This window comes from Lysobacter luteus (assembly GCF_907164845.1).
GTDB lineage: Bacteria > Pseudomonadota > Gammaproteobacteria > Xanthomonadales > Xanthomonadaceae > Novilysobacter > Novilysobacter luteus.
This window is the reverse complement of sequence record NZ_OU015430.1, coordinates 781882-838737: the sequence shown is the minus strand read 5'-3', so window position 1 is coordinate 838737 and position 56856 is coordinate 781882. Positions and strand designations below refer to the sequence as shown.

At 69.4% G+C, this 56856-nt stretch carries 53 protein-coding genes, 1 CRISPR repeat array and 1 riboswitch (2 of these 55 cut by a window edge); of the genes, 25 read left to right on the top strand and 28 right to left on the bottom strand.

Translation table 11 applies throughout. From position 1 onward, the window contains the following. On the top strand, nt 1-474 hold the 3' portion of the coding sequence (locus KOD61_RS03890; RefSeq protein WP_215219746.1) for a DUF72 domain-containing protein. It extends 465 nt beyond the left edge of the window; only the last 474 of its 939 coding nucleotides appear in the window; its start codon lies beyond the left edge, outside the window; it ends in the stop codon at nt 472-474. 7 nt (nt 475-481) lie between these two features. Here the strand turns inward: KOD61_RS03890 and KOD61_RS03885 are convergent, their stop codons facing one another. Both KOD61_RS03885 and KOD61_RS03880 read right to left on the bottom strand, forming a co-directional pair. Then, a complete protein-coding gene (locus KOD61_RS03885) occupies nt 482-1663 on the bottom strand; it encodes a PilT/PilU family type 4a pilus ATPase (protein ID WP_215219745.1) in 1182 nt (393 codons plus the stop codon). A gap of 57 nt (nt 1664-1720) precedes the next feature. Then, nucleotides 1721-2758, bottom strand: coding sequence for a type IV pilus twitching motility protein PilT (locus KOD61_RS03880; RefSeq protein WP_215219744.1), 1038 nt, complete (start codon nt 2756-2758; stop codon nt 1721-1723). 208 nt (nt 2759-2966) lie between these two features. On the opposite strand from KOD61_RS03880, the gene KOD61_RS03875 reads away from it, so the two are divergent. From KOD61_RS03875 to KOD61_RS03865, 3 genes are all read left to right on the top strand, one after another. Further along, on the top strand, nt 2967-3650 hold the full coding sequence (locus tag KOD61_RS03875; RefSeq protein ID WP_215219743.1) for a YggS family pyridoxal phosphate-dependent enzyme: 684 nt from the start codon (nt 2967-2969) through the stop codon (nt 3648-3650). A 63-nt stretch (nt 3651-3713) separates the two neighbouring features. Then, entirely contained in the window at nt 3714-4556 is an 843-nt protein-coding gene (gene proC, locus KOD61_RS03870; protein WP_215219742.1) for a pyrroline-5-carboxylate reductase, read from the top strand. Nucleotides 4557-4565: 9 nt separating this feature from the next. Continuing rightward, complete coding sequence (locus tag KOD61_RS03865) at nt 4566-5042, top strand: DUF4426 domain-containing protein (RefSeq protein WP_215219741.1); 477 nt, start codon at nt 4566-4568, stop codon at nt 5040-5042. A gap of 3 nt (nt 5043-5045) precedes the next feature. On the opposite strand, the gene KOD61_RS03860 is transcribed toward KOD61_RS03865, so the two are convergent. The 5 genes from KOD61_RS03860 to KOD61_RS03840 all read right to left on the bottom strand — a co-directional run bounded on the left by KOD61_RS03860 (nt 5046) and on the right by KOD61_RS03840 (nt 8174). Continuing rightward, nucleotides 5046-6008: a PA2778 family cysteine peptidase gene (locus KOD61_RS03860; protein ID WP_215219740.1), complete on the bottom strand. Its 963-nt coding sequence runs from the start codon at nt 6006-6008 to the stop codon at nt 5046-5048. A gap of 44 nt (nt 6009-6052) precedes the next feature. Then, complete coding sequence (locus tag KOD61_RS03855; protein WP_215219739.1) at nt 6053-6433, bottom strand: PA2779 family protein; 381 nt, start codon at nt 6431-6433, stop codon at nt 6053-6055. An 80-nt stretch (nt 6434-6513) separates the two neighbouring features. Further along, nucleotides 6514-7311 (bottom strand): cobalamin-binding protein, encoded by a 798-nt coding sequence (locus tag KOD61_RS03850; protein WP_215219738.1) that lies wholly within the window; start codon nt 7309-7311, stop codon nt 6514-6516. After that, complete coding sequence (gene pdxH / locus KOD61_RS03845; protein WP_215219737.1) at nt 7308-7910, bottom strand: pyridoxamine 5'-phosphate oxidase; 603 nt, start codon at nt 7908-7910, stop codon at nt 7308-7310. Before pdxH ends, KOD61_RS03850 begins: the two co-directional genes overlap by 4 nt. A gap of 60 nt (nt 7911-7970) precedes the next feature. Then, nucleotides 7971-8174, bottom strand: coding sequence for a dodecin family protein (locus tag KOD61_RS03840; protein WP_215219736.1), 204 nt, complete (start codon nt 8172-8174; stop codon nt 7971-7973). 111 nt (nt 8175-8285) lie between these two features. Between KOD61_RS03840 and KOD61_RS03835 the strand changes: the two genes are divergently transcribed. The 5 genes from KOD61_RS03835 to KOD61_RS03815 all read left to right on the top strand — a co-directional run bounded on the left by KOD61_RS03835 (nt 8286) and on the right by KOD61_RS03815 (nt 12112). After that, nucleotides 8286-8825 (top strand): shikimate kinase, encoded by a 540-nt coding sequence (locus KOD61_RS03835; RefSeq protein WP_215219735.1) that lies wholly within the window; start codon nt 8286-8288, stop codon nt 8823-8825. Then, nucleotides 8822-9922: a 3-dehydroquinate synthase gene (gene aroB, locus KOD61_RS03830; RefSeq protein ID WP_215219734.1), complete on the top strand. Its 1101-nt coding sequence runs from the start codon at nt 8822-8824 to the stop codon at nt 9920-9922. Before KOD61_RS03835 ends, aroB begins: the two co-directional genes overlap by 4 nt. Before the next feature lie 48 nt (nt 9923-9970). Continuing rightward, entirely contained in the window at nt 9971-10225 is a 255-nt protein-coding gene (locus KOD61_RS03825) for a WGR domain-containing protein (protein ID WP_215219733.1), read from the top strand. 116 nt (nt 10226-10341) lie between these two features. Next, complete coding sequence (gene hemE / locus KOD61_RS03820; RefSeq protein ID WP_251370650.1) at nt 10342-11415, top strand: uroporphyrinogen decarboxylase; 1074 nt, start codon at nt 10342-10344, stop codon at nt 11413-11415. 4 nt (nt 11416-11419) lie between these two features. Beyond that, complete coding sequence (locus KOD61_RS03815) at nt 11420-12112, top strand: glutathione S-transferase N-terminal domain-containing protein (RefSeq protein ID WP_215219731.1); 693 nt, start codon at nt 11420-11422, stop codon at nt 12110-12112. Between the two features lie 37 nt (nt 12113-12149). Here the strand turns inward: KOD61_RS03815 and KOD61_RS03810 are convergent, their stop codons facing one another. Continuing rightward, a complete protein-coding gene (locus tag KOD61_RS03810) occupies nt 12150-15746 on the bottom strand; it encodes a sensor histidine kinase (RefSeq protein ID WP_215219730.1) in 3597 nt (1198 codons plus the stop codon). A gap of 187 nt (nt 15747-15933) precedes the next feature. Here KOD61_RS03810 and KOD61_RS03805 point away from each other — a divergent pair, with 187 nt between their 5' ends. Genes KOD61_RS03805 through KOD61_RS03795 form a run of 3 tightly spaced genes read left to right on the top strand, consistent with a single transcriptional unit; the run spans nt 15934 to nt 17743 of the window. Continuing rightward, nucleotides 15934-16599, top strand: a complete 666-nt coding sequence (locus KOD61_RS03805; RefSeq protein WP_407074581.1) for a YceI family protein — start codon at nt 15934-15936, stop codon at nt 16597-16599. Beyond that, nucleotides 16596-17171 (top strand): cytochrome b, encoded by a 576-nt coding sequence (locus KOD61_RS03800; RefSeq protein ID WP_215219728.1) that lies wholly within the window; start codon nt 16596-16598, stop codon nt 17169-17171. Before KOD61_RS03805 ends, KOD61_RS03800 begins: the two co-directional genes overlap by 4 nt. Continuing rightward, the gene (locus KOD61_RS03795) at nt 17171-17743 is read left to right on the top strand and encodes a YceI family protein (protein ID WP_215219727.1); all 573 of its coding nucleotides are present in this window, start codon (nt 17171-17173) and stop codon (nt 17741-17743) included. Before KOD61_RS03800 ends, KOD61_RS03795 begins: the two co-directional genes overlap by 1 nt. A gap of 3 nt (nt 17744-17746) precedes the next feature. On the opposite strand, the gene KOD61_RS03790 is transcribed toward KOD61_RS03795, so the two are convergent. Beyond that, nucleotides 17747-18037, bottom strand: a complete 291-nt coding sequence (locus tag KOD61_RS03790; protein ID WP_215219726.1) for a glutaredoxin family protein — start codon at nt 18035-18037, stop codon at nt 17747-17749. Between the two features lie 115 nt (nt 18038-18152). Between KOD61_RS03790 and KOD61_RS03785 the strand changes: the two genes are divergently transcribed. Continuing rightward, a complete protein-coding gene (locus KOD61_RS03785) occupies nt 18153-19550 on the top strand; it encodes an L-serine ammonia-lyase (protein ID WP_215220275.1) in 1398 nt (465 codons plus the stop codon). Here KOD61_RS03785 and KOD61_RS03780 read toward each other — a convergent pair. The 3 genes from KOD61_RS03780 to metX are packed head-to-tail and all read right to left on the bottom strand — an operon-like array spanning nt 19537 to nt 22936. Beyond that, entirely contained in the window at nt 19537-20661 is a 1125-nt protein-coding gene (locus tag KOD61_RS03780) for a homoserine dehydrogenase family protein (protein WP_215219725.1), read from the bottom strand. The two genes, KOD61_RS03785 and KOD61_RS03780, sit on opposite strands and share 14 nt — an antisense overlap. Then, entirely contained in the window at nt 20658-21875 is a 1218-nt protein-coding gene (metB, locus tag KOD61_RS03775; RefSeq protein ID WP_215219724.1) for a cystathionine gamma-synthase, read from the bottom strand. The genes KOD61_RS03780 and metB overlap by 4 nt, the downstream gene beginning before the upstream one ends. Further along, entirely contained in the window at nt 21872-22936 is a 1065-nt protein-coding gene (gene metX, locus KOD61_RS03770) for a homoserine O-succinyltransferase MetX (protein ID WP_215219723.1), read from the bottom strand. Before metX ends, metB begins: the two co-directional genes overlap by 4 nt. Before the next feature lie 68 nt (nt 22937-23004). Beyond that, nucleotides 23005-23125, bottom strand: a riboswitch (SAM riboswitch). A 131-nt stretch (nt 23126-23256) separates the two neighbouring features. Between metX and KOD61_RS03765 the strand changes: the two genes are divergently transcribed. Together KOD61_RS03765 and KOD61_RS03760 are read left to right on the top strand one after the other, a co-directional pair. Then, a complete protein-coding gene (locus KOD61_RS03765) occupies nt 23257-24387 on the top strand; it encodes an NHL repeat-containing protein (protein ID WP_215219722.1) in 1131 nt (376 codons plus the stop codon). 1 nt (nt 24388) lies between these two features. Beyond that, nucleotides 24389-25369 (top strand): peptidoglycan DD-metalloendopeptidase family protein, encoded by a 981-nt coding sequence (locus KOD61_RS03760; protein ID WP_251370649.1) that lies wholly within the window; start codon nt 24389-24391, stop codon nt 25367-25369. Nucleotides 25370-25492: 123 nt separating this feature from the next. Here KOD61_RS03760 and KOD61_RS03755 read toward each other — a convergent pair whose 3' ends face one another. Then, complete coding sequence (locus tag KOD61_RS03755) at nt 25493-26602, bottom strand: HDOD domain-containing protein (RefSeq protein ID WP_215219721.1); 1110 nt, start codon at nt 26600-26602, stop codon at nt 25493-25495. 161 nt (nt 26603-26763) lie between these two features. Here KOD61_RS03755 and KOD61_RS03750 point away from each other — a divergent pair, with 161 nt between their 5' ends. The 4 genes from KOD61_RS03750 (at nt 26764) to KOD61_RS03735 (ending at nt 31333) form a co-directional block, all read left to right on the top strand. Continuing rightward, nucleotides 26764-28368 (top strand): peptide chain release factor 3, encoded by a 1605-nt coding sequence (locus tag KOD61_RS03750; protein WP_215219720.1) that lies wholly within the window; start codon nt 26764-26766, stop codon nt 28366-28368. An 80-nt stretch (nt 28369-28448) separates the two neighbouring features. Beyond that, nucleotides 28449-28865, top strand: a complete 417-nt coding sequence (locus KOD61_RS03745; RefSeq protein WP_215219719.1) for an MliC family protein — start codon at nt 28449-28451, stop codon at nt 28863-28865. 86 nt (nt 28866-28951) lie between these two features. Beyond that, nucleotides 28952-29326, top strand: a complete 375-nt coding sequence (locus tag KOD61_RS03740; RefSeq protein WP_215219718.1) for a hypothetical protein — start codon at nt 28952-28954, stop codon at nt 29324-29326. Between the two features lie 12 nt (nt 29327-29338). Then, entirely contained in the window at nt 29339-31333 is a 1995-nt protein-coding gene (locus tag KOD61_RS03735) for an AsmA family protein (RefSeq protein WP_215219717.1), read from the top strand. A 25-nt stretch (nt 31334-31358) separates the two neighbouring features. On the opposite strand, the gene KOD61_RS03730 is transcribed toward KOD61_RS03735, so the two are convergent. From KOD61_RS03730 to mtgA, 3 genes are all read right to left on the bottom strand, one after another. Continuing rightward, nucleotides 31359-31787 carry a CBS domain-containing protein gene (locus KOD61_RS03730; protein WP_215219716.1) on the bottom strand — a complete coding sequence of 143 codons (429 nt, stop codon included), beginning with the start codon at nt 31785-31787 and terminating at the stop codon, nt 31359-31361. Beyond that, nucleotides 31747-32793, bottom strand: a complete 1047-nt coding sequence (locus KOD61_RS03725; RefSeq protein ID WP_251370647.1) for a glycosyltransferase family 2 protein — start codon at nt 32791-32793, stop codon at nt 31747-31749. The genes KOD61_RS03730 and KOD61_RS03725 overlap by 41 nt, the downstream gene beginning before the upstream one ends. Nucleotides 32794-32854: 61 nt before the next feature. After that, a complete protein-coding gene (mtgA, locus tag KOD61_RS03720; RefSeq protein ID WP_215219714.1) occupies nt 32855-33577 on the bottom strand; it encodes a monofunctional biosynthetic peptidoglycan transglycosylase in 723 nt (240 codons plus the stop codon). Nucleotides 33578-33674: 97 nt separating this feature from the next. On the opposite strand from mtgA, the gene hslO reads away from it, so the two are divergent. From hslO to KOD61_RS03700, 4 genes are all read left to right on the top strand, one after another. Then, the gene (gene hslO, locus KOD61_RS03715; RefSeq protein ID WP_215219713.1) at nt 33675-34619 is read left to right on the top strand and encodes an Hsp33 family molecular chaperone HslO; all 945 of its coding nucleotides are present in this window, start codon (nt 33675-33677) and stop codon (nt 34617-34619) included. Between the two features lie 103 nt (nt 34620-34722). After that, nucleotides 34723-35592, top strand: a complete 870-nt coding sequence (locus KOD61_RS03710) for an XOO1806 family protein (protein WP_407074563.1) — start codon at nt 34723-34725, stop codon at nt 35590-35592. A gap of 383 nt (nt 35593-35975) precedes the next feature. Continuing rightward, on the top strand, nt 35976-38882 hold the full coding sequence (locus KOD61_RS03705; protein WP_215219712.1) for a TonB-dependent receptor plug domain-containing protein: 2907 nt from the start codon (nt 35976-35978) through the stop codon (nt 38880-38882). 104 nt (nt 38883-38986) lie between these two features. Then, nucleotides 38987-40282: an aspartyl/asparaginyl beta-hydroxylase domain-containing protein gene (locus tag KOD61_RS03700; RefSeq protein ID WP_215219711.1), complete on the top strand. Its 1296-nt coding sequence runs from the start codon at nt 38987-38989 to the stop codon at nt 40280-40282. A 67-nt stretch (nt 40283-40349) separates the two neighbouring features. Here KOD61_RS03700 and KOD61_RS03695 read toward each other — a convergent pair whose 3' ends face one another. Both KOD61_RS03695 and KOD61_RS03690 read right to left on the bottom strand, forming a co-directional pair. Next, nucleotides 40350-42137 carry a phosphoenolpyruvate carboxykinase (GTP) gene (locus tag KOD61_RS03695; RefSeq protein WP_251370646.1) on the bottom strand — a complete coding sequence of 596 codons (1788 nt, stop codon included), beginning with the start codon at nt 42135-42137 and terminating at the stop codon, nt 40350-40352. A gap of 59 nt (nt 42138-42196) precedes the next feature. Further along, complete coding sequence (locus tag KOD61_RS03690; RefSeq protein WP_407074562.1) at nt 42197-42787, bottom strand: TetR/AcrR family transcriptional regulator; 591 nt, start codon at nt 42785-42787, stop codon at nt 42197-42199. A 214-nt stretch (nt 42788-43001) separates the two neighbouring features. Here KOD61_RS03690 and KOD61_RS03685 point away from each other — a divergent pair, with 214 nt between their 5' ends. After that, nucleotides 43002-45470 carry an acyl-CoA dehydrogenase gene (locus tag KOD61_RS03685; RefSeq protein WP_215219709.1) on the top strand — a complete coding sequence of 823 codons (2469 nt, stop codon included), beginning with the start codon at nt 43002-43004 and terminating at the stop codon, nt 45468-45470. A gap of 75 nt (nt 45471-45545) precedes the next feature. On the opposite strand, the gene KOD61_RS03680 is transcribed toward KOD61_RS03685, so the two are convergent. Genes KOD61_RS03680 through KOD61_RS03670 form a run of 3 tightly spaced genes read right to left on the bottom strand, consistent with a single transcriptional unit; the run spans nt 45546 to nt 49518 of the window. Further along, nucleotides 45546-46886, bottom strand: a complete 1341-nt coding sequence (locus KOD61_RS03680; protein ID WP_251370645.1) for an NTP/NDP exchange transporter — start codon at nt 46884-46886, stop codon at nt 45546-45548. 52 nt (nt 46887-46938) lie between these two features. Further along, a complete protein-coding gene (locus KOD61_RS03675; protein ID WP_215219708.1) occupies nt 46939-48882 on the bottom strand; it encodes a M48 family metalloprotease in 1944 nt (647 codons plus the stop codon). Nucleotides 48883-48924: 42 nt separating this feature from the next. After that, nucleotides 48925-49518: a LemA family protein gene (locus tag KOD61_RS03670; protein ID WP_215219707.1), complete on the bottom strand. Its 594-nt coding sequence runs from the start codon at nt 49516-49518 to the stop codon at nt 48925-48927. A gap of 71 nt (nt 49519-49589) precedes the next feature. Here KOD61_RS03670 and KOD61_RS03665 point away from each other — a divergent pair, with 71 nt between their 5' ends. Further along, a complete protein-coding gene (locus KOD61_RS03665) occupies nt 49590-51011 on the top strand; it encodes a serine hydrolase domain-containing protein (protein ID WP_215219706.1) in 1422 nt (473 codons plus the stop codon). A 279-nt stretch (nt 51012-51290) separates the two neighbouring features. Further along, nucleotides 51291-51570: a CRISPR direct-repeat array (repeat unit 25 nt; unit sequence GCCTTCTTGGCGGTCTTCTTCGCGG). Nucleotides 51571-52095: 525 nt separating this feature from the next. Here the strand turns inward: KOD61_RS03665 and KOD61_RS03655 are convergent. From KOD61_RS03655 to KOD61_RS03625, 7 genes are all read right to left on the bottom strand, one after another. Next, nucleotides 52096-52266 carry a hypothetical protein gene (locus tag KOD61_RS03655; protein ID WP_215219704.1) on the bottom strand — a complete coding sequence of 57 codons (171 nt, stop codon included), beginning with the start codon at nt 52264-52266 and terminating at the stop codon, nt 52096-52098. Nucleotides 52267-52522: 256 nt separating this feature from the next. Next, a complete protein-coding gene (gcvH, locus tag KOD61_RS03650; protein ID WP_215219703.1) occupies nt 52523-52918 on the bottom strand; it encodes a glycine cleavage system protein GcvH in 396 nt (131 codons plus the stop codon). Nucleotides 52919-53011: 93 nt separating this feature from the next. After that, entirely contained in the window at nt 53012-54133 is a 1122-nt protein-coding gene (gene gcvT / locus KOD61_RS03645; RefSeq protein ID WP_215219702.1) for a glycine cleavage system aminomethyltransferase GcvT, read from the bottom strand. Between the two features lie 80 nt (nt 54134-54213). Next, complete coding sequence (locus tag KOD61_RS03640; RefSeq protein ID WP_215219701.1) at nt 54214-54651, bottom strand: NfeD family protein; 438 nt, start codon at nt 54649-54651, stop codon at nt 54214-54216. Between the two features lie 3 nt (nt 54652-54654). Next, entirely contained in the window at nt 54655-55611 is a 957-nt protein-coding gene (locus KOD61_RS03635) for an SPFH domain-containing protein (RefSeq protein WP_215219700.1), read from the bottom strand. Nucleotides 55612-55701: 90 nt separating this feature from the next. Then, nucleotides 55702-55935, bottom strand: a complete 234-nt coding sequence (gene hemP / locus KOD61_RS03630; RefSeq protein ID WP_215219699.1) for a hemin uptake protein HemP — start codon at nt 55933-55935, stop codon at nt 55702-55704. Nucleotides 55936-56006: 71 nt separating this feature from the next. Next, nucleotides 56007-56856: the 3' portion of an aldo/keto reductase gene (locus KOD61_RS03625; protein WP_215219698.1), read on the bottom strand. Its footprint extends 119 nt past the window's final position; 850 of the gene's 969 nt are visible here — the last part of the coding sequence; its start codon lies off the right edge, out of view; the stop codon is at nt 56007-56009.

Here is a 56856-nt window from a genome sequence, read left to right as displayed (position 1 = left end):
ATCGACCGCAACCGGCCGCTACGTCACGCGCTCGAGGTCCGCCACGACAGCTTCCTGGACCGGCGCTTCGTCCAGCTGCTACTGCGCCACCGCACGGCACTTGTGGTGGCCGACACGGCGGGCCGGTGGCCGTACCTGGAGGATGTCACCGCCGACTTCCTCTACCTGCGCCTGCATGGCGACGCCGAGCTCTACGTCAGCGGGTACTCCGACGACGCGCTGTCGCGATGGGCGGGGCGGATCCGGCACTGGTCGGGCGGCGGCGAAGCGCCTGACGCCGAGCGGGTCGGCGGCCCCGCGGCGAAGCGGGCACGGCGCGACGTCTTTTGCTACTTCGACAACGACGTGAAGGTCCACGCGCCGTTCGACGCGCAGACGCTCATGAGGATGCTCGGGCTGCCAGCCCCGTGCCCGCCACGCGGTCAATCCACCGGGGCGGGCGAAACCGCGCGGTCGTCGTGGCCGGCGGTGTAGCCGCGCCTCAGCGCAGCTCCGCCACTTCGACGCCGTCCAGTCCGGCAGACAGCGTCTTCGCGTCGCCGCCCTGGGCCAGCTTGATGCGCAGGCGCACCTCGTTCTGCGAGTCGGCGTAGCGCAGTGCATCCTCGTAGCTGATCTCGCCGGCCTGGTACAGCTCGAACAGGGCCTGGTCGAAGGTCTTCATGCCCAGCTGCACGGATTCCTTCATCACTTCCTTGAGCTTGTGGATCTCGCCGTCGCGGATGTAGTCCTGTACCAGCGGCGTGCCGAGCAGGATCTCCATCGCCACGCGGCGGCCCTTGCCGTCCGGGGTCGGGATCAGCTGCTGCGCGACCACGCCCTTGAGGTTGAGCGACAGATCCATCAGCAACTGGTTGCGCCGATCCTCGGGGAAGAAGTTGATGATGCGGTCCATCGCCTGGTTGGCGTTGTTGGCGTGCAGCGTGCACAGCACCAGGTGGCCGGTTTCAGCGAAGGCGATGGCATGGTCCATGCCCTCGCGCGTGCGCACCTCGCCGATCATGATCACGTCCGGCGCCTGGCGCAGGGTGTTCTTGAGCGCGTTGTCCCAGCTGTCGGTATCGATGCCGACCTCGCGCTGGGTGATGATGCAGCCCTCGTGCTTGTGCACGAACTCGATCGGGTCCTCGATCGTGATGATGTGGCCGGTCGAGTTCTGGTTGCGGTAGCCGATCATCGCCGCCAGCGAGGTCGACTTACCCGTGCCGGTTGCACCGACGAAGATGATGATGCCGCGCTTGGTCATCGCCAGCGTCTTGATCACCGCGGGCAGGTTGAGCTCCTCGATCGTCGGGATCCGCGTCTCGATGCGGCGCAGCACCATGCCGACCTGGTTGCGCTGGTAGAAGCACGACACGCGGAAGCGGCCGACGCCGGCCACGCCGATCGCGAAGTTGGCCTCGTGGGTCTTCTCGAACTCCTCGCGCTGCATCGGGTTCATCACGTTGAGCACGAGGTCGCGGCTCTGCTGCGGCGTCAGCGGGTTCTGCGTGATCGGCTGCAGCTTGCCGTTGACCTTCATCGACGGCGGCATGCCGGCGGTGATGAACAGGTCGGAGGCCTTCTGGTGCGCCATCAACTTCAGGAACGACGTGAAGTCGATGCTGCCGGAAGCGGGGCTGGCAGCGGTGCCTGCGGTCGGGGTATTCGGGGTCGTGCTCATCGCGGTAGTCCTCTTGCCGCCCCGGACAAACCGCAGGCGGCCTCAGTCTTGGGGCCGTCAGTCGAACAGGCGCTTGTCCTTGGCGTACTCACGGGCCTGCGGCTTGAGGATCAGGCCGCGCTTGACGAGGTCCTGCAAGTGCTGGTCCAGGGTCATCATTCCGGACTGCTGGCCGGTCTGGATCGCCGAATACATCTGCGCGACCTTGTCCTCGCGGATCAGGTTGCGGATGGCCGGGGTGCCGACCATGATTTCCCAGGCGGCGGTGCGGCCACCGCCGACCTTCTTCAGCAGCGCCTGCGAGATCACCGCGCGCAGCGACTCCGACAGCATCGAGCGCACCATCGGCTTCTCGCCGGCGGGGAACACGTCGATGATGCGGTCGACGGTCTTGGCCGCCGACGAGGTGTGCAGGGTGCCGAACACCAGGTGGCCGGTTTCCGCGGCGGTCAGCGCCAGGCGGATGGTCTCCAGGTCGCGCAACTCGCCGACCAGGATGTAGTCGGGGTCCTCGCGCAGCGCCGAACGCAGCGCCTCGTTGAAGCCGTGGGTGTCGCGGTGGACTTCGCGCTGGTTGATCAGGCACTTCTGCGAGGTGTGCACGAACTCGATCGGATCCTCGACCGAGAGGATGTGCGCGTACTCGTTCTTGTTGATGTGGTCGATCATCGCCGCCAGCGTGGTCGACTTGCCCGAGCCGGTCGGACCGGTCACCAGGATCAGGCCCTGCGGCTGGTCGATCAGTTCCTTGAAGATCCGCGGCGTGCCGAGGTCCTCCAGCGACAGGATGTCCGACGGAATCGTGCGGAACACCGCGCCGGCGCCGCGGTTCTGGTTGAACGCGTTGACGCGGAAGCGGGCCAGGCCCGGGATCTCGAAGGAGAAGTCGACCTCGAGGAACTCCTCGAAGTCGCGCCGCTGCTTGTCCGACATGATGTCGTAGACCAGCGCGTGCACCGCCTTGTGGTCCAGCGCCGGGATGTTGATGCGGCGGACGTCGCCGTCGACCCGGATCATCGGCGGCATGCCCGCCGACAGGTGCAGGTCGGATGCCTTGTTCTTGACCGAAAACGCCAACAGTTCGGCGATATCCATGCGTGCTCCCCCGCACTGCGATGATGGTGTCCACCGGCCAGCCCGCCCGGCGTCGCCGGTGGCGGTTGACTGATGCACGAAAAGCCCCTGCCCGGCAGTATAGCCCCCGAGTCGCGGCGCCAATCCAGCCTGATGTCACAGGTTTCCGGTCGCGGCGCGGTTTCCCGCCGCCACCCCCCATTCACCCCAGCACCAGAAAGGACGCCACGTGTCGACCCGATTGCTGAACGCGGTTTCCCTCCGGTTGCGGAACGCGGCCGAGGCGGCGGACCGGCCAGTGCCGCGGTTGCTGGCGGTCAGCAAGACCCAGCCGGCCGAGGCGGTCACCGCACTGGCCGCGGCCGGGCAGCGCGCGTTCGGCGAAAATTACGTGCAGGAGGCGGTGGCCAAGGCGGCGGCGCTGGGTGAAACGGCGGGAAAGCTGGAGTGGCACCTGATCGGCCACCTGCAGTCCAACAAGGCGCGGGAGGCGGCCGCGCTGTTCGACTGGGTGCAGACGGTAGACCGGCCGCGGCTGGTCGACGCCCTCGCCCGCCATCGGGACCGGGCACGCGGTCCGCTGGACGTGCTGGTGCAGGTAAACATCGACGACGAGGCCAGCAAGCATGGTTGCCGCCCCGACCAGATGGACGCGCTGGCACAGGCGATCGCGTCCCACCCCACCCTGCGCCTGCGCGGCCTGATGGTGATCCCGACCGCGCACGACGACCCCGAACTGGCCCGGCCGTCGTTCCGGCGTGCACGGGCGTTGTTCGAACGGTTGCGTGGCCAGTACCCGGCGGTCGACACCCTGTCGATGGGGATGAGCGGCGATGCCGAGGTGGCGGTGGCAGAGGGCGCAACCATGGTCCGCATCGGCACCGCCCTGTTCGGCGCGCGCCCGCCGAAGTGAGCGGGGAGGCAGCGGTCGGCACTCGCTCTTACACTGGGCGCTGATCCGTACCGAGGCGCCCCCATGGCCAACACCACCCCCGCGACCGACTTCCCCGTGGTCGCCTTCATCGGCGGCGGCAACATGGCGCGCAGCCTGATCGGCGGAATGATCGCGCGCGGCGCCGATCCCGCGCGGATCCGGGTTGCCGAGCCGGTTGACGCGTTGCGCGAGTCGCTGCAGGCCGATTTCGACGTGCACTGCTTCGCCACCGCGGCCGAGGCGGTCGAAGGCGCCGCCATCTGGTTGCTGGCGGTCAAGCCGCAGGTGATGCGTACGGTGTGCGACTCGTTGGCCCCGGTGGCGCAGTCCACGCGCCCGGTGGCGATCTCGGTCGCTGCCGGCATCACCTCCCGGCAGCTTTCGGACTGGCTCGGCGGCGATGTCGCGGTGGTTCGGGCGATGCCGAACACGCCCGCCCTGCTCGGGGTCGGCATCACCGGCCTGTTCGCCAATGCGCAGGTCGACGCCGGGCAGCGTGAGCAGTCCGGCCACCTGATCGAGGCAGTCGGCCCGGTCGTGTGGATCGACGACGAGGTGCAGATGGACGCGGTCACCGCGGTGTCGGGCAGCGGCCCGGCCTACGTGTTCCTGCTGGCCGAGGCGATGCAGGCGGCCGGCGTGCGGCAGGGGCTGCCCGAAGCGACCGCGCGCCAGCTGGCCAGCCACACGCTGCTGGGCGCTGCACGGATGCTCACCGAACTGGACGAGCCGGCCGATGCGTTGCGCCGCAAGGTCACCTCACCAGGCGGCACCACCCAGGCGGCGATCGAAACCTTTGAAGCCGGCGGCCTGCGCGAGCTGGTCGACCGGGCAGTGGCTGCCGCGGCCGAGCGTGGCCGCGAACTGTCAGCCGCCAACGACTGAGGCCATCGCATGCGCATCGCTTTGCCGTCCCCCTGCCGACTCGCACTGCCGCTCCTGCTGTTGGCCGCGTGCGATGCCGCCCCTCCGCCGTCGGCCAACCCCGCGGCCGCCCCCCAGGAAGCGATCCTGCAGTCCGGGGACACCACCGTCCGGGCGACGGTGATGCAGACCTCCGCCCTGGGCAACGCGGTCGCCGCCCAGTACGGCATCGAGCGCGGCGACGAGATCGTGATGCTGCTGGTCGGCGTGCGCCAGGGACCGCCGATGCAGGAGGTATCGGTCCCGGTGACCGTCACCGCAACGGCGACCGACCTGCGCGGCAACCGCCACTCCATACCGATGCGCGAGCTGCAGGCCGGCGACCTGGTCGACCACGTCGGGACGCTGCGGGTTGACCCGCCCGAGACGCTGTCGTTCGAGCTGGACATCCGGCGCGACGGCGCCGCGCCGATGCGGATGCAGTTCAACCGCGATATCGGCCGCTGAGCGCTACGGCGGATCCGCGAAGCGCCGGCACGCGTCGCTGCGCGGAACGTCGCCGGACGCCAGCTCGGCACGGGTTTCTTCCAGCTGCGCGCGCCATCGGCTGTCTTGCCCGCCCGTGGCCAGCGCGCGTTCCAGTGCCGCATGCGCTTCCTTGCGGCACCCCAGCTCGCCCAGCACGCTGGCGTAGTTGTTGCCCAGCACGGCGTCGTCCGCCGCGTGGTGCAGGCCCGTGCGGTAGTGCCCGGCCGCCTGGTGCAGTTTGCCGGCGGCATAGGCCTGGTTGCCCAGCGCGAGGTGCGTGCGCGGGTCATCAGGCCAGCGCTCCAGCGCCGCGCGGTATGCCGGTGCCGCATCCCCGGCGCCCGCAACCGCTTCGAAATCGGCGACGGCGGCCAGGTAGCGGGCCGGGTCGGCCTGCGCCGGCAGCTCGCCCGGCTTCAGCGCGACCAGGCCCCATCGGCCGGCCCAGTCCCACGTGCGCAGGAACTTCGACGCCGGCATCGACAATCCGCGTTCGGTACCGCTGTTGAGCAGGACCTCGTTGCGCGCCGGCGCCGCGCCGACAAGCACCGCGTAATGCCACTTGGGCACGCTGCGCACCAGCAGGTTCTGTAGCACGAGCACCGGGCGTCCGGCGTGGACCTCGGCCAGCAACCCCTCGGGGTCGCGCTCGACCTCATACGGAATCCGGCCCGCGCGGCGGGTCGCGGCCACCAGCTCCATTTGCAGGCTGCCCTCGCGCCCCGGCAGGTAGACCTGCGGCACCAGCGCCTCCGGGCTGGTCGCCACGCCGCTCGCGCCCAGCACCGTCGCCAACGCGGCCGGGCCGCACTGGTACTCGGTCTGCGGATGGAACGGCACGTCCAGCAGCACGGCCGTTGCGGGCGCATCGCCGCGCGCGAGCTGCCAGTCGGGGTTGATCGAGCACGCCGGCAACAGCAAGGCGGCGGTGAGCGCGAGGCCCACCGCCGCCCATCGCCCGGCCCGGACGTGCGTCCGAACCGCCGGCATCAGACCCGGTTGAAGATGTTGGTGACGCCGACCAGTTCCAGGATCAGCAGCACCAGGAACACCACGCCGATCACCGCAAGCGCGTCGCCGCCGGCCGGCAGGCTGTCGAGCTCACCCTGCATGCGCACCAGTTCGGCGTCGCTGAGCGATGCGATGCGCGCATCGGCATCGGCGGGGTCGACGCCCAGGCGCTGCATGGCCTGGCGCACGTCGTCACGCGCAAGTGAGCTGCGGACCTGGGTTTCCTTGGCTGCGCGCATCTCGGCCGACAGCGCCTGCTGGGTGCTGATGACCCCGGCGGTCGCGGTGGCGGGAGCAACCACCATCGACAACGTCAGCGAACCGATCAGCAGCGGGGTGACTACGAACTTGCGGAACATGGCGGGACTCCCTCGTCGTGGAATGGCGGAGGTATGCCACAGGCGGCGTGAAGGCGGCCTTGCGGGGCCTGCGCGTCGGCTCAGCCGTGCCGGATCGCCCAGTCGCGGATGATCGCGGCGATCGCACCGACGCCATCGGTGAGCGCCGCCGGGCCGGGCTGCAGGATCATCGGCGACTTGATCTCGTGGAGCTCGCCGTCGCGCACCGCGGGGATGGTGTCCCAGCCCGGACGCGCGGCGACCTTGGCCGGCTGGAACTTCTTCCCGCACCACGACCCCAGGATGATGTCCGGCGCGCGGCGCACGACCTCGCTGGCGTCCTCGAGGATGCGCTGCCGGGCAAGCGATTCGGCCGCGCGCTCGGGGAAGATGTCTTCGCCCCCGGCGATGCGCACCAGCTCGGCGACCCAGCGGATGCCGGTGATCGGCGGGTCGTCCCACTCCTCGAAATAGACTTTCGGTCGGTGCGGCAGCCGTGCGGCGGCGTCGGCAATGCCATCCAGGCCGCGCTGCAGGTGGTCGGCGTAGGCGGTGGCGCGTTCGTATGCGCCCACCAGTGCACCGAGCCGGCGGATGTAGTCGAGGATGCCGTCGACGCTGCGGTGGTTGCTGATCCACACCTCGACACCGTGGCGGATCAGCTCGGCGGCGATGTCGGCCTGGATGTCGGAAAAGCCGACCACGAAGTCCGGCTCGAGCTTGAGGATCTCGCCGATCTTCGCGCTGGTGAAGGCGCTCACCTTCGGCTTCTGCTTGCGGGCGATCGCCGGCCGTACGGTAAAGCCGCTGATGCCGACGATGCGGTCCTGCTCGCCGAGGGCGTACAGGGTTTCGGTCGGCTCCTCGGTCAGGCAGACGATGCGCCGCGGTCCGGTCACGGATACAGCATCCGCTTGGACCAGACGCCGGCCACGTCGCTTTCGTAAACCGTGCGCTCATGCAGGCGATGGCCGCGGGCGTACCAGAACTCGATCACCATCGGCCGCACCCTCAAACCCGACCACCGCGGCGGACGCGCGATGTCGCGTCCCTGGAACTCGGCCTCTACCTCGGCGATGCGCTCTTCGAAGCGCTGCCGGGTCTCCATCGTCTCGGACTGCTTGGACGCCCATGCGCCGACCTGGCTGCCGCGCGGGCGGCTGGCGAAGTAGGCGTCGGCCTCGTCGTCGGACACCAGTTCCACGGGCCCCTCGATGCGCACCTGCACCCCCTCCTGCACGCGCGGCCAGTGGAACAGCAGCGCCGCCTGGGGATTGGCCTGCAGCTCGCGCCCCTTTCGACCGTCAAGGTGGGTGTAGAAGACGAACCCGCGTGCGTCGTGCGCCTTCATCAGCACCGTGCGCGCCGACGGCCGCGCATCGAGGCCGGCGGTGGCGACCACCATGGCGGTCGGGTCGGGTTCGCCGGCGGTCCGTGCCTGGGCGAACAGTTCGTCGAAGGTCGCGAGCGCGTCGCGCAGCAGGTCGGGAGTTTCCATGCCGGCATTGTCACCGGACGGCGGCGCGGGTGCACGCCGCGCACCCGGCCTTCCGCCCGGTTACTGGACGACGAAGGTCACCTTCATGTCGACCCGCCATTCGGTGATCGTGCCGTCGTCGGAGGTCACCACCTTGACCTCCTTGACCCACGCGCCCTTGATGCCCTTGACCGACTCGGCGGCCTTGCGCAGGCCCACCTGCACGGCATCCTCCATGCTCTTGGACGACGATGCGTTGAGTTCGATCACCTTCGCGACTGCCATGGCACTCTCCTTCCATCGGTCCGGGCGCGGCTGCGACCGGTAGGGCCACGCTAGGGCGGCCGGTGTTAAGAAGTCGCTACGGGGCGGTACCGTCGCCCTACAATCGGCCGCATGAACCCCGCCGCCAACCTCATCCTGGTCGGGCCGACCGGCGCCGGCAAAAGCTGCATCGGCCGCCGCCTGGCCGAACACTTCGACCTGCGGCTGGCCGATTGCGACCGGGCGATCGAGCAGCAGACCGGCGCCAGCGTGGCGACCATCTTCGAGTGCGAGGGCGAGGCCGGGTTCCGCGAGCGGGAGTCGGCGATGCTCGCGGAGCTGCTGGCGGACGACGGCGTGCTGGTGGCGACCGGCGCCGGCGCGGTGCTCGATGTCGCGAACCGTGCATTGCTGCGACGCCGCGGCTACGTGGTGCACCTGCAGGTCACACCGGCCCGGCAACTGGAGCGCCTCGCCCGCGATCGCACCCGCCCACTGCTGCAGCGCCCTGACCGCGACGAAGTGCTGCGGTCGATGGCCGTCGTCCGCACGCCGCTGTATCGCGAGGTGGCCGACCTGGAGTTCGATACCGAAGCCCTCGAAGCGGCCGAAGCCGCCGCCCGCCTGGCGCTCGAGCTGGGCCGTCGCTGGCAGCGTGGGGCCGCCGCATGAGCGCGACACGCGTGGTCGACGTCGGTGGTGCACCGCCCTACCGGATCACGATCGGCGAAGGCCTGCTTGGCGATGGCCGGCAGTTGCTCACGCACGTGCGCGGGCGCCACGTGCTGCTGGTCACCGACACCCATGTCGCGCCGCTGCATGCGGGGTCGGTCGAGCGAGCGCTGCGCGATGCGCGCCCCGATCTCTCGGTCGCACGCCATGTCATGCCGGCCGGCGAGCACGAGAAGACCCTCGCGCGGTTCGGGGAGGTGCTCGACGCGCTGGCCGCGCTGGGCGCGACCCGCGATGCCACGGTGCTGGCGCTCGGCGGTGGGGTGGTTGGCGACCTCGCCGGGTTCGCCGCCGCGTGCTGGATGCGCGGGGTGGACGTCGTGCAGTTGCCGACCACGCTGCTGGCGATGGTCGACTCGTCGGTAGGCGGCAAGACCGCGGTCGACCTGCCGGCCGGCAAGAACCTGGCGGGCGCGTTCCATCCCCCGCGCGCGGTGCTTGCCGACACCGCCACCCTGCACACCCTGCCCGACCGCGAGCTGCGCGCGGGCCTGGCCGAAGTGGTCAAGTACGGGGCGATCTTCGATGCCGGGTTCCTCGACTGGCTCGAGGACCATGCCGCGGCGCTGCTCGCACGCGACAGCGATGCGTTGGCCCGGGCGATCGCCGAGTCCTGCCAGTACAAGGCCGAAGTTGTCGCGCGTGACCCGTACGAACGCGGCGACCGTGCCCTGCTGAACTTCGGCCACACCTTCGGCCACGCGATCGAATCCGCGCAGGGTTACGCCGGCGCGGGCGACGGGCTGAACCATGGCGAGGCCGTCGCCATCGGAATGGTGCTGGCCGCACGGCTGTCAGCCAGGCTGGGCCTTGCGCCGGCGGCCGATGCCGAGCGCCTGGCCGCCCTGCTGGAGCGACTGGGCCTTCCGACCCGGCTCCCGACCGGCCTGGCGCCGGCGGCGCTGCTGGCACGCATGCGGCTGGACAAGAAGGCCGATGCCGGCGGCATCCGGTTCGTGCTGTGGGACCGGGCCGGTGCGGCGCGCGTCGTCGCCGGGGTGCAGGACGACGCAGTGCTCGCGGTGCTTTCGGAATAGCGCCGGTGTCGACACCGCCGGGCGGGCGGGCCCGTACAATCCCGGCCCATGCGCCTGCTCCTGCAACAACGCCCCGATGGCCCCGAAGCCCCGCGCTTCGTGCAGCTGATGCTGCAGCCCGACCTGCTTGGCGGCTGGACCCTGGTGCGAGAGACCGGCCAGATCGGCGGCCGCAGCCAGGTGCGTCGTGAGCAGTTCCTCGACCACGACAGCGCGTTGCAGGCGCTGGAGCAGGCGCGCGACCAGCAACTCAAGCGCGGATTCCAGTTGATGTTCAGCCAGGGCACCGACGGTCGCCGCTGAGGCGGAACGCTGCATCCCGTCCATCGGGCCCCGGGCGCAGGCCGCTCCACGCCGCCACGGCTTACCATGCAGGCCCCATGCGCCGCGGCGGGCGCACGCAGACCGAGGACCCGTCATTGACCACCCAGCCCCGTAACGATCGATTCCTGCGCGCCCTGCGCCGCGAGCCCGTGGACTGCACGCCCGTGTGGCTGATGCGCCAGGCGGGACGCTACCTGCCGGAGTACCGCGCGACGCGCAAGGCCGCCGGCAGCTTCCTGGCGATGGCCAAGAACCCGGAACTGGCCTGCGAGGTCACCCTGCAGCCGCTGCGCCGGTTCCCGCTGGACGCGGCGATCCTGTTCTCCGACATCCTCACGGTCCCCGACGCGATGGGGCTTGGGCTGTACTTCGTCGAGGGCGAGGGCCCGAAGTTCGAGCGGCCGGTCCGCACCGCCGCCGACATCGCGCGGCTGGGCGTGCCCGACATGGGGAGCGACCTGCGCTACGTGACCGACGCGGTCTCGACCATCCGCCGCGAGCTGGACAACAGCGTGCCGCTGATCGGTTTCTCCGGCAGCCCGTGGACGCTGGCCTGCTACATGGTCGAGGGCGGCGGCAGCAAGGACTTCGCCCGGGTGAAGTCGCTCGCGCTCAACGACCCGGCGGCGATGCACCGCCTGCTGGAGGTCACCACCGATGCGGTGATCGCCTACCTCTCGGCGCAGCGCGCGGCGGGCGCGCAGGCGCTGCAGGTGTTCGATACCTGGGGCGGCGTGCTGTCGCCGGCGATGTACCGCGAGTTCTCGCTGCGCTACCTCAAGCGCATCGCGGCCGAACTCGAACGCGGCGAAGGTACCGACCGCACGCCGCTGATCCTGTTCGGCAAGGGCAACGGCCCGCACGTGGCCGACCTGGCTGCCAGCGGGACCGATGCGGTCGGCGTGGACTGGACCATCGAACTGGGCGAGGCCGCGCGCCGGGCCGGCGGCAAGGTCGCCCTGCAGGGCAACCTCGATCCGGTCACCCTGTACGCCAGCCCGGAGGCGATCCGCACCGAGGTCGGCCGCGCACTCGACAGCTACCGCGACGGCAACGGCGGGTCGCGCGAGGGCCACGTGTTCAACCTCGGCCACGGCATGTCGCCGGACATGGACCCCGCGCACGTAGCGGTGCTGGTCGAGGCCGTGCACGAACTGAGCGCGAGGTGATCCGATGATCGACCTGCACTACTGGCCGACGCCGAACGGGCACAAGGTCAAGCTGATGCTCGAGGAGACCGGCCTGGCCTACCGGGAGTTGCCGGTCGACATCGGCCGCGGCGACCAGTTCGAGCCCGCCTTCCTGGCCATCGCGCCCAACAATCGCATCCCGGCAATCGTCGACCATGCCCCCGCCGGCGGCGGCGACCCGCTGTCGATGTTCGAATCCGGCGCGATCCTGCTGTACCTGGCCGAAAAGACCGGTCGGTATCTCCCGGCCGACCTGCGCGGTCGCGCGGAGGTGCTGCAATGGCTGTTCTGGCAGATGGGCGGGCTGGGCCCGATGGCCGGGCAGAACGGCCACTTCAACATCTACGCGCCGGAAAAAGTGCCCTACGCGATCGACCGCTACGTCCGCGAAACCGCGCGGCTGTACGGCGTGCTGGACCGGCGCCTCGCCGACCGCGAATACATCGCCGGTGACTATTCCATCGCCGACATGGCCTGCCACCCGTGGATCCGGCCGTACGAATCGCATGGGCAGGACCTGGCCGCGTTCCCGAACCTGCACCGCTGGTTCGATGCCATCAACGAGCGTCCGGCAGCGCAACGCTCCTACGTCGAAGGCGACGCGTACAAGCGCGACAGGCCGATGTCGGACGAAGAGCGCCGGGTGCTGTTCGGCAGCGGGCCGACGTCGCGCTGACACCCACGGCCCCGGCGCGTAGCCGGCTCGTGCCGGCCTACGCGTAATCGAGTGCTCCGCGGGCGAGATCCGCGTCGCCGGCCTCGAGCGCGGCGCGCAGCATCGCGCCGGTGACCGGCTTGCGCAGGAAGCTGTCGAAACCGGCCGCCTGCGCCAGCAGCTCCACCTCCGCCTCCGCGCGGGCGGTGACGGCCACCAGTCGCGCGTCGAACCGCTGCCCGCGCAGTTGCCGCGCCAGCGCGAGACCGTCCATGCCGGGCAGGTCCAGGTCCAGCAGCGCGACGTCGAAACCACCCGACGCCACCTCGGCCAGTGCCGCCAGTCCGTGCCCCGCATGCACGACGGTGTGGCCCTGCGCGCGCAACAGGCCGGTGATCACCTCGGCCACCATCGCGTCATCCTCCACCAGCAGCACCTTGTGCGGCGCTACCGGGACCGGCCCGTCCGACACGGGGCGGGCGGGCGGTTCCACACGGGGCAGTGGCAGGCGCACCTCGAACCGCGTGCCATTGCCCGGGCTGCTGTCGACCGTGATCGCGCCGTCCATTGCCGCGGCCAGCTCCTGGCATATCGCCAGGCCCAGCCCACTGCCGCCATAACGCGCGGCCGTTCGCGCGCCGTCGGCCTGTTCGAAACGGCGGAACAGCCGCGCCTGCTGCTCGGTGTTGAGTCCGGGGCCGCTGTCGGCGACGCACAGGACCACGTCCGTGTCGCCAGCGCTGCCCACTTCCAGTGCCACCCAGCCCTCGCCGGTGAACTTGATCGCGTTGCCCAGCAGATTGAGCAGGATCTGCCGCACCCTGACCGGGTCGCCCAGGAGATTGCGCGGCGCGTCGTTGGCGATCTCGAGCCGGAACGCGAGGCCCCGCGCCCGCGCCAACGGTTCGATCATGGCCACGACCTCGTCGACCAGCGCGCGCAGGTCGAAGGGTTGCTCCGCCAGGGCGAGCTTGCCCGACTCGATACGGGCGAGGTCCAGTGCATCGTTGACCAGTCGCAGCAGGTGCTGCCCGGCGTCGCGGATGGACTGGGCGTAGTTGCGTTGCACCGGCGCCAGGGAGGTGTCCAGCAGCAGCTCGGTCATGCCCAGCACGCCGGTCATCGGGGTACGGACCTCGTGGCCGAGCGTGGCGAGGAAGCGGGTCTTGGCCAGCGACGCCTGGCGGGCGACCTCGTGCTCGTGCTCGGCGCGCTGCCACGCGTGGCGTTGGCGCAGGCGTGCGCGGTATCGGTCGGCGGCGGCCCACAACAGCAACAGCAGCAGCCCGAGGGCGCCGGCCGCAGCCCAGCCGGTGCGCCACCACGGCGGTTGCACGGTGAAGGCCAGCACTTGCTCGTCGGCCGCATTGCCGGCCGCATCGATCGCCCGCGCGCGGAGCACGTGCGCACCGGGTGGCAGCCCCGCAAGCACGCGTTCGCCGCTTGCACCGTGCGACACCCAGTCGTCGTCGTAACCATCGAGCCGCGTGTAGTAGCGGTTGGCCTGCGGGTCGTCGAACGAGAGCAGGCGCAGCTGTACGCGCAGCTCCCGGTCGGAGGGGCCGACCTGCAGGGAAGCGCGCGGGTCGAGCGCGACCCAGTCGCCCTGTCGCCGCACCTCCACCCGGTCGACGTGCAGGGGTGATTGCCGCGGCGGCGGATCCGGCACGCGCGTGTCGACCATCACCACGCCGCCGTCGGCCAGCGCCGCGGTCAGCACGCCGTCTTCCGACAGCACCAGGCTGCGGTCGACGAACTCCTGGCTCGACAGGCCATCGGGCAACCCGAACCGCCGCGCATGGTCGCTGCCCGGGTCCCAGCGGAATAGCCCGCGGCGGGTCGCCAGCCACACGCGCCCGTCGCGGTCGACCTGCAAGCCGGCGGCTTCGGCAGCGGGAATGCCCTGCGCGGTGCCGGCATGGGCGACGCGGTGCCAGGTGTCACCCGTCGCGCGGTACTGCTCCAGTCCGGACAGCCGCTGCAGCCACAGGCTTCCGTCAGGCGCGAAACCGAGCGCGAACACGCGGTCATCGACGGCGATGCCCGCGGGCGCCTCGAACCGGCCGCTGTCGCCATCCCACCGCCGCACGCCCTGCGCCGTGGCGATCCAGGCCCGGCCGCCGGGATCAAACACCAGCGCTTCCGTATCTCCCATGCCCAGCCCCTGCTCCGGACCCGGCACCACCGTCGCCAGCAGCGCGCCGGTGGCCGGGTTGCGCTGCTGCAGGCCGGCACCGGCGAACGACACCCAGACCGTGCCGTCGGGCGCCTGCGCGATCAGGTCGACCGGGCCGGCGAGGGCGTCATCGGGGCCGTCGCCGGCGGACCAGCTCGCCACGCGGCCACGATGGAGGTCGAGCCGGAAGAGGGTCCGGCGCTGGCCGAGCCACAATGCGCCATCCGCGGCTTCCAGCAGCGACATCGCCTGGGCGCCCCCCAGGCGCTCCAGCAATGCGTTGCCCGCCGGCGTCGCCGCGCCGTCGCGCCCGAGCCGCTCCAGCTCACCGCGCTCGCCGCCCAGCCACACACCGCCGTCGCGCGCCACCGCGACCGCGGGATAGAGCCCCGCCGCGAGTCCGTCGCCGGCCCCGCGGAACTGTGCGATCCGCCGCCAGTCCGGCTGCAGGTAACCGAGCCCGACACCGGGCACCGGGAACCACATCGCGCCGTCGGGCTGTCCGAGCATCTGGTACATCGGCAGCACCGGGCCCTTGGCGCCGACCGGCACCGGCACCGGCACTTCGCCACCGGCGGCCCGCCACAACTGGCGGTGGCTGGCCAGCCACAGCTCCCCACGTCGCCCCGCCAGCACCCCGAACACCGCATTGGGGTACGCGAACATCGGCGACCACGCCGGTTGCCGCCAGCGGTGGTCGCCGGTCAGCTCGAACACGCCGGTGCTCGCGCCCACCCACAGGCTGTCGCCGACCGGCGTGGCCGAAAACACCGTCGGCGCGGGTGACGCGCCGGGCAGTGGCACCCGTTCGAATCCGTGCCCGGTCCAGCGTGCAAGCCCCGCGGTCGTGCCAATCCAGAGGTCGCCGTGCGCATCGACGTTGAGCGACAGCACGATGTCGGACGGCAGGCTGCGCGGGTCGCCCTCGCGCGAGACGTGCCGCGTGATGCCGCCATCGGCGTCGAGCCGGTGCAGGCCGCCGCCGAACGTCCCGAACCACAGCGCGCCACCCTGGCTGGCGATCGCCCAGACCTCGTCGCTGCCCATCGCCGGGTGGTTCGCGCTGCGGTAGTGGCGGAACCCGTCGCCGGCGGCGGGATCGAGCACGCTCAGCCCGCGGCCTTCCGGCGCGACCCAGACGCGGCCGTCGGGCGCGACGTGGAGCACCGTGAGGTAATTGCCGGGCAGCGATTCCGGGTCGTCGGGCACGTGGCGCCAGACCCGCATGCCGATGCCGTCGTAACGTGCCAGCCCGTCGGTGGTGGCCAGCCACAGGTAGCCGCCGGGGTCGCGCGCGAGGCTGTTGATGTTGCTCGACGGCAGCCCGTCGGCAACGTCGACATGGCGCAAGGTAGGCATCTCCGGGACCGACGGCTGCACGCTCGAGGCAGCCGGAGGCGTGGCACCCGCAGCCGACGCCGCCGCCACGCCCAGAATCAGTCCTGCGGCCAGCGCCGCCTTACGGTTCGCAATGCGCATCGTCCCCTCCATGGTTACGCGCGGCGGCCAGGCCACCTCCCCTGGCGACAGCCTCGGCGATCGGGCGGCGCGCGGCAAGTCATCGCTGAAACGGTCCGTACCACCGCCCTGTGGGCGCGACCCGACAGCAGCGCCTAGAATCCGGGGCATGCCGTCTTCCGCCCTCCACGACCGTGCAACCGCGTGCCTGCGCCGCCTTGCGGTGGCGGTGCTCGCCTGCGTCGCGGGCTTCGGCGGAACCGCCCAGGCCGCCGAACCGGAAGCATGGAAGCTCGACCCGGTCCACACGCGGGTGGTGTTCGCGGTTTCGCATGCGGGCTTCTCCAGCGCCATCGGCACCGTCTCGGGCAGCGAGGGCGGCCTGCTCTACACGCCCGGGGAGTGGGACGGAGCCCGACTGGTGGTCGAAGTACCGATCACGCGGCTCGACCTCGGCGACGCCGACTGGAACCGGGCGGCGCTCGCGCCCAACCTGCTCGATGGCGACACCCACCCCACCGCGCGCTTCGTCTCCAACACCGTCACCGCGCTCGACCCGCACCGGGCGGAAGTGTGCGGGGACCTCACCCTGCGCGGTGTCACCCGCCCGCTGTGCATGCAGGTCACCGCCAACGCGGTCGAGCGCCACCCGATGCCGCCGTTCCGGCAGACCGCCGGTTTTTCCGCGACCGCCACGCTCAGTCGCAGCGCGCATGGCCTCGATGCGTGGCCGTCGATGATCGGCGACACGGTTGAGCTGCGCATCGAAGCCGAAGCCACCCGCGCCAGCCGCTCGTTCGCCGAACGCCTGTTCGGCGAAGCGCAGGCAGGACCGACCAACCACGACACCACCGCGCCAGGGGAACAACCATGAGCTGGAAGAATCCACCCGACCACTGGGGCGGCGTCAGCCAGTTGCTGCACTGGGTGATCGTCGTGCTGCTGGTGGTGCTGTCGGTGGTCGGCCTGTCGTTGGACAGCCTGCCGCGGTCGCCGAAGTACTTCTGGGTGTACGACATGCACAAGTCGACCGGGCTGACCGTGCTGGCGCTGGTGGTGCTGCGGCTGGGCTGGCGGTTCTACGCCGGCGCGCCGCGGCCGCTGCCGGGCACGCCGACGTGGCAGGCGCGGGTGGCGTCGGTGACCCACTGGCTGTTGTACGCGCTGATCCTGGCGATGCCGCTGTCGGGCTGGCTGTACGACTCCGCCAGCGGGCTGCGGCCGCTGCGCTGGTACGGCCTGGCCGAGGTGCCGAAACTCAGCCCGCCGGACGAGGCGCTCAGCGACTTCGGCCAGATCGCACATGAATGGCTGTTCTGGGTGTTGCTGCTGGTAGTCATCGGCCATGCCGCCGCGGCGTTCTACCACCATGTCTTCCAGCGCGACGACACCCTGCGGCGGATGCTGCCGCGGCGCCGTCGCCCCACCGATCCCGGAGTTTCCTGATGTCGCGTCCCGCCCTTGCCCGCCTTTCCGTGCCCGTGTCCGCCGCCGCCCTGCTGCTGGCCATCGCACCGGCATCGGCTGCCGATTACGTGCAGGCCCCCGGTTCCACGCTGGCGTTCGCGACGCAGTACGACGGTGAGGTGTTCAGCGGCCACTTCGGCCAGTTCACCACCACGCTCAGTTTTGATCCGGCCGATCCCGCGGCGGCCCGGCTCGACGTCGTGATCCCGCTTGCCAGCGCGACCACCGCCAACGCCGACCGCGACTCGACCCTGAAGGGACCGGATTTCTTTGCGGTGTCGAAGTTCCCGCAGGCGCGCTATACCGCCAGTGGATTCCGCGACCTGGGCGATGGCCGCTACGCCGCGGACGGCGAGTTGAGCCTGCGCGGCGTCGTCCATCCGGCCACGCTGACATTCACTTTCACCGATGGCGCGACCGCGGTGCTGGACGGGAAGGCGACGGTGCAGCGGCTCGACTTCAATGTCGGCGGTGGCGACTGGGCCGACCTGTCGCTGTTGCCCAACCCGGTTGCGATCAGCACGAAGGTGCGGTTGCAGCCGGTCGACTGATCCTCACCCCGTCGGAGGCCGCGGCAGGTCCAGTACGTCCGGCGCGTCCTCAAGGAAACGACGCACGCCCGCCACGTCGAACGGCCAGTCGAGCTCGCGACCGGCAGCCGGATCGCGCAACACCGGCACGCGCGCGCCGTAGCGCTCCTCCAGCGACGCGTCCCCTTCGATGAACACGCTTTGGAACTCCGGCGAGCGGGCAGCGGCGAGTACCTCCAGCGCGAGGTCGCACAGGTGGCAGTCATCACGCTGGAACAGGACCAGCACGGGTGCATCGGTGGCGGCGTCGGGCATGGAGAAACGGCTGGCAAAGCCTTAAGCGGCGAGCGCGGGGCCGTAGAATACCCGCCCATGGCCGCGTCCCCCGACCGGCCCCGTGGCCGACACCGTCGGCGGGAGCATCGGCGCAGTGGCTGTCAGCACGTTCGACCTGTTCAAGATCGGCATCGGGCCGAGTTCATCGCACACCGTGGGGCCCATGCGGGCGGCCGCGCGCTTCATCGAGCGCTGGCTGATCGAGGGCGGCGCGGGTGACGGCAGCGATCTCGCGCGGACCGCGCGGGTGCGCGCCGAGGTGTTCGGTTCGCTCGCCCTGACCGGCCGCGGCCACGGTACCGACAAGGCGGTGCTGATGGGGCTGGAGGGCCACTGGCCCAACCTGATCGACCCGGACGTGATCCCGTCGGCGCTTGAGCGCATCCGCGCGAGCAAGCGGATCCGGTTGTTCGGCCGCCACGAGATCGGCTTCGACGAGAAGCACGACCTCATCATGAACAAGCGCCAGAAGCTGCCGTTCCACACCAACGGCATGCGCTTCACCGCCTACGACACCCATGGCGAAGTGATTGCGACGCGCGACTACTACTCGGTCGGTGGCGGCTTCGTGGTCAACCAGGACGAGGCGGCCGAGGACCGCATCGTGGCCGACACGACCGACGTGCCCTACCCGTTCAACTCGGGCGACGAGCTGCTGGCGCAGGTGGCGGCCCACGGCATCACGATCGCCGAACTGATGTATGCCAATGAGCAGGTCTGGCGTACGCGCGCAGAGATCGACGCCGGGCTCGACGAGATCTGGGCGGCGATGCGCTCGTGCGTGGACCGCGGCATCCGTTCGTCCGGCACGCTGCCGGGCGGACTGCACGTCACCCGGCGCGCGCCACTGCTGCACGCCGAGCTGGTCGCGCGGCCGGAAGCCGCGACCGAGGACCCCTTGACGATGCTGGACTGGGTGAACCTGTTCGCATTGGCGGTCAACGAGGAGAACGCCGCAGGCGGCCGCGTGGTGACGGCGCCGACCAACGGCGCGGCCGGCATCATCCCCTCGGTGCTGCACTACTACGACCACTTCATCCCCGGCGCTAACCTGCAGGGCGTGCGCGACTTCCTGCTGACCGCGGCCGCGGTGGGCATCCTCTACAAGGAGAACGCCAGCATCTCGGGCGCGGAAGTCGGCTGCCAGGGCGAGGTCGGCGTGGCCTGCTCGATGGCCGCCGCGGGGTTGACCGCGGCGCTCGGCGGCAGCCCGAGCCGGATCGAGAACGCCGCCGAGATCGGCATGGAGCACAACCTCGGGCTGACCTGCGACCCGATCGGCGGCCTGGTGCAGATTCCCTGCATCGAGCGCAACGCGATGGGCTCGGTCAAGGCCATCAATGCCAGCCGCATGGCGATGCGCGGCGACGGCAAGCACAAGGTCTCGCTGGACAAGGTCATCAAGACGATGCGCGACACCGGCAACGACATGAAGGACAAGTACAAGGAAACCAGCCGCGGAGGCCTCGCGGTCAACGTCATCGAGTGCTGATCGCCCCGGACTGCGCGGCGATCCGCAGCGCATCGTCCAGCAGCGCCGCCGCGGTGACCCCTGCCCCCGCACCCGGGCCCTGGATCACCAGCGGCTGCGTGCCGTAACGGTCGGACCAGATCGCCAGCCGGTTGTCGGTACCGGTTCCGCCGCACAAAGGGTGGTCGTCGGCCAGCGACTCCAGCCCGACGCGCGCACGGCCGTCCTGAAGCCGGGCGATGAAACGCAGCTTCTCGCCACGGCGATACGCCTCGGCGAAGCGCTCGCGCAGCGGCCGGTCGAGCGCTTGGAGCCGGGTGTCGAGTTCGTCTGCCTCTACCTGTGCCAGGTCCGGCGGCACCAGCGATCCGACCTCGACCGCGTCGGCCTCCAGCTCCACACCGGCGGCGCGGGCCAGGATCAGCAACTTGCGTCGTACGTCCTCGCCCGACAGGTCCTCGCGGGGGTCGGGTTCGGTGTAGCCCGCGTCGCGGGCGTCACGCACGAAGCCCGAGAACGGCCGCTTGCCGTCGTAGTGGTTGAACAGCCACGCCAGCGATCCGGAGAGCACGCCGGCAACCGCGTGGATGCGGTCGCCACCGGCCCGCAGGTCGCGGATCGAACGCAGCAGGGGCAGCCCGGCGCCGACGGTGGCGCTGTCGCCGTAGTGGCTGCCGGCGGACTGGCTGGCGGCATTGATCGCGCGCCAGCGTTGCAGCGACGTGCCCTGCCCGAGCTTGCAGGCCGTCACCACGTGGATGCCACGCGACAACCAGCCTGCGTGCTGCGCGGCAACCGCGTCGCTGGCCGTGGCGTCGAGCACGATGCGCGGGACCTGGCCGCACAGCGCGTCGTCGATCCGGGCCAGCCCGGGCGGCTCACCACCGCGTACCGGCCTCGTCGCCAGGCCGGTCATCGTCCGTGGACACAGGCCGTCTGCCGAACGCGCCGCGAAGCGCGAGTTGCCCGCATAGCACAGCGACAGGACTGCACCATGCCCTTCGTCCTGCAGCGCGGCCAGCCGGTGGAGCACGGCGGTGCCGACCGTGCCGGTGCCAAGCAGTGCGAGTCGCACCTCCGGGAAGCGCCGGGTTGAACGCGGCGCGTGCACCGCTGCGATACGCGCGCTCACCGGCTGCTCCGTTTCGGCTGCCCCTGCAGCGCGACGACCCGGTCCAGCGCCGCGGCGATATCGGCCCGGAGGTCGTCGGCGTGCTCGATCCCGACCGAGAAACGCAGCAGTCCGTCGCCGATGCCGGCCGCCGCGCGCGCCTCTGGCGACATTGCCGCGTGGGTCATGGTGGTCGGATGCGCGACCAGGCTTTCCACCCCGCCGAGCGACTCGGCCAGGGTGAAGCAGCGCAGCCCGTCGAGGAAGGCCCGGACACCGGCCTCGCCGCCTTCGATTTCCACGCTGAGCATCGCGCCGAATCCGCTTTGCTGACGGGCGGCGATCAGATGACCCGGATGTGCGGCGCGGCCCGGCCAATGCAGTGCGCGCACGGCTGCGTGGCCGTCCAGCAACTCGACCAGCGCCGCGGTGTTTTCCTGGTGGACGCGCAGGCGGGCATCCAGAGTGCGCAGTCCGCGCAGCGTCATGAAGCTGTCGAACGGTGAGCCGGTGATGCCCAGGCAATTGGCCCACCACGACAGGCGCTCGTGCAGCGCCGCGCTGGCCGCCACCACCGCGCCGCCGACCACGTCGCTGTGGCCGTTGATGTACTTGGTGGTCGAGTGCACCACGACATCGGCGCCGAACGCGATCGGCTGCTGCAGCGCCGGCGACAGGAAGGTGTTGTCGACCACCGCCAGCGCGCCGGCGGCGTGCGCGGCCTCGATCACGAAACGCAGGTCGGTGATGCGCAGCAGTGGGTTGGACGGCGTCTCGATCCAAACCACGACCGGCCGTTCGGCCAGTGCCCCGGCCAGTGCACGCGGGTCGGTCAGGTCGACCGTGACCAGTTCGAACGCCGCCTTGTCGGCGAGTGCATTGAACAGCCGCCAGCTGCCGCCGTATCCGTCGTGCGGTACGACCAGGCGGTCGCCGGGTTTGAGCAGCGCGTGCAGCACCAGCGCGATCGACGCCATGCCGCTGGCGGTTACCACGCCACCCGCACCGCCCTCCAACTCTGCCAGTGCGTCACCCAGCAGGTCGCGCGTCGGGTTGCCGCTCCGGCTGTAGTCGTAGCTGCGCTTCTCGCCGAAGCCGGCGAAGCTGAAGTTGCTCGACAGCACCAGCGGCGGGGTCACCGCACCGAACGCGGTGTCATGGTCGATCCCGGCGCGCACCGCGGTGGTACACCCGCGGCCGGCGCCTGCGGGGACCTGGAGCTGGTCGACGCTCATGCCGCCACCTCCTGGCCGGCCAGCGCCTCGGAGAGGATAGCGGAAATCGCCGGCCCCTCCTTCAGGAAGGCATCGTGGCCATACAGCGACTGCAGGATATGCAGGCGGGTGTCGCCGCGCAGGCGCTCGGCCAGCTCGACCGCATCGGACACCGGGACAAGCCGGTCGTCGGCGACCGCCACCACCGTCACCGGGACCCGGATCGATTCGGGGTTGAGCGCCTGCAGGTCGATCGACTCCGACAGGCGCACGAACGCGGTCGGCGCGAAGCGGTTGGCGAACGTCGCGCCGCAATGGTCGAGGTAGTCCTCGGCCCCCACACGCACCCGGTCGCCGACCACCGTGGCGGCCTCGAAGCGCCGGTCGAATTCCGCCGACGTGCGGTAGCTGAGGATTGCCAGCTGGCGCGCAAGCGCGAGGCCATGGCTGTCGTCGCACTGCAATGCGCCCAGCGCGACCGCGCGTCGCTGCAGCGCGCGCCACGCACTCGCGTGCGGGTGGGAGCGGTGGCAGCCGCTGATGGCGACCAGCCGGGACAGCCGGCTGGAATGGGCGGCGGCGAACTGCAATCCCACCATTGCGCCGTAGGAGCAACCGATGAACGCCTGCAGGCGCTCGACCCGCAGTGCGTCCAGCAGGGCCGCGATGGCGTCGGCCTGGTCGGCCGGGTCCAGCGGCACGTCCAGGCATCCGTCCGCACCCAGCCAGTCGAACGCGAGCACGCTGTGCCGGCGCGGGTCCAGCGCCTTGCCGTCGCCGCATTGCGCGTCCCACCAGCCGCGGCCGGGCAGCGCGGCGCTGGCGGCGACGTGGCGGTCGGCCGAAATGCCGCCAGCAACGAAAACCGTCGGCAGCGTCACATCGCCGAACCGCTCGTAGCGGAGCGTCAGCGCACGGCGACCGGCATGGCGTAGATCGAGGACGACATCGACTTCACCGCGGGCGACCAGGGGGGTGCCGACGCGGGTCGCGCACGCGGCGTCCAGCGCGTCACCGACCACCCGGGCGGCAGCCGGGCCGGTGCGGGGCCGGGACGGAACGGAAAGGATCTGCAGGCTCATGGTGGCTTCCTTTGAGGGACGGAGCCATCGAGCTGACGGGCACACGCGCTCCCCGCAGGGACCGCGCGCAACCATCTTCCGGAGACCGGCCAGCCGGCGTCCGCAGGAATTGGCACCTTCGCGACGCTTGCGCGCCGCTGGGTTGCCCCGGCTTCAAAGGGCCTGTCCCTCAGCCGGTCTCGATGGATGTGCGGCGGATTCTGCTCCCGGCTCCGGACCATGTCAATCGCTTCATGCGTATGAAGCGATCTATCAAATCGGTTGCATGTCGCCATTTCCGGCCCGTTCAAATCCGCGGGCAGCACTTACACTTCGCGCCCATGAACCTGCGTCTTCCCCTGCTCGCGCCTGTCCTGCTGCTCGCGGCCTGCGCCACGCCGCTCCATTCCCCCGCTCCCGGCGGCGCTCCTGTGGTGGATCCGGCTTCCACATCCGCCATCGGTCCCGCGCCGGTGACGCTCACCGAGCGTTACCTCGCACACGCCGCGCCGGGCGACGAGCTCGACTCGCTCGCGACCTGGCCAACCCCGGACGGCGGCACCTGGCTGATCGCCACTGCCAAATCGAGTGATCGCCTGCTCGTGTTCGACGCCGACAGCGGCGAGCAGCTGCGCGCCGTGGGCGGGCCGGGTACCGGGGAGGGCCGGTTCGACCGCCCCAACGGCGTGGCGGTGCATGGCGACCACCTGTTCGTGGCCGAGCGCGACAACCGGCGCGTGCAGGTGCTTGCGTTGCCCGGGTTCGAGCCGACCGGCAGCTTCGGCCACGCCGAGCTGCGCAGTCCGTACGGCTTGTGGATCAACGAGATCGCGCCGGGTGAGCTGGAGGTCTACGTCACCGACAACTTCATGTATGGCGAGCGCTACGACGTGGTCCCGCCGGCGGCCGAGCTCGACCAGCGCGTGCGTCGCTACCGGGTGCGCCACGACGCCGACGGCCGGCTGCATAGCCGCTACGCGGGTTCGTTCGGCGACACCGGCGCCGACGCGCTGCACGTGGTCGAGTCGATCGCCGGCGACCCGTCGCGCCAGCGGCTGCTGATCGCCGACGAGCGCTTCCTGACCGCCGACGGCGGCATCGCTTCGACCCTGCGCGAGTACCGCTTCGACGGCCGCGCGACCGGGAAGAGCCTGCCGCACGACATGTTCGCCGCCGAGGCCGAGGGTGTCGCGCTATGGGCCTGCAGCGCCGAGACGGGCTACTGGCTGGCGGTCGACCAGCTGGAGCCGCGCACCGTGTTCCACCTGTTCGAGCGCGACAGCCTGCGCCCGGCCGGCAGCTTCCGCGGCGAGACCACCGCCTTCACCGACGGCGTGGTGGTGCATGCCGCGAGCACCCCGACGTTTCCCCATGGGGCGTTGTTCGCGGTGCATGCCGACTCCGCGGTCGCGGCGTTCGACCTGCAGCTGATCGCGCGCGGGCTGGGGCTGGCAGCGGAGTGCGGCGGTTGACGTGGACGCCTCGTCGGTCAGCAGCCGTACCTGGACGCGGATCCTCCAACGGCTGATCGCAACGACGGCCGTAGCCATCGCCCTGCTGGTGCCCGCGCACGCGGGCCAGGTCTACCGGTGGACGGATGCCGACGGCGTCACCCACTACGGCGACCGGCGCCCCGCACCCGACACGCGGGTCACCACCATCCCGGTCCCGGTCGAGCCCGCGCCGATCGCCCGGCTGCGGATCGAGCCGGTCGACGGGGGCTGGCACGCCTGGGCCGACAACAGCCTGGCCGGGCCGATCGAGGTGATGCTGCATTACAGCCGCCGCGAGAACGTCGACAGCCGCCCGGCCTTGCCGGCCCGCGCCACCGTCGCCGCCGGCGCCAGCACGCTGGTCGCCGAGCTGTACACACCCGACCGCACCCGCGCCACCGGTTTCGAGCTGCGGATGGACAGCCTGCCCGGCCACCCCAGCGCGGCCCCGCGCGACGTGGTCTACCGGCTGCCGCTGCAGGCGCGCACCGCGCGCGTCGACCAGGGGCACGGCGGCAGCTTCAGCCACGGCGACCCGGAAAATCGCTACGCGATCGACTTCGCGACCCCGGTGGGCACGCCGGTACTGGCCGCCCGTGCGGGCGTGGTGATGCAAACCGAGGGCGGTTTCGGCCAGACCGGGCTGGACCGCGACCGCTACGCCGGGCGTGCCAACTTCGTCCGCGTCCTGCACGACGACGGATCGATGGCGCTGTACGCCCACCTCGCGTCCGGCGGCGTGCTGGTGCGCAGCGGCCAGTACGTGCGCGCCGGGCAGCAGGTCGGCGTATCCGGCAACACCGGCTTCAGCACCGGGCCGCACCTGCACTTCGTGGTGCAGGTGAACCGCGGCATGCGGCTGGTGTCGCTGCCCTTCCGGATGGCGGGGCCGGACGGATTGCTGGATCTTGGTGCGGACGCGCCGTCCGCCGCCCGAAACGCCCCGGGAAGCTCCTTGTAGGAGCGGCTTCAGCCGCGATCGTGGAGTGACACGGGCGCACGATCATCCGATCGCGGCTGAAGCCGCTCCAACAGACCCGGGTCCGTGGGCAGACTCCTCCGCCTGGCGGGTAACGCCTACCAGCTACGCCGCCTCGGACAGCTGCGCGCCCAGCAGCCGCCACTTCGGCAGCTTGTCGATCTGGCCGACCGATCGCAGGTAGGCCTCGTCGACCGGGGTATCGGCGACCAGCGCCGCGGCCACATGCACCGCACCGGCGACCCAGAAGCCGGACATCCGCATGCGGCCCGGCTGGTGGTGGTTGGCGACCGCCTCGACGATCGGCATCGGCAGGCCCCACAGGCCGAGGAGGTAGGCACCGGCCTCGGCGAAATGCGGGCCCTCGGGGTTCTGCTCGGTGCCGTCGGGCAGCGTGCTGCGCATCCCCGGCAGCAGCCGGCCGACTTCGGCCAGTAGGCCGGCGGTCGCGGCCAGTTCGGCGCTGGAACCGCCGAGGATCTGCGCGGCCAGCCGCGAGGTGCGCAGCGCGCGCGCCTGCATCGCTTCGCGGTCGATCCCGTCGACCTCGGCCGGGGTCCCGAAGGCCTCGGTCGCGAGTACCAGCTGCTGGGTGTTCTGCAGGCCCAAACGCGTCACCGCGGCGCGGATGTCGGTGACCACGCGCCCGGCCGAGAAATACGCCGAGTTGCACAGCCGTAGCATCTTGGCGGCCAGCACCGGGTCCTGCGACAGCAGTTCGGCGACTTCGGCGCTGCTGGTCTCGGGGTCGCGCAAGAGCTGGGTCAGGTCGAGGTAGAGCTTGGGCGGCGGCGGCAGCGATTCGATCCGGCCCACCGCCTCCTTCAGCACCGGGTTGTCCAGCAGTTCGCGCAGTTCGACTACGCTTTCGACTGCCTCGATCAGCTCGCCCGCGTCCAGCGGCTGCCGCAGCAGGCGATGCGCGCTGGCCATCGAACGCAGGGCGTCGGCGTCCTGGCCGTCGTCGAGCAGCAGGATCCGCACTGCTTCCGGGTGGCGCTCGCGCAGGGCGGCCAGTACCTCGGTGCCACGACGGTCGCCCGCCTGCATCTCGCAAACGACGACGTCGATGGCCTCCACGGCCGTTGCGCCGTTGTCGAGCAGCGTGGCGGCGTCCTCGAGCCAGCGGGCGTTCCAGTCCAGTCCGAAATCCGACAGCGCCTGATCCAGCTCGCTGGCCCGACCGCGCTCTTTCCCCACGATGACAATCTGCACCTTGATTCCTCTCGCGCTGCGGTGTCCCGCCTCCGCTAGCGGTATCGGCCATTGCCGCGTCGACTGAATGGCCGCATGTGTGACTGCGTGGGCAGTTTCGGCCAACCGCTATAATCCGCGCCCTCCCCTTGCCTCCCGGTGCGCCCGCGCGCGCCGCGCCCATGTCCGACGTTTCCCAAGAAGCCCTGCGCCGCCGCACCTTCGCCATCATTTCCCACCCCGACGCGGGCAAGACCACGCTGACGGAGAAGCTGCTGCTGTTCGGCGGCGCGATCCAGATGGCCGGCTCGGTGAAGTCGCGCAAGACCACCCGCAGCGCCACCTCGGACTGGATGGCGCTGGAGAAGGAGCGCGGCATCTCGGTGACCTCGTCGGTGATGCAGTTCCCGTACGACGACCACATCGTCAACCTCCTCGACACCCCCGGCCACGCCGACTTCGGCGAGGACACCTACCGCGTGCTGACCGCGGTCGACTCGGCGCTGATGGTGATCGACGTGGCCAAGGGCGTGGAGGAGCGCACCATCAAGCTGATGGAGGTCTGCCGGCTGCGCGACACGCCGATCATGACCTTCATCAACAAGCTCGACCGCGAGGGCAAGGACCCGATCGACCTGCTCGACGAGGTCGAGTCGGTACTGGGCATCCAGTGCGCGCCGGTCACCTGGCCGATCGGCATGGGCAAGCGGCTGAAGGGCGTGGTCCACCTGGTCAGCGGCGAGGTGCACCTGTACGAGCAGGGGCGCAACTTCACCCGCCAGGACTCGACCATCTTCCCCTCGATCGACGACCCGGCGCTGGAAGCGGCGATCGGCGCGCCGGCCCTGGCCGAGCTGCGCGACGAACTGGAGCTGGTGCAGGGCGCCAGCCACCCGTTCGACCTGGAACGCTACCTCGCCGGCGAGCAGACCCCGGTGTTTTTCGGCTCGGCGGTCAACAACTTCGGCGTGCAGCTGCTGCTGGACTTCTTCGTCCGCCACGCGCCGTCGCCGCGCCCACGCGCCACCACCGGCCGTGAAGTGGCGCCGACCGAGGACAAGCTGACCGGCTTCGTGTTCAAGATCCAGGCCAACATGGACCCGCAGCATCGTGACCGGGTCGCGTTCATGCGGATCTGCTCGGGCAAGTTCACCGCCGGCATGAAGGCCTTCCACGTGCGCAGCGGCAAGGACCTCAAGCTCGCCAACGCGCTGACCTTCATGGCCAGCGACCGCGAAATCGCCGAGAGCGCGTACTCCGGCGACGTGATCGGCATCCACAACCACGGCACGATCTCCATCGGCGACACGTTCACCGAGGGCGAGAAGCTGTCGTTCACCGGCATCCCCAACTTCGCGCCGGAGCTGTTCCGCCGTGCGCGCCTGCGCGACCCGCTCAAGCTCAAGCAGTTGCAGAAGGGCCTGGCCCAGCTCAGCGAGGAAGGCGCGACCCAGTTCTTCCGGCCGCTGATGAGCAATGACCTGATCCTCGGCGCCGTCGGCGTGCTGCAGTTCGACGTGGTCGCCTACCGGCTCAAGGACGAGTACGGCGTCGACGCGATCTTCGAGCCGGTGACAATTGCAACGGCGCGCTGGGTGCGCTGCGGCAACGAGAAGAAGCTGGAGGAATTCCGCGACAAGAACGCGATGAACCTCGCCGTCGACGCCGCTGGCCAGCTGGTCTACCTGGCGCCGACGCGGGTCAACCTGCAGCTGGCGCAGGAGCGCGCGCCCGAGGTCGAATTCCTGGCCACGCGCGAGCATGCCCACGCGGTGGCGGCCGACTGAACCGGCGGCCACGCGCTCACGCGGCGCTGGCATGGCGGGCGCTAGGTTCGGGCCGGTCTCCCACCATGAGAGGTCCGGCGATGAGGCATCGCTGCGTTCCGCTGCTGGTTGCCACCTTGGGTGCCGCCACTGTGCTGGCGGCCTGTGACGGGCCGGACGCCCCGCCTCCGGCCGCCCCACCCGTGGCGGCCGGGACGGCAACACCCGAGGCTCCCTCGCCCCTGCCGGTCGATGTGGCCAGCGGCGACCCGGACCACGCGACGTACCGCTGCGACGAGGGCAGCCTGGTCGAAGCGCGCTTCGGCCATTACGACGCCACCGTCCGGCTCCCCGACGGAACAACGCGGACCCTGCCACGCGCCGAATCGGCCTCGGCCGGCGGAAGCGATGTGTACGTAGGCGGCGACGCCTTCATCGAGCGCGATGGTGACCGCCTGCAACTGTCGCGTGGCGGCGGCGACCCCGTCACGTGCCTCCGGGACGGCGGGACGGACTGAATGCAGGACAACGCATTCACCCGCGCTTGATCGGCGGCTGTCGAAGGTGGATGCCCAACCCGACCCAGTCATCACGGAGCGGCGCCATGGCCATCACTCGCCCGACCCTGTTGTTCGTGTCCTACCTTGCGGTCTTCGCACTGGTCGGCTGCAACGCCCAACCCGATGCCGACCTTGAGGCCCCGGTGGTGACCGAGCCCGGTGCCGCCCCGGTCGAGCCCACCGTGCCGGACGACGAAGCCGTGACCATGCGCTACAGCTGCGATGGCGGCTGGAACGTGGCGGTCAAGGGCGATGTGGTGGAGGTCACCGCCGACGACGGGCGCGTGATCCAACTGCAGCGCATCGACGACCGCAGCCCGCCGCTGTTCGCTGGCGAGGCGCTCGAGTTCGCGGTGGAGGACGGCGGCGCAGTACTTGGCCAGGATGAAGGCGGCCCCATCGCATGTCGGGCCGACTGACCGCTCCGGCCAATGGCCACCCCGACACCAAGCGGCTCACCCGACCCCCAGCACACGGAGACGGACGGGACTCCGCCCGCCTCCGCTGGCGCGCGCGCCAGGCAGCAGGTGGTCCGCCACCCGTGGTTGACGGCGCTTGCAGTGCTGGCGCTGGCCATCATCGTGCTGCTCGTGCTTTGGGACTGGAACTGGTTCAAGGGTCCGATCGAACGCCAGGTGGAGGCGCGCACCGGGCGTGACTTCGAGATCGGGGGCAACCTCGACGTCGACCTGGGTTGGGTGCCCGTGATCACCGCGGAGGATCTCTCGTTCGGCAATGCGGACTGGGCCAGCACGCCGCTCATGGCGACCACCCGGAAACTCGAGCTGGCTATTGCGATCAAGCCGCTGCTGCGCGGCCGGGTACTGATCCCCGACATCCGGCTGGCCGCGCCGCGGCTCAACCTCGAGCGGGGCGTGAAGGGCGGTAACTGGAAATTCGGCGAGCCTGGCGATGGCGAGGTCGAGTTCCGCCGCATCCGGGTCGACGAAGGCGAGCTGGCGTTCCTCGATGCCGCCAACGACACCGACATCAAGGTGGACATCGCCACCGCGAAACCAGGCAAAGGCGACGCGGCACCGCCGATCCTGGTCGAGGGAGGCGGGCGCTGGCAGGGCAACGCGTTCACCCTGGAGGGCACGGCCGAGTCGCCGCTGGAGTTGCGCGACCCCGACAGCCCATACCGCATCGATGCCCGCGCCCGGGCGGGCGACACCCACGCGCATGCCCGCGGCACCCTGCTGGACCCGCTGCGCCTGCGCGACTTCGACCTGCAGCTCGCGCTGGGCGGCAACAACCTCGCCGACCTCTACCCCTTGCTCGGTATCGCGCTGCCTGACACGCCGCCGTACAACCTCGATGGCCATTTCGCCCGCGACGGCAGCACGTGGTTCTACAACGGGTTCGACGGCACCGTCGGCGACAGCGACCTTGCCGGCGATGCCAACGTCGACACCGGCGGCCCACGCCCCTACCTGCGCGCGGACCTCCACTCCCGCCGGCTCGACTTCGACGACCTGGCCGGTTTCGTCGGCGGCGCCCCCGACACCGGCGGGGGCGAGTCGTCCAACCCCGAACTCGCCGCCCGGGCAAGCCAGCAACAGTCGAGCGGACGCGTGCTGCCCGACACCCCGTACGAACTGGACAAGCTGCAGGCGATGGATGCCGACGTGCGGCTGCGGGCGGCGCGCATCAACGCCCCATCGTTGCCACTGGACGACATGGACGCGCACCTGCTTTTGGAGAACGGCTTGCTCCGGTTGGACCCGCTCAACTTCGGCGTTGCCGGCGGCGACATCCGTTCGACCATCCGCATGGACGCGCGTGAATCCCCGATCCGCACCCGCGCCGACGTCAACGCCAGCGGGCTGGACCTGTCCAGCCTGCTGCCGGAGGTCGAACTGGCGAAGAACGCGATAGGCAAGGTCGGGGGCCACGTGCAGCTGGCCGGCAGCGGCAACTCGGTGGCCGCCATGCTTGGAAGCAGCGACGGCGAAGTGGCGGTCGGCATGGGCCGCGGGCGCATCAGCAACCTGCTGATGGAGATGGCCGGCATCGACCTGGCCGAGATCATCAAGTTCAAGCTCACCGACGACCGGTTGATCCCGGTGCGCTGCGCGTTCGGTGATTTCAGCGTCGCCGGCGGGGTCATGACCGCCCGCTCGCTGGCGTTCGACACCACCGACACCCTCCTGGTCGGCGAAGGCACGATCAATCTCAAGGACGAGCGGCTGGACCTGGTGATCAAGCCGCGCCCGAAGGACCGCAGCCTCTTCGCGTTCCGCTCACCGCTGCTGGTGGATGGGAGCTTTGCCAACCCGGACCTGCGTCCGGACATGGGGCGCATCGGCCTGCGTGCCGCAATTGCACTCACGCTCGGCAACATCGCCCCGCCGGCCGCGCTGCTGGCAACGCTCGAGCTCGGCCCCGGAGAGGATGCGTCCTGCGGCGGGCGCTACGCCAAGTGACCAGGCGCGATGCCGCGGTTGTCGATCAGCTGGCGATGTAGCGCTGCAGCTGGTCCAGTTCGACTTGCTGGTCCTCGATCACCGCCTTGACCAGGTCCCCGATCGACACCACGCCTAGCACCTCTCCGCCCACCACCACCGGCAGGTGGCGGATGCGTCGGTGGGTGACCACCTGCATGCACTGGTCGACGGTGTCGTCCAGCCCGACGGTGACTACGTCGGGCGTCATGATGTCGCGCACGGCGGTGTCGGAAGAGGACCGGCCCTGCAACACGATCTTCCGCGCGTAGTCGCGTTCGGACAGGATCCCGACCAGTCGCGCGTCCTCGATCACCAGGACCGCGCCGATGCACTTTTCGGCCATCAAACGCACCGCGTCGATCACCGGTACGTCCGGACCGATCGCAAAAACCTCAGGCGCTTTCGCTTCGAGCAGGTGCCGCACGTTGCGCATGGCCGTCTCCTTCGACGAGGTGGACCTGCCCGGAGGATACCCCGGAGGCCGGACGCCACGTGTCAATGAGGTACAGCGGGCGCTGCTTGGACTCGTCGTACAGCCGCCCCAGGTACTCGCCGATCAGCCCCAGCGCGATCAGCTGCACGCCGCCGAGGAACAGGATCACCGCCATCATCGTCGGCCAACCCTGCACCGGGTCGCCGAACGCGAGCGCCTTGACCACCACCCATACGCCATAGCCGAACGCGACCATCGCCGTCAGCAGGCCGAGGTAGGTCGCCAGCCGCAACGGCGCGGTGGAGAAGCTGGTGATCGCCTCCAGCGCAAGGTTCCACAGGCGCCAGTAACTGAACTTGCTGGTGCCGGCGACGCGTGGCTCACGGTGGTAGGGGACCGCCACGCGATTGAAGCCGACCCAGCCGAACAGCCCCTTCATGAAACGGTGGCGCTCGCGCAGCCGACCCAGCGCCGCCAGCGCGCGCGGCGAAAGCAGCCGGAAGTCGCCGGTGTCGGCCGGGATCGGCGTCTTCGACAGCCGACCAATCACCCGGTAGAACGCGTGCGCCGAGCCGCGCTTGAGCCAGCCCTCGCCCTCGCGCTCGATCCGGGTGCCGAACACGTCGTCGTAGCCGCAACGCCACTGCTCGACGAAACGCGGAATCAGTTCCGGCGGATCCTGCCCGTCGGCGTCGAGGATCAGCGCCGCGCCCTGGTCGACGTGGTCCAGCCCGGCGGTCAGCGCCAGCTCCTTGCCGAAATTGCGCGAAAGGCGCAGCAACGCGATACGGCGGTCACCCGCCGCCAGCGCCTGCAGCACCGACCAGGTCGCATCGGTGCTGCCGTCGTCGACGTACACCACGCGGCAGTCCAGCCCGTGCGTGGCGGCGACGTCGTCGAGCACCGCGGCCAGGCGCGGTTGCAGCACCGGCAGGCTCTCGGCCTCGTTGAAGGCGGCGACGACGACGGTCAGGCGGTTGTCGGTGGCGTGGGTATCTGCGCTCATCGGCCGCATGTTAGCCCGCGACCCATGCGTTGTCGGTCATCGCCGTGCGCCGCAAGTCCCGTTACTCCAGCCCGTCGAGATAACCCGTGCCGCCGATCTGGCGCATCTGTCGCTGGATCGCCCGCGTGCGGCGCTGCACGTACGGGCCCGGGCGCGCCGCGCTGTAGCGTTTCGGACTGGGCAGCACCGCCGCCAGCCGGGCCGCCTCGGCCGGCCCAAGCTCGAACGCATCCTTCCCGAAGTAGGTGCGGGCGGCGGCCTGGGCCCCGTAGACGCCATCGCCGAACTCGGCGACGTTGACGTACACCTCGAGGATCCGCGCCTTCGGCCAAAGTGTTTCGATCAACACCGTGTACCAGGCTTCGATGCCCTTGCGCACCCAGCCGCCGCCGCTCCACAGGAACAGGTTCTTGGACACCTGCTGGCTGATCGTGCTGGCGCCGCGCAGCCGGCCGCCGCGGGCGTTGTTGCGACGCGCCTTCTCGATCGCCTCCAGGTCGAAGCCGTGGTGCTCGGCGAAACGCTGGTCCTCGGAGGCGATCACCGCCACCGGCAGGTGCGATGACACCTGGTCGCGGTCCCGCCAGTCGTATGCGATGCGGAACCCGCCATCACCCTGGCCCCACGCCTGCAGCACGCGGGCGGCCATGAACGCCGAGAACGGCGGGTCGATGAAGCGCAGCGTGGCCACTTGCAGCGTGCTCACCAGCAGGAACATCAGTGGCAGTGCGAGCAGCCAGCGCAACCAGCGGCGTCGCCGGCGGGTACCCGGGGTCTTCGTCATCGCTTGCACCGGTTGACCTCAGCCCCCATCTCGCGCATCCACCCATCACTGGTCTGCACGCATTATCCGCGATGCGCCGACACAGGAACCGCCACCGATGAACCTTTCCGATCCCGCCACCCCCAACGGCGACCAGCGCGCCCCCGACGGCGGCCAGCTCGATCGCTTCCTGATCCAGCAGGCTGGCGTCCGAGGCGTGTACGTCCGCCTCGGCGACGCCTGGCGCAAGATCCGCGACCGCATGTCGGACGTGGACGCGCAGGCACCGGCGGCCATCGAGATGCTGGGCGAGGCGGTCGCGGCGTCGGCGCTGTTCACCGGCCACGCAAAGGTAGAAGGTCGGCTGTCGGTGCAGTTGCGCAGCCAGGGAACGTTGCGCACCGTGTTCGCCGAGTGCACCTCGCGCGGCACAGTACGCGGCATCGTCCAGTTGGCCGAAGAGGCGGGTCCCGTCTCGCGCGACCTGCGGGCGCTCGGCGACGGCGCCATGCTCGCCATTACCATCGAGAACCCCGCCCGCGGCGATCGGGAGCCGGTGCGCTACCAGGGCCTGGTGGCGCTGGAATCGCCGTCGCTGTCGGAAGCGTTCGAGGACTATTTTCGTCAATCCGAGCAGCTCCCTACCCGTCTCCTGCTGGCCGTCGACGACCAGACGGCGGTCGGCCTGATGGTCCAGAAGCTGCCCGGCGACGCTGGCGACGATGACGGCTGGACACGCGTCGGCGCCCTGTTCGACACCCTCGGCGTTGCCGAGCTGCTGGAGGCCACCGGCGAGACGGTGGTCCTCCGACTGTTCCACGAGGACGGAGTGGAGATGCTCGGCGGCAAGCCGCTTTCGTTCGGCTGCTCCTGCTCGCGCGAGCGGGTCGAGTCCATGCTGGTATCGCTCGGCGAGTACGAAGCCCTCGCGGCGGCGGCCGATGGGGAAGCCAAGGTCCGTTGCGAGTTCTGTGGGGAGCAGTACATCTTCACCGAGGCCGAGGTACGAACGCTGCTCCAGGCCCACACATCGGACCTGGAGGCACCGGAGCGGTCCCAGTGAGCGTCTTCACACGACGTTGATTGTTAAAGATTCATAAACACCCTAAGATCGAATTTCGTGGCATGGGGAACTACACCGGGGCTTCCCGGTCGTATCGACATCAATGGACCTGCGTCTGCTCCGACTGCCGTTAACCCTGTTCCTCGCCCTTGGCGTGGCGGCGGGCGCGTACGCGCAGAACGGCAAGGCACCGGCCCATGGGGACTCCACCGTCCTGCCGGTATGGAACAACGCCAGCGGCAAGCTCGAGGCGGTACTGCTGCTCGAGCCGACCGGCAACTCGACCACCAGTGCCCGCTGGCGGGTCGGCCGGACCACGCTTGATGCGGCGTTCGGCCTTGAAGCCGGCGACACGCTCGGGTTGGTATGCGACCGCAAGACCGGCCTGGCCAGCGCCATCGGCAACCTCGCCAACCACTGCCTGCTCGCCGCACTGGAGCAGGACGGAAAGCGTGCCAACGGCAGCAAGCAGTCCAGCGTCGGTGCCGGCATCAGCCGCGCCGGCACCCGGCTCGCGCTGGCGGTCGGCAAGGGCCGCGACAGCATGCCGGCCTGGCTGAGCCCCAACGGCCAGACCAGCCAGCTCGACCAGAACACCTTGACCGTCTATGGCCAGCAGAACATCGGGAACGAAGCCACGGTGTCGATCGGCGGCACCTGGGCGCGCGCGCGGCTGATTCCGGCTGGCGACGTCCCGGCACTCGCCGACCGCTGGAGCAGCCGCTCCATCACCGTCGGCGCGGGTATCGGCGACTTCGGCGCGAACATCGTCGGACGCGTGGTCGATACTCCGAATGATCCGGGTCAGTGGGAAGGCCTGGGCGTCGGCCTGACGTGGCGCACTCCGTGGAGCGGCCAGCTCACGGTTGGCGCCGAAAACGTCGTGACGCGTGGCAAGAACCCGTTCTCGCGCAGCAGTTCGGACCAGGACGAGGGCACGATCCCCTACGTCCGATACGAGCAGGACCTCTGAGTCCCGCCGGCACGCGGCACTGACCGCCGGCCGGCCGCTTACCAGCTTCTCATTCCATTCCTATCCCGCCCCCGGTTCCGCCGCGGGCGCGCCTTGCCGTGGGCGTCTCAGGCGTCTGCAGCCCACCGGCTCCACCAATTTTTTTGACTGGATCGCGGGCGGATCACGTGATTGCGGGACCTGACCACCCGTTCATGAATTACAAGCCATTGAATTAATTACGAAAGATGGCGGATCGAAGTGGCTTGAATCAATTTATTAACGACACTTTAATTTTTGGACGGGGAGGGATACCATCGGCCGACCTTGCCGGATTTGGCGTCTTTCTTGACTTCACCGGCGGGGTTCCCATGGGAATTACCAAGACACACTTGGAGAGAGAGATGACCCTTAAGACCACCAAGCTCCGCAACGCGATCTCGTTCGCGCTTGTCGCGGGCACCGCCGTCACCGGCACTGCGTTCGCGCAGGACGCCGCGCCGGCCGAGCAGGCAGCCACCACGCTCGACCGCATCGAAGTCACCGGTTCGCGCATCCGTTCGGTCGATGCCGAAACCTCGCAGCCCGTGCTGGTCCTCAACCGCGAAGATATCGAGAAGCAGGGCGTGACCTCGGTCGCCGAAGTGCTGAACCGCATCTCGTCGGCGGGCCCGTCGATCAACCGCACCTTCAACAACGGCGGCGACGGCTCCTCGACCATCTCGCTGCGCAACCTCGGCGCCTCGCGCACCCTGGTTCTGGTCGATGGCCGCCGCTGGGTCTCCGGCCTCGACGGCTCGGTTGACCTGAACACCATCCCGTCGGCTGTCGTCGAGCGCATCGAAGTCCTGAAGGACGGCGCCTCGGCCATCTACGGTTCCGACGCGATCGCCGGCGTGGTCAACATCATCACCCGCGACAACTACGACGGCGCCGAAGCCAGCGCGCACGTCGGCCAGTACAGCGAAGGCGACGGCGAGCGCACCTCGGTCGCCGCCACCATCGGTGCCAACACCGATCGCAGCAACCTCGTGATCAGCCTGTCGCGCGTCGAGGAAGGCGAAGTCATGGCCCGTGACCGCGAGCAGTCCGCGGTGCCGGTGTTCGGCCGCCAGGACCGCAGCGGCTTCTCCGCCAACGGCAAGATCTGGAACAACGCGCCGATCGACGAGGACAATCCGACCGGCTTCGGCGATCTCACCGTCGTTCCGCCGGGCAGCACCGGTGTCGGCCCGGACGGCCAGCAGCGTTACGGCCTGGACCAGTTCGTGCCTTACACGACGGGCGCCCATGGCTACAACTATGCCGCCGACAACTACCTGCTGACGCCGCAGACCCGTACCGCCCTGTACCTCAAGGGCCGTTTCGACGTCACCGACACCATCAGCTTCGTCGCCGATGCGCTGTACAACGAGCGTCGTTCCGAACAGCAGCTGGCTGGTTTCCCGCTCAGCGGCGGCACCGACCTGGGCAACCCGGCGGACACCGCGCTGAGCGGCGACAGCTACTTCAACCCGTACAACACCATCTATGGCGGCGACGGGCGTGACGTGCAGTGGAGCCACCGCCTCACCGAGCAGGCGCGTGTCTACCAGCAGAACGTCAAGACCTTCCACACCTACGTGGGCTTCAACGGCAGCTTCCAGTTCGCCGAGCGCTACTTCGACTGGGATGTCGGCTACAACTTCAACAAGTCCGACCAGGAAGACGCGCAGATTGGCGACGCCAACATGCTCAACGTCGCCGCTGGCGTGGGCCCGTCGTTCCTGGACCCGACCTCCGGCCGCGTCGTCTGCGGCACGCCGGACAACCCGGCCACCCCGGACGTCAACGAGCTCAACATCATCGATGGCTGCGTGCCGTTCAACCCGCTGGCTCCGGCCGGTGGCGTGACGCAGGAAATGCTCGACTTCATCCTGTTCACCGCGCAGGACGCCTACCAGAACCGCAGCGAGAGCTTCACCGCCAACCTCAGCGGCGAGATCATGGAGCTGCCGGGCGGCATGATGGGCTTCGCGGCCGGCGTCGAGTCCCGTAAGGAAAGCGGCTTTGACCGCCCGGACGCGTTCGTTGCGGCCGGCTACAGCTCGGGCAACGGCCGTCAGCCGACTGCGGGCTCCTACGACCTCGACGAAATCTACGCCGAGTTGTTGATCCCGGTGCTGGCCGACGTGCCGGGTGCCCAGCTGCTGGAGTTCAGCCTGGCCTCGCGCTATTCGGACTACAGCAACTTCGGCGACACGCTCAACAGCAAGTTCGGGTTCAAGTGGAAGCCGATCGAAGACCTGATGGTCCGCGGCAACTGGGCTGAGGGCTTCCGCGCTCCGCCGATCCAGACCCTGTTCCGCGGCCTGGCCGACAGCTACGAGAGCTTCGGTGACATCTGCTCGGCCGATTACCCCGGCCGTAACGCCACCATCGCTGCCGCCTGTGCGGCCGACGGTGTGCCTGCGGACTTCATCCAGCGCACCAACGCTGGCGACGGATACTTCGGCCAGACGATCTACCCGTTCTCGTTCGGTGGCAACCCGAACGCAGGCCCCGAGACCTCCACCAGCAAGACGCTGGGCCTGGTCTACAGCCCGTCCTACGTGCAAGGCCTGAACGTCACCCTCGACTGGTGGAATGTCGAGATCGAAGGCGCGCTGTCGACCCCGTCGGTGGCAACGATCCTGGACCAGTGCTACATGCAGGGCAACGAGCAGGCCTGCTCGCTGTTCACGCGTCGCGCTGACAACCACCAGATCGATTACATGCTGCTTGCTCCGGCCAACCTCGCCGTCATCGACGTCGAAGGTTATGACCTGGGCGTGGACTACCGCTTCCCCGAGACGGCTTACGGCCAGTTCACCGCCAGCCTCAACGCGTCGTACACCGCCAAGTACGACTCGCAGAGCACGCCGGAAGCCGAGCCGGAAAGCGTCGTAGGCCAGTACTTCGACCGCGATCCGAACTGGAGGCTCCGTGCCAACAGCTCGCTTGACTGGTCGATGGGCGACTTCGGCGTCACCTGGATCACCCGCTACTACTCGCGGCTGGTCGAGGACTGCGGCTTCGGCGACCTGTGCAGCGATCCGGACCGCCGCATCGACACGGGCCCGGCCCCGCGCAATACGCTGGGTGCGACCACCTACCACGACGTGCAGGCCCGCTACGAGCTGCCGTGGAACGGTACCGTCAAGCTCGGCATGAACAACGTCTTCAAGAAGCGTGCCCCGACTTCGTACAGCACCTTCGCGAACTCGTTCGATCCGCAGTACGACATCCCGGACTCCAGCTACATCTACATGGAGTACGTGCAGCGCTTCTGATCGAGGTTGATCAGGAATAGTTGCGGGGCGGCTCCGGTAACGGAGCCGCCCTTTTTCATTAAGGGACGCCACACCGCCACGCCGCCACACCGGATCGAATTCCAATGAGCGATGCCGCCACCCCAGAAGTCTTGCGTGCCGCCGCGCGATCCGCGGCGATGGCTGCCGATCGGCCCAGCGCGACGTCTGCCTACCGGAAACTCCTGCAGCGGCTGCCGGATGACACCGAGGCGCTCAATTACCTGGCGGTCGCCTCACTCGCCAGCGGGGACCCTGTCGGGGCGCGGCTGCTGCTCGAGCAGGCAATGCTCGCGTCGCCGGCGGATGCCACCACCAGGAAAAACCTCGGCTTGGCGCTGCTTCACGAGAAGCGCGCGGACGAAGCCGAAGCCGTCCTACGGCCAGCGCTGGTCGAGTATCCGGACTTTCACGCTGCCCGGCTCTACCTCGGGACCGCGCTGGAGCAGCAGGGACGTCGCCGCGATGCAGTCGCGGCCTACCTGCAGGCACTGACCGGTGCCCAAGCGGGCGGCGAATGGGTCGACTCCGGCACCACTCCCGCGGCTCTCGCGCCGGCGGTGAAGCACGCGCTCCATTTCGTCCGTGACCACTATCCCGCGGTCCTCCAGGCCCTGGTGGATCCGCTGGAGCACCGCCACGGCACGCAGGCGATGGCGCGGTTGCGCCGGTGCCTGGCCGGCTACCTCGGCGACCGCTCCGTCGCACCTGCAAGCCCGGACCAGCGCCCCACCTTCCTCTTCTTCCCCGACCTGCCCTCGCCGCCGATCTTCGACGGCAACCTGTTTCCGTGGCACGCGGAGCTGGAGGCACGGACACCATTCCTCAAGACTGAACTGCTGCGCATCCTCGCCGAGGACGCGGGGCTGGTGCCGTTTCTTGGCGAACCGCCTCCGGGAATGAAGTCGGAGTACCTGGCCGGCAACGCCGGGCGACCGCAGTGGGACGGGTTCTTCTTCCACCGCCATGGGCGTCGCAACGACGCGAACTGCAGGCGTGCACCGGATACCGCCGCTGCCCTGGACGCCGCACCAATCGTCCGTATCCCCGGCCATGCCCCCGAAGCGTTGTTCTCGGTGCTCGGGGCCGGCTCGCACATCCTGCCGCACACCGGCGTGACCAACACCCGCGTCGTCACCCACCTGCCGCTGCTGGTGCCCGGGGACTGCACGCTGCGCGTCGCCAAACAACGGCACGACTGGCAGGAAGGTCATTGCGTGACGTTCGATGACACCTTCGAGCACGAGGCATGGAACAACAGCCACCGGACACGCGTGGTGCTGCTGTTCGACGTCTGGAACCCGTACCTCACCGACGTGGAGTGCGCCGGCATCACCGAACTGGTCCGCACGATCGGCGACCTCAAGGGCGACCAGCTCTGAGCCCGCCCCACAAATCGACAAGGCCCGTTGCCGGGCCTTGTCGGGTACTGCCGCGTGCGGGGCGGAGTCAGCCCAGTGCGGCCGCGATCCGCTGCTGCTCGTCCTTCAGTGCCGGCGGCATGCGCGCCCCGTAGGTGTCGAGGTACTCGCCGATGCTGTCGAACTCGGCCCTCCAGCCGTCGCGCTCGAAGCCGAACAGCTTCTCGCGGGCCTCATCGCCCAGTTCGACCCCGTCGAGGTTGAGGTCACCGGCGGTGGGCAGGTGGCCGATCGGGGTCTCTACCGCGCCCGCCTCGCCCTTGACCCGTCCGATCATCCACTCGAGCACGCGCAGGTTGTCGCCGAAGCCCGGCCACAGGAACGAACCGTCATCGCCCTTGCGGAACCAGTTGACGTGGAAGATCTTCGGCAGGTTGTTCCTGCCGTCGTCGAACGACAGCCAGTGGTTGAAGTAGTCGGCGAAGTTGTAGCCGCAGAACGGCTTCATCGCCATCGGGTCGCGGCGCATCACGCCGACAGCACCGGTCGCGGCGGCGGTGGTCTCCGAACCCATCGCCGCGCCGACCAGCACACCGTGGGTCCAGTCGCGCGCTTCGAACACCAGCGGCACCAGCGAGGCACGGCGGCCGCCGAAGACGATCGCGCTGATCGGGACGCCTTCGGGGTTCTCGGCCTCGGGCGAGTAGCTCGGGCAGCGCCGCGCCGACACGGTGAACCGCGAGTTGGGGTGCGCGGCCGGGCGCTTGGCGGCGTCGTACGGCTCGCCACGCCAGTCGGTGACCGGCTCGCCCTCGCCCAGGCCTTCCCACCACGGCTGGTTGTCGGCGGTCACGCCGACGTTGGTGAAGATGGTCTCGGCCTGGATCGAGGCAAGCGCGTTGGGATTGGATTTCTTCGACGTGCCCGGTGCGACGCCGAAGAAGCCGGCTTCAGGATTGATCGCGTACAGGCGGCCGTCCTTGCCCGGACGCATCCAGCAGATATCGTCGCCGACCGTGGTGATCTTCCAGCCGTCGCGCACGTAGCCTTCCGGCGGGATCAGCATCGCCAGGTTGGTCTTACCGCAGGCCGATGGGAACGCCGCGGCGATGTGGTGGGTCTCGCCCTGCGGGTTGGTGATGCCCAGGATCAGCATGTGCTCGGCCAGCCAGCCTTCCGATCGCGCCTGATAGGAGGCGATGCGCAGCGCGTGGCACTTCTTGCCCAGCAGCGCGTTGCCGCCGTAGCCCGAGCCGTACGACTTGATCGTCAGCTCCTCGGGGAAGTGCATGATGAAACGGCGGTCAGGGTCGAGCTCTCCAGTGGAGTGCAAACCCTTGACGAAGCTCCCCTCGCGCTCGATCCGCGCCAGCGCCGGCGCGCCCATGCGCGTCATGATCCGCATGTTGGCGACCACGTACGGGCTGTCGGTGATCTCCACGCCGCAACGCGACAACGGGGAGTCGATCGGTCCCATGCAGTACGGGATCACGTACATCGTGCGCCCTTCCATGCAACCGTCGAACAGCGCGTCGATCTTCGCGTGCGCCTCGGCCGGCGCCAGCCAGTGGTTGTTCGGGCCGGCGTCGTCGCGCTCGCTGGTGCACACGAAGGTCAGGTGCTCGACGCGTGCCACGTCGTCGGGGTTGGAACGGTGCAACCAGCTGCCCGGATGGGTCTGCTCGTTCAGCCGGATCAGGGTGCCGTCGGCTTCCATCCGGCGCACCAGTTCCGCGTTCTCGGCGTCGCTGCCGTCGCACCAGTGGACCTGGTCCGGACGGGTCAGCGCGGCGACCTCGGCGACCCAGGCGTTCAGCGCCTGGAGCTTGCTGCCGGCAGTCGCGGCGACGGGAACAGCTTCGGAAATGGCATTCACGGCATTGGCCTCCAGCCGGTGGGTTTCGGAAATCGTTGGTGCGCGACCGCCGGGGTCGTTCACTGGGAAGGAATCAGCGTCACCATCACGTGCTCGACGTACGCCTCGAACTCGTCGTGCTGCAGACGCGCCTGATGCAGTTGCAGGTTGAGCTGCAGGAAGCCGATGTACGCGGCATAGGCCAGGCGGGCGCGGTGCTGCGCATCGGTGCGGCCCAGACCGGCCTGTCGGAACGAGGCGGTCAGGTATTCCATGCGACGGTCGGACACGCGGCCGATCACCGGCTGCACGGCGGGATGGTCCAGCGCCTTGAGCAGCTCGGAATAGATGACGTGGGACTTGTATTCGTGCGCGACCAGGTTGAACAGCGCGCGCAGGCGCTGGCTGGGGTCGGCGATCGCTTCGAGCTGGCCGAACACTTCTTCCTGTTCGACTTTCTCCCAGCGCTCCAGCGCGGCCACGAGCAGGGCATCGCGCGACGGGAAGTGCCAGTAGAAGCTGCCCTTCGTTACGCCAAGGCGGCGCGCGAGGGGTTCGACCGCCACGGCGGCCACGCCCTGTTCGGCGATGAGGTCGAGTGCCGCCTGGCCCCAGTCGTCCGCGCTGAGGCGGCCACTGCGTTCCGGACGGGGCGATGCGGTCGTGGGCATGGTCGTCATCAGGGGGGCGATTGTAGCAACCGTACGCCACCGACGGGGAACGTATTGACCCCTGCGACGGCATACCGATGCGCTGGGTCGTCGGGTTGACGCGGCCCCGCGATATTACCATACTCGTCCGTATGTTGGACGGCGCCATCGCCGCGCCGTCCACCGACTGCCGATTACCCTGTCACCGTCGTCGCACCCCTGCCGGAGCGCCAAAATGAGCATTGCAGTCCCCTTCCTCGTATTCCTGCTGGTCGGCGCGTTCTCCGCGTACCACCGCCTGCGCCTGCCGGTCTGGGCCGCGCTGACCGCCGTGGCACTGGTGGCCTGCTGGCTGCTGGGCGCCAACGGCGTCGCCACCGCGGTGGCGGGCATCATCGCCGCGCTGATCGCGGTGCCGCTGCTGCTGCCGCAGATCCGCCTGCCCTTCATCAGCACCCCGCTGCTGGGCTTCTACACCAAGATCCTCCCACCGCTGTCGGAGACCGAGCGCTCGGCAATCGAGGCCGGCACGGTCGGCTTCGAGGGCGAGCTGTTCTCCGGCCGCCCCGACTGGCAGGTGCTGCTCGACCAGCCGGCGCCGACCCTCACCGCCGACGAGCAGGCGTTCCTCGACGGCCCGGTCGAGGAGCTGTGCCGGATGACCGACGACTGGGACATCACCCACGTGCGCGCCGACCTGCCGCCGGAGATGTGGGAGTTCATCAAGAAGAACCGCTTCTTCGGAATGATCGTGCCGAAGGAGTACGGCGGCCTGGGCTTTTCGGCACTGGGTAACCACAAGGTCATCCAGAAGCTCGCGTCGATCTCCTCGGTGGTCAGCTCCACGGTAGGCGTGCCCAACTCGTTGGGTCCGGCCGAACTGTTGATGCACTACGGCACCCAGGAACAGAAGGACCACTACCTGCCGCGCCTGGCCGACGGCCGCGAGGTGCCCTGCTTCGCGCTGACCGGTCCGTGGGCCGGCTCGGATGCTACCTCGATCCCGGATTTCGGCGTCGTCTGCATGGGCGACTGGAACGGCGCGAACGTGGTCGGCGTCAAGCTGACCTTCGACAAGCGGTACATCACCTTGGCACCGGTCGCCACGCTGATCGGACTGGCGTTCCGCATGTACGACCCGGATGGCCTGCTCGGCGACAAGCGCGACATCGGCATCACCCTGGCCCTGCTGCCGCGGGAAACCGCGGGGGTCGAGGTCGGGCGCCGCGCGATGCCACTCAACAGCCCGTTCCAGAATGGTCCGGTGCGCGGTCAGGAAGTGTTCCTGCCGCTGAGCCAGCTGATCGGTGGCGAGGCGTACGCGGGCAAGGGCTGGCAGATGCTGGTGGAGTGCCTGTCGATCGGCCGCTCGATTACCCTGCCCTCCACCGCCAGCGGCGGCGCCAAGCTGGCCGCCGTGGTGACCGGCGCCTACGCGCGCATCCGCAAGCAGTTCGGCCTGTCGATCGGCCGTTTCGAGGGCGTGCAGGAAGCGCTGGCCCGCATTGCCGGCAACGCCTACACCATCAGCGCCCTGTCGGAGGCCTCCGCGGCCGCGGTGGCGCGCGGTGAGCTGCCGGCGGTGCCGTCGACGATCTCCAAGTACCACTGCACCGAGCTCGGGCGCCAGGTGGCGCAGGACGCCATGGACATCCACGGCGGCAAGGGCATCATCCTCGGGCCGCGCAACTACCTCGGTCGCTCGTGGCAGGCCTCGCCCATCGCGATCACGGTCGAGGGCGCGAACATCATGACCCGTTCGCTGATGATCTTCGGACAGGGCGCGATCCTCTGCCATCCGTGGGTGCTCAAGGAGATGAAGGCGGCGATGCTGCCGGACGAGGACGATCGCGTCCGCGAGTTCGACCGCAACCTGTTCGGCCACATCGGCTTTGCGATCTCCAACGCCGTGCGCTCGCTGTGGTTCGGCCTGACCGCCGCTCGCTTCGGCAAGGCGCCGGGCGACGCGTACACGCGCCGCTACTACCGCAAGCTCAACCGGTACTCGGCGGCGCTGGCGCTGTGCGCGGACACCTCGATGCTGCTGCTCGGCGGCAAACTGAAGTTCAAGGAGTCGCTGTCGGGCCGCCTCGGCGACGTGCTCAGCCAGCTCTATATCGCCAGTGCGCTGCTCAAGCGCTACGAGGACCAGGGCCGGCCGGAAACCGACCACCCGCTGCTGGCCTGGTCCCTGCTCAATGCCGTGCACAAGATTGAAGTGGCGCTGTCGGGTGCGTTGCGCAACTTCCCGGTGCGCCCGGTCGGCTGGCTGCTGTGGGCCCTGATCTTCCCGCTGGGCCGCCGGGCGACCCCGCCGGGCGACCGCCTGAGCCGCCGCGCCGCTTCGCTGCTGATGTCGCCCAACGAGGCGCGCGACCGCCTGGCGACGGGCGTGTTCACCACCCCGGGCCCGACCAACCCGGCCGGTCGCATCAACAGCTACCTGCAGGCGGTCATCCTCGCCGAGCCGGTCGAGCGCAAGTTCCTGAAGGCGATCAAGGGCAGCGACATCGAAGGCCTGACCTTCACCGCCCAGCTGGACGAGGGCGTGCGCGAAGGCTGGATCACCGGCGAGGAGCGCCGCCAGCTCGAGGAGCTGCGCGCAATGACGGTCGACACCATCAGCGTGGACGATTTCGATCCCGCGGAGCTGCGTTCGGCGGGCTACCGGGACGAGTCGCAGGGTCGCCGCGAAGTCGCCTGAACCGGCGCGGCCATCGAAGCTGACACGGCGGCGGGCGAGAGCCCGCCGCTTTCTTGTTGCGCCAACGGGCGGCCGTCAGTCGGCGTCGTTGTGCAGTCCGTCCCCGGGCAACCGCCGCTGCGCCCGCACCACGCCCCAGGCGCCGCCGAGGAACCCGAGCGCCACCAGCACGCCGGTGGCGAACACCGCGGTCGTACCGAATATCGACAGCAGCTTGTGCACCCACACGAACGTCAGGTCGCCACCGCGGTACACCACGGTATCGATGACCGCCTTGGCCTTGTAGCGGGACTCGCGATCGACCCGGGTGTACAGCGTTTCCCGGCCGGGCTTGGCGAGTGAGAACTCGCCGGCGCGCGTGGCCACCTGCACCACCGCGACCAGCAGCGGCAGTGGCGACGCGGCCAGCGCGCAGTAGCCCAGCAGGATCGCGAATGCCGGCAGCAGCAATGCCGGTGCCACGCCGTGTCGGCGCAGCAGCCAACGGGTGACGAACAGCTGGATCACCAGGGTCAGGCCGTTCACCGCCCAGTCGATGGTGGCGTAATAGCGCGTCGCCGCTTCCGGCGTCGGATGGAACTCCCGGACGATCGCGGCCTGCTCGTTGTAGAGCAACGTGCCGACGCCGACCCCGAACACCATCATCACCGCGAGCGCCCGCAGCAGTGGTTCCTGCCATACCAGCCTGAGCCCCGCCAGCACCGATCCGCCGATGGCCTGCTCGCCATCGTGCACACCGTGCCGGCGTTCCCGGCGGGCCGCCCAGGGCCTCAGCCGCAGGATGCACAGCAGGCAGACCGCAAGGAAGCCGGCCGACACCAGCAACAGGTTCGCCACCCCGAGCGGGCCGACCAGCCAGCGGGTGATGGCCGGGCCGACCAATGCACCGATGGTGCCGCCCGCGCCGATGTACCCGTAGAGGCGCTTGGCGTGCTCGTTGTCGAACACGTCCGCCATGAAGCTCCAGAACACCGCCACGGCGAACAGGTTGAACACCGCGCTCCAGACGTAGAACGCCGCACCACGGCCCGAAACGCCGGTGTCGAACAGCCAGTAGAAACCGAGCAGGCAAGCGATGAAGACGAGATAGACCAGCGGCAGGAACACCCGCCTGGGAAAACGCGCCACCAGCGCGCCGTAGACCGGCTGCAGCAGCACCATCGCCACGAACACCGCGCTGAAAAGCACCTGCAGGGTGTACTCGCCCAGGTCGACGCCGGCGCTAGCCGCCAGGTCGACCAACCAGCGTGGGAACACCGTGGCCGGGTCGCCGGACGCGCCCATCGCGTCGCGCACCGGACGCAGCACGTAGTAGCCGCACAGGAGGCAGAAGAAATAGAGCAGCGCCCACCACAGCGGTGGTGACTCGGCCAGGGCCACGCGGAACCGGCGCAGGTTGGAGACGTTGGAGGTCACGGCGGGCCGCGGGACGAGCGATGCGGCACGGTAGCCGAACGCGCTTGCGCTGTCAGTGACGGATCCGGTCGGCCTGGCCGTACGCGGCGCCCAGCAGTGGCGGCAGCGGACAGTGCAGGATCGCGCAGATGGTCCGCAGCAGCTCGGCTTCGGCCACGCTGACACGGCCGTCGTGGCTGGCCGCGATGGTCACGGCCTCGACCAGCAGCTTCTTGGCCATCGGGTGGAGCAGGTCCAGCGATGGCCACACCTGTTCGAGCGCCTGTACCGGCTGGGCCGGCGCCCGGTAGCGGGCCTGGTGGTGCGGCAGGATGTGCTGCATCCCGGCCAGGAACGCATGGCGCGCCGAAACCTCGTCGGCATGGCCGGCATGCGCGGCAACCGTCAGCAGGACGGTGATCTCGTCGACGAGCGTCCCCGGCTTGCGGCGGCCGAAACTGGCATAGCGTGCCGGCGCCAGGGACTCGCGCAACTGCACGGTCAGCAGCCGGCCCAGGCAGTACTCGAACAGCGACACCTCGCCGTCCGCGGTCGACATCGCTTCCACCGTGTCGAGCAGCAGTTCCAGTTGCGGACGCGGACGCCGGCGCAGCACCGGGAACGACAGTTCGACCAACGGCAGCCGCAGCATCGGGTGCAGGTGGGCAAGGTGGCGCTCGTACAGTCCGCGCACGTCGGTCGCGACCGCTTCCCCCAGGCGCGCGGCGATGCCGAACAGCTGCCGTTGGGCCACGTCCGTGCGCGGGTCCACCAGCACACCGAGCACCAGCGCGATGGCCCGGTCGCGGTCACGGGCGAGAGCGCGCAACGGTTCACCCAGCTCACCCATGACGACATCCGCGCGGTGGTGGTCGTCTTCGTCCGGATTGCCAACGTGTGCGGACACCTGCCCGGCAACGATGCCCCGTTCGGCGTGCGCGGGTGGCAGTGGGTCGTGGGTGGCAAGGCCGAGGTGCAGGTCTTCCTCCAGCCCGTGCGGCGGCTGGTCCTTCCAGCGCCTGGACAGCAACGCCAGTTGCCGGTCGCTGAAAGACGGCTCCAGCGCCTGGATGCGTTCGACCAGCGGCGGATGGGTGGCGAACCATTCCGCCATGCGGCCGCCGAATCCCAGGCCGTCGCCGAACAGCATGTGGCTGACTTCCTCGGCATCGCCGGTGGAAGCCAGCACCGACCCGTCAGGCAGGCCACCGATTTTCTTGAGTGCACCGGCCAGGCCGGCCGGCTGGCGGGTGAACTGCACAGCGCTGGCGTCCGCCAGGCGCTCGCGCTGTCGGCTGACCCCGGCACGGATCAGGCGGGCAAACAGCAACCCCACCCAGCCGATCGCGATCATCGCCGCCGCGGCCACCATCACGCCGACCGCCACGCCAGCGCCTCGACGATGCCCGCGGCCCTGCAGGCCGACGCGCCCGAAGTCCAGCACGTGGCGGCCGATCAGCCCCAGCATCGAGATCCCGAACAGCACCCCGACCAGCCGCAGGTTGAGCCGCATGTCGCCATTGAGGATGTGGGCGAACTCGTGGGCGACCACGCCCTGCAGCTCATCGCGGTTTAGCCGCTCGAGCGCCCCGCGGGTGACCGCCACCACCGCGTCCGCCGCTGCGTGGCCGGCAGCAAAGGCGTTGATCCCCGCCTCGTGGTCGAGCACGTACACGCCCGGCACCGGTACGCCCGAGGCAATGGCAACCTCCTCGACCACGTTGCGCAGGCGCCGCAACTCGGGGTCGGTCGTGTCGGCCGCGACCGGCGTGCCACCCAGTTGCGCGGCAATCGCCTCGCCACCCCCGCCCAGGCTCGCCAGCCGGTAGAGCGAACCCAGGCCGATCGTCGCAAGGGTCAGGACCGTCGCCACTACCAGCGCACCGCCGCTTCCGCCGCTCACCACCCAGGCCATTGCATCCACCGCGAGCACGACCGCGACCACGGCCAGTGCAAACAGCACGACCAGCCGAACGGATGCGCGGCGCGCGGCCGCCTGGCGCTCAAAGAAGTTCATCGGACGGATGTCGGTGCCGCGCGGGCGGCGCCATGCCAAGCGTCAGAAACGCACCTGCGGGGCCAGCCGCATTTCGGGCTGGTCCGTTGGCAGGGATAGTGGCGCGGCCGGGGCAAAACCGAAGTTGCCCGCCACCAGGCTCGAGGGGAATACCTCGCGCTTGTTGTTGTAGGCCATCACCGCGTCGTTGTAGGCCTGGCGTGCAAACGCCACGCGGTTCTCTGTGCTGGTCAGCTCTTCGGACAGCTGCGCCATGGTCTGGTTGGCCTTCAGGTCCGGATAGGCCTCGGCCACCATCATCAGCCTTCCGAGCGCACCCTCGAGTTGGCGCTCGCCCGCGTCCAGCTGGGCCATGGCAGTGGCGTCGCCGGGACTGGCCTTGGCCGCCGACAGGCCCGACACCGCCGCCGCGCGCGCCTGCATCACCGCTTCCAGGGTTTCCCGCTCGTGGGTCAGGTAACCCTTGGCGGTCTCGACCAGGTTCGGGATCAGTTCGAAACGGCGCTGCAGCTGCACGTCGATCTGGGCAAAGGCGTTCCTGTAGGCGTTCCGGGCGGTCACCAGACCGTTGTAGAGGCCCACGCCCCAGAACATGAACAGGAGAAACAAACCCAACAAAATCAGGAAGCTGAACATGTTTGCTCGCGTAACCCTGAAAACCGGCGCTATGATCCGGGGACCCCGAGCATACGCAGGCGCGACGACCTATGAAAGACGAAGCGAACCGGCTCCCTCGCATCGGTGGGCGTCTGGGTGCGCTCGCGTTCCTGCTGACGCTGACGCTGGGTTCGGCGGCGCAGACCACGCTTCCGTGGAGCGACACCGCACAGGCCGATTCATCCGAAGTCGAGGCCTCCTTGCGTGGCCCGGCCACGCAGCCGGTGCAGGTCGCGACCAGCACGCCGCAACAGGCGCCGCCGGTGCCGGCACGCGTCAAGCCGGCCGCCCCGCCGCTGCCACCCGACTTCGACGTCGCCATGTTCGAGGCGATGGCCCAGCAGATCGTCGCCAACCAGCGCGTGCCCGGCCTGGCGATGGCGATCGTCCACGACGGCAAGGTTCTCAGCGCGCGCGGCTACGGCATCACCGACGTCAGCGACGCGGAGCCGGTCGACTCGCACACCGTGTTCCGGCTCGCATCGCTATCCAAGGGCTTCGCCGGCACCATGGCCGGCCTGCTGGTGGCCGACGGCCGCCTTCGCTGGGACAGCAAGCTCACCGACTACATGCCCGAGTTCGAACTGAGCCAGCCCGGCGCCGCCAGCCAGATCACCGTGGCCGACCTGCTGAGCCACCGCGTTGGTCTGTCGCACAACGCCTTCGATCGCGACCTTGAGCGTTACGTCGACTACCGGACCCTGACCCGCCGGCTCTCCAGCGCACCGCTCAAGTGCCAGCCCGGCACCTGCTACGCCTACCAGAACGTCGCCTTCAGCCTGATCGGCGACATCGTGTTCGCCACCACCGGCGACTTCTACAGCCAGGAAGTGCAGAGCCGCCTGCTCAAGCCGCTGGGCATGAACGACGCCAGCCTCGGCCTCGAGGGCATCGAGTCCAGCGCGCGCTGGGCCAAGCCGCACGTGCGCGGCCGTGGTGGCTGGGTCTCGGTCATGCCCAAGCCGACCTACTACGAAGTCGCACCCGCCGCCGGCGTCAATGCCAGTGCCAGCGACATGGCCCAGTGGCTCATCGCCCAGACCGGCCATCGCCCCGACGTCATTCCCGCGCCGCTGCTGGCCACGCTGCACAAGCCGCTGGTCGACACCCCGTACCAGACGCGCAGCTCCTCGTGGCGTCGTGCCCGCCTCGACTCCGCGGGCTACGGGCTTGGCTGGCGGGTCTACAACTATTCCGGCCGGCCGCTGGTCTACCACGCCGGCGCCGTGCAGGGTTATCGCGGCATGATCGCGATGCTGCCCGACCAGGATCTCGGCATCGCCGTGCTGTGGAACGGTGAGAGCTCGGTGCCGACGGGGCTGCTGCCGACGATGATCGACCGCGCGGTCGGGATTCCGTCGAGCGCCACGGCCTGGCTGGACATCGATTTCAACCAGCACGCCTGGTACGCCGAGAACGGGCGCAACGCCCCCGGCAGCAGCGCCGCCGAGGCGACCGCCGCACCGCGCTGAGTCATGGCGGCGTTCCATCCGGGGACGCCGCAACCCGCGATCCAGTCCAGATCGCAATCGCCGGGCCCCAATGAAAAAGCCCTCCCCCGCCTGGGCCGCGGGGAAGGGCTGACTGCAGTGTTGCGGTATCGGGTGGCTTAGATCATCGGTGCCGGGGTTGCCGGCATCGCGGTCGGAGCCTGCTGCTTCTTGGTGGCGCGACGGGTCGGCTTCTTGGCCGTGGCCTTCTTCGCTGCCGGTGCCTTGGCGGCCTTCTTGGCGGCCGGGCGCTTGGTCGCCGCCTTCTTGGCGGTCTTCTTCGCGGCTGGACGCTTGGTCGCCGCCTTCTTGGCGGTCTTCTTGGCAGCGGTCTTCTTGGTAGCTGCCTTCTTGGCGGTCTTCTTCGCGGTCTTCTTGGCCGCCGGTTTGCGCACGGCCTTCTTCGCGGTCTTCTTCGCCGTGGCCTTCTTGGCCGTCTTCTTCACCGACTTCTTGGCGGTTGCCTTCTTGGCGGTCTTCTTGGCGGTTGCCTTCTTTGCAGTCTTCTTGGCGGTTGCCTTCTTCGCGGTCTTCTTCGCGGTCGCCTTCTTGGCGGCCGGCTTCTTCACCGCCTTCTTGGCCGCGGACTTGCGCACGGTCTTCTTGGCGGCGGCCTTCTTGGCTGCCGGCTTCGCAGTCTTCTTCGCCGCTTTCTTCGCGGCAGGCTTCTTCTTCGCAGCTTTCTTCGTGGCCATGAGATGGCTCCTCGTCAGTGGTCTATCGGGGTGTACAGCCCAGTACCAAAACGTCGCGGGGTGCGACCCCGCGACCAACCGCCGACACCACCGGTGCCGGAGCGGATCCACGCACTTCCACCTGCATGCCCGCCACGCCGGCGAAGCGAGTCGCGCGCAAAGAAAAACCCGATCCGCCGAAGGCCGACCGGGCTGCATGCAAGGGAAGGTTTCGCGATTGCGGATGTTTGGAACCCACCGGGGACAGAAGCACCGCGTCCACCGTTTTGACCATCCAGGCGGAGTTCCGTGTTGTTGCCCGCGTTGTCGCGTTGACTTTGCTCACTCGCTTCCGTGGGTAACGCTGTTTCGCGAAACCTAATCACGGTTTTTCATAGTGTCAACAAGTCCCCGCGCGCTTCGCCCTGCCGTTTTCCCGACAGCAGCGGCGCATTGGTCGACGCGGCTTCGTCGCGAACCGGTTGCGTTGCGATCAACAGGATGCCCGGGCATTTGCACGCGCCGCTGATAGCCAAGCGCAGCGCGGTCTGCAGCCATGCCATGCAGTGCGGTCTTGCGCGCACGCAGCGCAGCCGGTCGTAATCGTCGCGAAACCGCACTGGCGAATTTTTGACCAGCCAGCGATATCGGGAGAACGCCCGCCGTGCGAGCCGTTTCGCATTGCACAAGGCGAAAGTGCGCGGGAATTTTCATGCCGACTCACTGGCACGGATCGCCGCCAACGAAAAATCCGCGCCGTTGCCGACGCGGATTTCCATGTGTGTCGCGTTGCCCCGATCGGGGCATGACGGTCGCCCGTCAGTGGTCTTCGTCTTCGAGCAACTCGGCATAGCCGTCCGGGTCGAGCAGCTCGTTGACCTGTCCGGGCTCGTCCATCTGCAGGGTGAAGAGCCAGCCTTCGCCGAACGCATCCTCGTTGATGGTCTCGGGCTTGTCGCCGAGTGCGTCGTTGACTTCGACCACGGTGCCGCTGACCGGCGCGTAGACATCGGACGCCGCCTTCACCGACTCCACCACCGCGCACGCGGTACCGGCCTCGACACGGTCACCGACGCCCGGGAGCTCGACGTACACCAGGTCGCCCAGCAGGCCCTGCGCGTGGTCGGAGATACCGATGGTGGCCTTGCCGTCGGCCTCGACGCGGATCCACTCGTGTGATTTCAGGAACTTCAGGTCGCCGGGGATCTCGCTCATGGGATGCTCCGATGCTGCGGGTGTGGGAAAGGGGCGGACAGTGTAGCGAAGGCGCCGCGGCGCGTGGACTGCGCCGCGCCGGGGTGGGACGTGTCAGGCCAGCACGCCGTCCTGCGGCTGGCCTTCCCGGACGAACGGGAACTTGACCACGCGCACCGGCACCTCGCGGCCACGGATGTCGACCCGCACATTGGCGGCGGCGCCCAGCGGGATGTCACCGGCCGGCACACGGGCGAAGGCGATCGCCTTGCCAAGCGTCGGCGAGAACGTGCCCGACAGGATCTCGCCTTCGCCGTTCGGGGTCAGCACCTTCTGGCCATGGCGCAACACGCCCTTGTCGTCCATCACCAGCGCGATCATCTGGCGCGGCGCGCCGTCGGCCTTCTGTCGCTCGAGCGCCTCGCGACCGATGAACCCGCGCCCCTCGTCGAGGGAGACGGTCCAGCCGAGGGCGGCTTCGTACGGCGACACGGACTCGTCCATGTCCTGGCCGTAGAGGTTCATCCCGGCTTCCAGCCGCAAGGTGTCACGCGCGCCCAGGCCGGCCGGCTTCACCCCGGCGGCCAGCAACGCGTCCCACAGCGCGACGGTGCGGTCACCGGGCGCGACGATCTCGAACCCGTCCTCACCGGTGTAGCCGGTGCGGGCGATGAAGACGCCGGTGCCGTCGGCAAGCTGCGCGTCGCGCGCGGCGAAGCGGCCAAGCTTGGTGATCGACGCGCGGTCCTCCTCTCGCAACAGTCCGATCACTTTGTCGCGTGCGTTGGGGCCCTGGACCGCCACCAGTCCGAGGTCGTCACGCTCGACCACCTCGACGCCGAACGGCGCCGCCTGCCGGGCGATCCACGCGAGGTCCTTGTCGCGGGTGCCGGCATTGACGACCAGCCGGAAGAACTCCTCGCCGAGGAAATAGATGATGAGATCGTCGATCACCCCGCCCTGCTCGTCGAGCATGCAGGTGTACAGCGCCTTGCCGGGCTTGGTGAGCTTGTCGACCGAGTTGGCCACCAGCCTGCGCAGGAACTCGCGCACGCGCTCGCCCTTCAGGTCGACGACGGTCATGTGGGAGACGTCGAACATGCCCGCGTCCTGGCGGACCGCGTGATGTTCGTCGATCTGGGAGCCGTAGTGGATCGGCATGTCCCAGCCACCGAAGTCGACCATCTTGGCGCCGAGGGCGCGGTGGCTGTCGTTGAGGATGGTCTTCTGGGTCATGGTCCGGCGCCTGTTGTGGGGCGGGCATTATCCCAGACCGGCGCCGCGGTGGCGGCGCCGGCGTACGGAAGCGTCCGGTGTCAGGTCGCGGGCTCGACCTTCAACGTCATGCCGTCGCTGCCGACCACGCGCACGGCGGTGCCCACCGGCAGCTCGGGACCGGTGACGTCCCAGTAGGCGTCAGCGATCTGCACGCGCCCGCGGCCGGAGACGATCGCCTGCTCGAGCGGCACGACGCGTCCGACCAGGGCGTCGGTGCGACGATTGAGTGTCGGCCGGTCACTCACCCGCTCGCGACCACGGAAGCGGGTGCGGTAGATCTGGATCGACGCGAAGCTGAGGACGACGAAAGCCACCGCCTGTGCGAGCAGCGGCAGGTCGAACAGCAACACCAGGACGAACACCGCCGCTGCCGCGAACCCGAGCCACAACATGAAGGCGCCCGGGGCAAGGGTCTCGGCCGCGAACAACAGCAGCGCGATGGCCGCCCATGCCACCGCTTGCCAGTCCCAGCGCATCGCTCAGCGCCCCGTCCGCGGCGGGACCACGGCATGCGGACCGGCCGGCCGGTCGAGCGCTTCCTTGGCCAGGTCGGCGATGCCGGCGATCGAGCCGATCACGCCGGCCGATTCCATCGGCATCAGGACGAACTTCTGGTTCGGCGCCTCGGCCAGTGCCTTGAACGCCTCGATGTACTTCTGCGCGACGAAGTAGTTGATCGCCTGTACGTTGCCAGCGGAGATGGCGTCCGACACCATCTGCGTCGCGCGGGCTTCGGCCTCGGCCAGTCGCTCGCGCGCCTCGGCCTCGCGGAACGCGGCCTCACGCTCGCCCTCGGCTTCGAGGATCGTGCTCTGCTTCTCGCCCTCGGCCTTGAGGATTTCCGCCTGGCGGAAGCCCTCGGCCTCCAGGATGTTGGCGCGCTTCTCGCGCTCGGCCTTCATCTGCCGTGCCATCGCCTCGACCAGGTCACGCGGCGGGGCGATGTCCTTGAGCTCGATGCGGTTGACCTTCAGTCCCCACGGGTGCGTGGCCTGGTCGACCGCGGCAAGCACCTTGGCGTTGATCTCGTCGCGGCGCGACAGCGACTCGTCCAGGTCCATCGAGCCGATCGAGGTGCGGATGTTGGTCATCACCAGGTTGAGCGTGGCGATCTCCAGCTGTGCCACCTCGTAGGCCGCCTTGGCCGCGTCGAGTACCTGGAAGTACACGACGCCGTCGACCTTGACCACCGCATTGTCCTTGGTGATCACGTCCTGGCTGGGGACCTCCAGTACCTGCTCCATCATGTTGATCTTGCGGCCGATCCCCTGGTAGACCGGGATCAGGAAGTGGAGACCCGGCGACAGCGTGTGGGTGTACTTGCCGAAGGCCTCGACCGTCCATTCGTAGCCCTGCGGCACCATCCGTACCGCCTTGAACAGCATCACCACGCCGGCGAACACCAGCACGATCGCAAGCATCGTCCCCAGTCCCATGCCACATCCCCAAAGTTATGCGTAGGGGGAGTATAGGCACGGCGCGCGCCGGCGCGGGTGGCCGGTACGGGTGGCCAGCGCGCCCGGTGGCTACTTGGTCAGGATCAGCTTGTCGTTGCGGGTATGCCGCAACCGGTAGGTCTCGCCGCCGTGGCGGATCAGCACCTCGCGGGTGCCGCGCAGCAACGCACCGCTGTCGAGCGGACGCGCGTCGGCGACCGGGGGGTGCGTGGCGTGGTGCACTGGGGCGACGGGACGCGCCCGGTCATCGGACCGGATCGGCAGGTGGAGTAGACGCGGCCGATTGAGGGTTTGCAGGGCCATTGCGCAGTGCTCGGGGACGGGAGTGCTAGATGATAATGATTCGCATTAGACGCGCAACCCGCAAAGCACATTCAGTTTGCTGCGACCCTCACCCGCCCCCACACCGGGTCGCCCATGGACTCCACCAGCTCGATGGCGCGCAGGTTCTCGAGCAGTTGCTCGACCCGGCTGGCGCCGAGGATGACGCTGGACACGTGCGGGTTGCGCAGGCACCAAGCTATCGCCAGCGGCGCGGGTGGCACGTCCAGCTCCTTGGCCAGCGCGGTGAAGTGGCGCGCACGTTCGAGCCGGCGCTCGCTTTCCCCGCCGACGATGGTCTTGCGCAGGTGCGGCCCGAGTGCGCCGAATCGCCCGTCCTCCGACACGCCGTCGTTGTAACGGCCGGTCAACAGGCCCGAGGCCAGTGGCGACCACGTCGTGGTGCCCATGCCGTATTCGGCATACAGCGGCGCGTACTCCAGCTCCACCCGTTCGCGGTGCAGCAGGTTGTACTGCGGCTGTTCCATCGTCGGCGCTTGGAGGTGGTGCGCGCGGGCGACCTTGTGCGCCTCGCGGATCTGCGCGGCCGACCATTCGGACGTGCCCCAGTACATCACCTTGCCCTGGCGGACCAGGCCATCCATGGTCCGCACGGTTTCCTCGACCGGCGTGTCCGGATCGGGACGATGGCAATAGAACAGGTCCAGGTAGTCTACCCGCAGCCGTTTAAGCGCGCCGTGGCAGGCGTCGGTCACGTGCTTGCGCGACAGCCCGCGCTGGGTCGGCCGCGGTGCCTCCACCGAACCGAAGAACACCTTGCTGGACACGCAGAAGCCGTCGCGCGGCAGGCGCAGGTCGGCGATGACGTCGCCCATGACCCGTTCGGCCTCGCCGTTGGCGTAGCTCTCGGCGTTGTCGAAGAAGTTGATGCCGTGGTCCCAC

Coding starts and splice junctions, on each gene's coding strand:
- KOD61_RS03835 (WP_215219735.1), top strand. CDS start 8,286: ATGAACCCCGCCGCCAACCTCATCCTGGTCGGGCCGACCGGCGCCGGC.
- KOD61_RS03700 (WP_215219711.1), top strand. CDS start 38,987: ATGAGCGATGCCGCCACCCCAGAAGTCTTGCGTGCCGCCGCGCGATCC.
- KOD61_RS03855 (WP_215219739.1), bottom strand. CDS start 6,433: ATGTTCCGCAAGTTCGTAGTCACCCCGCTGCTGATCGGTTCGCTGACG.
- KOD61_RS03675 (WP_215219708.1), bottom strand. CDS start 48,882: ATGAACTTCTTTGAGCGCCAGGCGGCCGCGCGCCGCGCATCCGTTCGG.
- KOD61_RS03765 (WP_215219722.1), top strand. CDS start 23,257: ATGAACCTGCGTCTTCCCCTGCTCGCGCCTGTCCTGCTGCTCGCGGCC.
- KOD61_RS03730 (WP_215219716.1), bottom strand. CDS start 31,787: ATGCGCAACGTGCGGCACCTGCTCGAAGCGAAAGCGCCTGAGGTTTTT.
- KOD61_RS03885 (WP_215219745.1), bottom strand. CDS start 1,663: ATGAGCACGACCCCGAATACCCCGACCGCAGGCACCGCTGCCAGCCCC.
- KOD61_RS03740 (WP_215219718.1), top strand. CDS start 28,952: ATGGCCATCACTCGCCCGACCCTGTTGTTCGTGTCCTACCTTGCGGTC.
- KOD61_RS03825 (WP_215219733.1), top strand. CDS start 9,971: ATGCGCCTGCTCCTGCAACAACGCCCCGATGGCCCCGAAGCCCCGCGC.
- KOD61_RS03710 (WP_407074563.1), top strand. CDS start 34,723: ATGGACCTGCGTCTGCTCCGACTGCCGTTAACCCTGTTCCTCGCCCTT.
- KOD61_RS03810 (WP_215219730.1), bottom strand. CDS start 15,746: ATGCGCATTGCGAACCGTAAGGCGGCGCTGGCCGCAGGACTGATTCTG.
- KOD61_RS03795 (WP_215219727.1), top strand. CDS start 17,171: ATGTCGCGTCCCGCCCTTGCCCGCCTTTCCGTGCCCGTGTCCGCCGCC.
- KOD61_RS03815 (WP_215219731.1), top strand. CDS start 11,420: ATGATCGACCTGCACTACTGGCCGACGCCGAACGGGCACAAGGTCAAG.
- hemP (WP_215219699.1), bottom strand. CDS start 55,935: ATGGCCCTGCAAACCCTCAATCGGCCGCGTCTACTCCACCTGCCGATC.
- KOD61_RS03685 (WP_215219709.1), top strand. CDS start 43,002: ATGAGCATTGCAGTCCCCTTCCTCGTATTCCTGCTGGTCGGCGCGTTC.
- KOD61_RS03840 (WP_215219736.1), bottom strand. CDS start 8,174: ATGGCAGTCGCGAAGGTGATCGAACTCAACGCATCGTCGTCCAAGAGC.
- KOD61_RS03750 (WP_215219720.1), top strand. CDS start 26,764: ATGTCCGACGTTTCCCAAGAAGCCCTGCGCCGCCGCACCTTCGCCATC.
- metB (WP_215219724.1), bottom strand. CDS start 21,875: ATGAGCGTCGACCAGCTCCAGGTCCCCGCAGGCGCCGGCCGCGGGTGT.
- KOD61_RS03725 (WP_251370647.1), bottom strand. CDS start 32,793: ATGAGCGCAGATACCCACGCCACCGACAACCGCCTGACCGTCGTCGTC.
- KOD61_RS03690 (WP_407074562.1), bottom strand. CDS start 42,787: ATGCCCACGACCGCATCGCCCCGTCCGGAACGCAGTGGCCGCCTCAGC.
- KOD61_RS03655 (WP_215219704.1), bottom strand. CDS start 52,266: ATGGCATGGCTGCAGACCGCGCTGCGCTTGGCTATCAGCGGCGCGTGC.
- pdxH (WP_215219737.1), bottom strand. CDS start 7,910: ATGGAAACTCCCGACCTGCTGCGCGACGCGCTCGCGACCTTCGACGAA.
- KOD61_RS03670 (WP_215219707.1), bottom strand. CDS start 49,518: ATGTTCAGCTTCCTGATTTTGTTGGGTTTGTTTCTCCTGTTCATGTTC.
- KOD61_RS03635 (WP_215219700.1), bottom strand. CDS start 55,611: ATGGGACTGGGGACGATGCTTGCGATCGTGCTGGTGTTCGCCGGCGTG.
- KOD61_RS03640 (WP_215219701.1), bottom strand. CDS start 54,651: ATGCGCTGGGACTGGCAAGCGGTGGCATGGGCGGCCATCGCGCTGCTG.
- KOD61_RS03800 (WP_215219728.1), top strand. CDS start 16,596: ATGAGCTGGAAGAATCCACCCGACCACTGGGGCGGCGTCAGCCAGTTG.
- proC (WP_215219742.1), top strand. CDS start 3,714: ATGGCCAACACCACCCCCGCGACCGACTTCCCCGTGGTCGCCTTCATC.
- gcvT (WP_215219702.1), bottom strand. CDS start 54,133: ATGACCCAGAAGACCATCCTCAACGACAGCCACCGCGCCCTCGGCGCC.
- metX (WP_215219723.1), bottom strand. CDS start 22,936: ATGAGCCTGCAGATCCTTTCCGTTCCGTCCCGGCCCCGCACCGGCCCG.
- hslO (WP_215219713.1), top strand. CDS start 33,675: ATGAACCTTTCCGATCCCGCCACCCCCAACGGCGACCAGCGCGCCCCC.
- KOD61_RS03735 (WP_215219717.1), top strand. CDS start 29,339: ATGGCCACCCCGACACCAAGCGGCTCACCCGACCCCCAGCACACGGAG.
- KOD61_RS03865 (WP_215219741.1), top strand. CDS start 4,566: ATGCGCATCGCTTTGCCGTCCCCCTGCCGACTCGCACTGCCGCTCCTG.
- KOD61_RS03665 (WP_215219706.1), top strand. CDS start 49,590: ATGAAAGACGAAGCGAACCGGCTCCCTCGCATCGGTGGGCGTCTGGGT.
- mtgA (WP_215219714.1), bottom strand. CDS start 33,577: ATGACGAAGACCCCGGGTACCCGCCGGCGACGCCGCTGGTTGCGCTGG.
- KOD61_RS03880 (WP_215219744.1), bottom strand. CDS start 2,758: ATGGATATCGCCGAACTGTTGGCGTTTTCGGTCAAGAACAAGGCATCC.
- aroB (WP_215219734.1), top strand. CDS start 8,822: ATGAGCGCGACACGCGTGGTCGACGTCGGTGGTGCACCGCCCTACCGG.
- KOD61_RS03790 (WP_215219726.1), bottom strand. CDS start 18,037: ATGCCCGACGCCGCCACCGATGCACCCGTGCTGGTCCTGTTCCAGCGT.
- gcvH (WP_215219703.1), bottom strand. CDS start 52,918: ATGAGCGAGATCCCCGGCGACCTGAAGTTCCTGAAATCACACGAGTGG.
- KOD61_RS03745 (WP_215219719.1), top strand. CDS start 28,449: ATGAGGCATCGCTGCGTTCCGCTGCTGGTTGCCACCTTGGGTGCCGCC.
- KOD61_RS03705 (WP_215219712.1), top strand. CDS start 35,976: ATGACCCTTAAGACCACCAAGCTCCGCAACGCGATCTCGTTCGCGCTT.